49 protein-coding genes, 1 tRNA gene and 1 pseudogene (1 of these 51 cut by a window edge) are annotated in these 56,998 nt (G+C 60.6%); 30 read left to right on the top strand and 21 right to left on the bottom strand.

Features of this window, described 5'->3' with window-relative positions:
- The 3 genes from LRL22_RS16955 to galE all read right to left on the bottom strand — a co-directional run.
- On the bottom strand, positions 1 to 138 hold a 138-nt coding region (locus tag LRL22_RS16955), incomplete at its 3' end, for a galactokinase family protein (RefSeq protein ID WP_270905956.1).
- The gene (locus LRL22_RS16960; RefSeq protein WP_270905957.1) at positions 135 to 1,193 is read right to left on the bottom strand and encodes a UDP-glucose--hexose-1-phosphate uridylyltransferase; all 1,059 of its coding nucleotides are present in this window, start codon (positions 1,191 to 1,193) and stop codon (positions 135 to 137) included. The genes LRL22_RS16960 and LRL22_RS16955, both read right to left, overlap by 4 nt.
- 59 nt (positions 1,194 to 1,252) lie before the next feature.
- Positions 1,253 to 2,266 (bottom strand): UDP-glucose 4-epimerase GalE, encoded by a 1,014-nt coding sequence (gene galE / locus LRL22_RS16965; RefSeq protein ID WP_270905931.1) that lies wholly within the window; start codon positions 2,264 to 2,266, stop codon positions 1,253 to 1,255.
- 202 nt (positions 2,267 to 2,468) lie between these two features.
- Between galE and LRL22_RS16970 the strand changes: the two genes are divergently transcribed.
- The 6 genes from LRL22_RS16970 to LRL22_RS16995 all read left to right on the top strand — a co-directional run bounded on the left by LRL22_RS16970 (position 2,469) and on the right by LRL22_RS16995 (position 12,374).
- Positions 2,469 to 3,476 carry a substrate-binding domain-containing protein gene (locus tag LRL22_RS16970; protein WP_088868202.1) on the top strand — a complete coding sequence of 336 codons (1,008 nt, stop codon included), beginning with the start codon at positions 2,469 to 2,471 and terminating at the stop codon, positions 3,474 to 3,476.
- A 189-nt stretch (positions 3,477 to 3,665) separates the two neighbouring features.
- Positions 3,666 to 6,725 carry a beta-galactosidase gene (locus LRL22_RS16975; RefSeq protein ID WP_270905932.1) on the top strand — a complete coding sequence of 1,020 codons (3,060 nt, stop codon included), beginning with the start codon at positions 3,666 to 3,668 and terminating at the stop codon, positions 6,723 to 6,725.
- Positions 6,726 to 7,001: 276 nt separating this feature from the next.
- Complete coding sequence (mglB, locus tag LRL22_RS16980; protein WP_005340747.1) at positions 7,002 to 7,988, top strand: galactose/glucose ABC transporter substrate-binding protein MglB; 987 nt, start codon at positions 7,002 to 7,004, stop codon at positions 7,986 to 7,988.
- 53 nt (positions 7,989 to 8,041) lie between these two features.
- The gene (mglA, locus tag LRL22_RS16985) at positions 8,042 to 9,562 is read left to right on the top strand and encodes a galactose/methyl galactoside ABC transporter ATP-binding protein MglA (RefSeq protein ID WP_042081798.1); all 1,521 of its coding nucleotides are present in this window, start codon (positions 8,042 to 8,044) and stop codon (positions 9,560 to 9,562) included.
- A 16-nt stretch (positions 9,563 to 9,578) separates the two neighbouring features.
- Entirely contained in the window at positions 9,579 to 10,589 is a 1,011-nt protein-coding gene (gene mglC / locus LRL22_RS16990) for a galactose/methyl galactoside ABC transporter permease MglC (protein ID WP_005342585.1), read from the top strand.
- 51 nt (positions 10,590 to 10,640) lie between these two features.
- The gene (locus LRL22_RS16995) at positions 10,641 to 12,374 is read left to right on the top strand and encodes a methyl-accepting chemotaxis protein (RefSeq protein ID WP_201937665.1); all 1,734 of its coding nucleotides are present in this window, start codon (positions 10,641 to 10,643) and stop codon (positions 12,372 to 12,374) included.
- A gap of 67 nt (positions 12,375 to 12,441) precedes the next feature.
- Here the strand turns inward: LRL22_RS16995 and trmA are convergent, their stop codons facing one another.
- On the bottom strand, positions 12,442 to 13,575 hold the full coding sequence (gene trmA, locus LRL22_RS17000) for a tRNA (uridine(54)-C5)-methyltransferase TrmA (RefSeq protein ID WP_201937664.1): 1,134 nt from the start codon (positions 13,573 to 13,575) through the stop codon (positions 12,442 to 12,444).
- Between the two features lie 170 nt (positions 13,576 to 13,745).
- Here trmA and LRL22_RS17005 point away from each other — a divergent pair, with 170 nt between their 5' ends.
- Positions 13,746 to 14,888 (top strand): DUF5610 domain-containing protein, encoded by a 1,143-nt coding sequence (locus tag LRL22_RS17005; RefSeq protein WP_270905933.1) that lies wholly within the window; start codon positions 13,746 to 13,748, stop codon positions 14,886 to 14,888.
- A gap of 89 nt (positions 14,889 to 14,977) precedes the next feature.
- A complete protein-coding gene (locus LRL22_RS17010; protein WP_201937662.1) occupies positions 14,978 to 15,511 on the top strand; it encodes an ATP--cob(I)alamin adenosyltransferase in 534 nt (177 codons plus the stop codon).
- A 101-nt stretch (positions 15,512 to 15,612) separates the two neighbouring features.
- Here LRL22_RS17010 and malZ read toward each other — a convergent pair whose 3' ends face one another.
- From malZ to LRL22_RS17055, 9 genes and pseudogenes are all read right to left on the bottom strand, one after another.
- Positions 15,613 to 17,442 (bottom strand): maltodextrin glucosidase, encoded by a 1,830-nt coding sequence (gene malZ, locus LRL22_RS17015; protein ID WP_270905934.1) that lies wholly within the window; start codon positions 17,440 to 17,442, stop codon positions 15,613 to 15,615.
- Between the two features lie 5 nt (positions 17,443 to 17,447).
- A complete protein-coding gene (locus LRL22_RS17020) occupies positions 17,448 to 18,296 on the bottom strand; it encodes an HDOD domain-containing protein (RefSeq protein WP_270905935.1) in 849 nt (282 codons plus the stop codon).
- 70 nt (positions 18,297 to 18,366) lie between these two features.
- Positions 18,367 to 18,786 (bottom strand): META domain-containing protein, encoded by a 420-nt coding sequence (locus LRL22_RS17025; RefSeq protein WP_270905936.1) that lies wholly within the window; start codon positions 18,784 to 18,786, stop codon positions 18,367 to 18,369.
- A gap of 165 nt (positions 18,787 to 18,951) precedes the next feature.
- Entirely contained in the window at positions 18,952 to 20,313 is a 1,362-nt protein-coding gene (gene yegD, locus LRL22_RS17030; protein WP_270905937.1) for a molecular chaperone, read from the bottom strand.
- A gap of 92 nt (positions 20,314 to 20,405) precedes the next feature.
- Positions 20,406 to 21,395: a 2-hydroxyacid dehydrogenase gene (locus LRL22_RS17035; RefSeq protein WP_005340720.1), complete on the bottom strand. Its 990-nt coding sequence runs from the start codon at positions 21,393 to 21,395 to the stop codon at positions 20,406 to 20,408.
- 74 nt (positions 21,396 to 21,469) lie between these two features.
- Positions 21,470 to 21,964, bottom strand: coding sequence for a CreA family protein (locus LRL22_RS17040; RefSeq protein ID WP_005355485.1), 495 nt, complete (start codon positions 21,962 to 21,964; stop codon positions 21,470 to 21,472).
- Between the two features lie 26 nt (positions 21,965 to 21,990).
- Positions 21,991 to 22,419: pseudogene (locus LRL22_RS17045) on the bottom strand (Mpo1 family 2-hydroxy fatty acid dioxygenase).
- Positions 22,420 to 22,481: 62 nt separating this feature from the next.
- The gene (locus LRL22_RS17050; protein WP_203119872.1) at positions 22,482 to 23,339 is read right to left on the bottom strand and encodes a hypothetical protein; all 858 of its coding nucleotides are present in this window, start codon (positions 23,337 to 23,339) and stop codon (positions 22,482 to 22,484) included.
- Positions 23,340 to 23,486: 147 nt separating this feature from the next.
- Positions 23,487 to 23,873, bottom strand: a complete 387-nt coding sequence (locus tag LRL22_RS17055) for a TraR/DksA family transcriptional regulator (protein ID WP_005356952.1) — start codon at positions 23,871 to 23,873, stop codon at positions 23,487 to 23,489.
- A 479-nt stretch (positions 23,874 to 24,352) separates the two neighbouring features.
- Between LRL22_RS17055 and LRL22_RS17060 the strand changes: the two genes are divergently transcribed.
- The 9 genes from LRL22_RS17060 (at position 24,353) to LRL22_RS17100 (ending at position 33,546) form a co-directional block, all read left to right on the top strand.
- Positions 24,353 to 25,684 (top strand): glutamine synthetase family protein, encoded by a 1,332-nt coding sequence (locus LRL22_RS17060; protein ID WP_013723370.1) that lies wholly within the window; start codon positions 24,353 to 24,355, stop codon positions 25,682 to 25,684.
- A gap of 186 nt (positions 25,685 to 25,870) precedes the next feature.
- Positions 25,871 to 27,232, top strand: a complete 1,362-nt coding sequence (locus LRL22_RS17065; protein ID WP_270905938.1) for an aspartate aminotransferase family protein — start codon at positions 25,871 to 25,873, stop codon at positions 27,230 to 27,232.
- Between the two features lie 53 nt (positions 27,233 to 27,285).
- Positions 27,286 to 28,383, top strand: coding sequence for an extracellular solute-binding protein (locus LRL22_RS17070; protein WP_005340709.1), 1,098 nt, complete (start codon positions 27,286 to 27,288; stop codon positions 28,381 to 28,383).
- 118 nt (positions 28,384 to 28,501) lie between these two features.
- On the top strand, positions 28,502 to 29,587 hold the full coding sequence (locus LRL22_RS17075) for a polyamine ABC transporter substrate-binding protein (protein WP_005355476.1): 1,086 nt from the start codon (positions 28,502 to 28,504) through the stop codon (positions 29,585 to 29,587).
- A 78-nt stretch (positions 29,588 to 29,665) separates the two neighbouring features.
- Positions 29,666 to 30,820 carry a polyamine ABC transporter ATP-binding protein gene (gene potA, locus LRL22_RS17080; protein ID WP_005340704.1) on the top strand — a complete coding sequence of 385 codons (1,155 nt, stop codon included), beginning with the start codon at positions 29,666 to 29,668 and terminating at the stop codon, positions 30,818 to 30,820.
- Positions 30,817 to 31,722: an ABC transporter permease subunit gene (locus LRL22_RS17085; protein ID WP_005340703.1), complete on the top strand. Its 906-nt coding sequence runs from the start codon at positions 30,817 to 30,819 to the stop codon at positions 31,720 to 31,722. The genes potA and LRL22_RS17085 overlap by 4 nt, the downstream gene beginning before the upstream one ends.
- The gene (locus LRL22_RS17090) at positions 31,719 to 32,564 is read left to right on the top strand and encodes an ABC transporter permease subunit (RefSeq protein WP_005340701.1); all 846 of its coding nucleotides are present in this window, start codon (positions 31,719 to 31,721) and stop codon (positions 32,562 to 32,564) included. The genes LRL22_RS17085 and LRL22_RS17090 overlap by 4 nt, the downstream gene beginning before the upstream one ends.
- A 45-nt stretch (positions 32,565 to 32,609) precedes the next feature.
- On the top strand, positions 32,610 to 33,314 hold the full coding sequence (locus LRL22_RS17095) for an MOSC domain-containing protein (protein WP_270905939.1): 705 nt from the start codon (positions 32,610 to 32,612) through the stop codon (positions 33,312 to 33,314).
- Positions 33,315 to 33,469: 155 nt separating this feature from the next.
- Positions 33,470 to 33,546: transfer RNA gene (locus LRL22_RS17100), tRNA-Pro, on the top strand.
- Positions 33,547 to 33,806: 260 nt separating this feature from the next.
- Here the strand turns inward: LRL22_RS17100 and LRL22_RS17105 are convergent.
- Together LRL22_RS17105 and LRL22_RS17110 are read right to left on the bottom strand one after the other, a co-directional pair.
- Positions 33,807 to 34,334 (bottom strand): AbiTii domain-containing protein, encoded by a 528-nt coding sequence (locus LRL22_RS17105; RefSeq protein WP_005356927.1) that lies wholly within the window; start codon positions 34,332 to 34,334, stop codon positions 33,807 to 33,809.
- A gap of 124 nt (positions 34,335 to 34,458) precedes the next feature.
- Positions 34,459 to 34,923: a thioesterase family protein gene (locus tag LRL22_RS17110; protein WP_042054246.1), complete on the bottom strand. Its 465-nt coding sequence runs from the start codon at positions 34,921 to 34,923 to the stop codon at positions 34,459 to 34,461.
- Between the two features lie 133 nt (positions 34,924 to 35,056).
- Here LRL22_RS17110 and recQ point away from each other — a divergent pair, with 133 nt between their 5' ends.
- Positions 35,057 to 36,892 carry an ATP-dependent DNA helicase RecQ gene (gene recQ / locus LRL22_RS17115; RefSeq protein ID WP_042081697.1) on the top strand — a complete coding sequence of 612 codons (1,836 nt, stop codon included), beginning with the start codon at positions 35,057 to 35,059 and terminating at the stop codon, positions 36,890 to 36,892.
- Positions 36,893 to 36,959: 67 nt separating this feature from the next.
- Here the strand turns inward: recQ and LRL22_RS17120 are convergent, their stop codons facing one another.
- On the bottom strand, positions 36,960 to 37,262 hold the full coding sequence (locus LRL22_RS17120) for a c-type cytochrome (protein WP_005340687.1): 303 nt from the start codon (positions 37,260 to 37,262) through the stop codon (positions 36,960 to 36,962).
- Positions 37,263 to 37,367: 105 nt separating this feature from the next.
- Here LRL22_RS17120 and LRL22_RS17125 point away from each other — a divergent pair, with 105 nt between their 5' ends.
- The 3 genes from LRL22_RS17125 to LRL22_RS17135 all read left to right on the top strand — a co-directional run bounded on the left by LRL22_RS17125 (position 37,368) and on the right by LRL22_RS17135 (position 39,927).
- The gene (locus LRL22_RS17125; RefSeq protein ID WP_270905940.1) at positions 37,368 to 38,795 is read left to right on the top strand and encodes a protein adenylyltransferase SelO; all 1,428 of its coding nucleotides are present in this window, start codon (positions 37,368 to 37,370) and stop codon (positions 38,793 to 38,795) included.
- Positions 38,796 to 38,805: 10 nt separating this feature from the next.
- Complete coding sequence (locus tag LRL22_RS17130; RefSeq protein WP_005355452.1) at positions 38,806 to 39,093, top strand: DUF3630 family protein; 288 nt, start codon at positions 38,806 to 38,808, stop codon at positions 39,091 to 39,093.
- Positions 39,094 to 39,252: 159 nt separating this feature from the next.
- The gene (locus tag LRL22_RS17135) at positions 39,253 to 39,927 is read left to right on the top strand and encodes a 7-cyano-7-deazaguanine/7-aminomethyl-7-deazaguanine transporter (RefSeq protein WP_139746996.1); all 675 of its coding nucleotides are present in this window, start codon (positions 39,253 to 39,255) and stop codon (positions 39,925 to 39,927) included.
- Positions 39,928 to 40,196: 269 nt separating this feature from the next.
- On the opposite strand, the gene rraA is transcribed toward LRL22_RS17135, so the two are convergent.
- Positions 40,197 to 40,682, bottom strand: coding sequence for a ribonuclease E activity regulator RraA (gene rraA / locus LRL22_RS17140; protein ID WP_005340678.1), 486 nt, complete (start codon positions 40,680 to 40,682; stop codon positions 40,197 to 40,199).
- 146 nt (positions 40,683 to 40,828) lie between these two features.
- Between rraA and LRL22_RS17145 the strand changes: the two genes are divergently transcribed.
- On the top strand, positions 40,829 to 42,682 hold the full coding sequence (locus tag LRL22_RS17145; protein WP_270905941.1) for a methyl-accepting chemotaxis protein: 1,854 nt from the start codon (positions 40,829 to 40,831) through the stop codon (positions 42,680 to 42,682).
- Positions 42,683 to 42,804: 122 nt separating this feature from the next.
- A complete protein-coding gene (locus LRL22_RS17150) occupies positions 42,805 to 43,455 on the top strand; it encodes a chromophore lyase CpcT/CpeT (protein WP_270905942.1) in 651 nt (216 codons plus the stop codon).
- Between the two features lie 100 nt (positions 43,456 to 43,555).
- Here LRL22_RS17150 and rpmE read toward each other — a convergent pair whose 3' ends face one another.
- Positions 43,556 to 43,771 carry a 50S ribosomal protein L31 gene (gene rpmE / locus LRL22_RS17155; protein ID WP_005340673.1) on the bottom strand — a complete coding sequence of 72 codons (216 nt, stop codon included), beginning with the start codon at positions 43,769 to 43,771 and terminating at the stop codon, positions 43,556 to 43,558.
- A gap of 147 nt (positions 43,772 to 43,918) precedes the next feature.
- On the opposite strand from rpmE, the gene priA reads away from it, so the two are divergent.
- Positions 43,919 to 46,126, top strand: coding sequence for a primosomal protein N' (priA, locus tag LRL22_RS17160; RefSeq protein WP_270905943.1), 2,208 nt, complete (start codon positions 43,919 to 43,921; stop codon positions 46,124 to 46,126).
- Between the two features lie 64 nt (positions 46,127 to 46,190).
- On the opposite strand, the gene LRL22_RS17165 is transcribed toward priA, so the two are convergent.
- Entirely contained in the window at positions 46,191 to 47,282 is a 1,092-nt protein-coding gene (locus tag LRL22_RS17165) for a hypothetical protein (protein WP_270905944.1), read from the bottom strand.
- 286 nt (positions 47,283 to 47,568) lie between these two features.
- Here LRL22_RS17165 and LRL22_RS17170 point away from each other — a divergent pair, with 286 nt between their 5' ends.
- From LRL22_RS17170 to dtd, 5 genes are all read left to right on the top strand, one after another.
- Positions 47,569 to 49,002 carry a DUF2867 domain-containing protein gene (locus LRL22_RS17170; protein WP_216979711.1) on the top strand — a complete coding sequence of 478 codons (1,434 nt, stop codon included), beginning with the start codon at positions 47,569 to 47,571 and terminating at the stop codon, positions 49,000 to 49,002.
- Positions 49,003 to 49,170: 168 nt separating this feature from the next.
- A complete protein-coding gene (locus LRL22_RS17175; protein WP_270905945.1) occupies positions 49,171 to 50,397 on the top strand; it encodes an aromatic amino acid transporter in 1,227 nt (408 codons plus the stop codon).
- A 240-nt stretch (positions 50,398 to 50,637) separates the two neighbouring features.
- Positions 50,638 to 51,879, top strand: a complete 1,242-nt coding sequence (locus LRL22_RS17180; protein ID WP_041209732.1) for a malic enzyme-like NAD(P)-binding protein — start codon at positions 50,638 to 50,640, stop codon at positions 51,877 to 51,879.
- A 176-nt stretch (positions 51,880 to 52,055) separates the two neighbouring features.
- Entirely contained in the window at positions 52,056 to 52,928 is an 873-nt protein-coding gene (locus tag LRL22_RS17185) for a virulence factor BrkB family protein (protein ID WP_041209731.1), read from the top strand.
- A gap of 86 nt (positions 52,929 to 53,014) precedes the next feature.
- Positions 53,015 to 53,452 carry a D-aminoacyl-tRNA deacylase gene (gene dtd, locus LRL22_RS17190; RefSeq protein WP_005356887.1) on the top strand — a complete coding sequence of 146 codons (438 nt, stop codon included), beginning with the start codon at positions 53,015 to 53,017 and terminating at the stop codon, positions 53,450 to 53,452.
- On the opposite strand, the gene LRL22_RS17195 is transcribed toward dtd, so the two are convergent.
- The gene (locus tag LRL22_RS17195) at positions 53,441 to 54,121 is read right to left on the bottom strand and encodes a spermidine synthase (RefSeq protein ID WP_270905958.1); all 681 of its coding nucleotides are present in this window, start codon (positions 54,119 to 54,121) and stop codon (positions 53,441 to 53,443) included. The genes dtd and LRL22_RS17195 overlap by 12 nt on opposite strands.
- Before the next feature lie 51 nt (positions 54,122 to 54,172).
- Between LRL22_RS17195 and LRL22_RS17200 the strand changes: the two genes are divergently transcribed.
- Positions 54,173 to 55,081 (top strand): bifunctional GNAT family N-acetyltransferase/hotdog fold thioesterase, encoded by a 909-nt coding sequence (locus tag LRL22_RS17200; protein ID WP_115544223.1) that lies wholly within the window; start codon positions 54,173 to 54,175, stop codon positions 55,079 to 55,081.
- A gap of 54 nt (positions 55,082 to 55,135) precedes the next feature.
- Here the strand turns inward: LRL22_RS17200 and LRL22_RS17205 are convergent, their stop codons facing one another.
- A protein-coding gene (locus tag LRL22_RS17205; protein WP_270905946.1) for an AsmA-like C-terminal region-containing protein crosses the window boundary here: on the bottom strand, positions 55,136 to 56,998 show its 3' portion. Its footprint extends 255 nt past the window's final position; only the last 1,863 of its 2,118 coding nucleotides appear in the window; its start codon lies beyond the right edge, outside the window; its stop codon occupies positions 55,136 to 55,138.

Here is a 56,998-nt window from a genome sequence, read left to right on the forward strand (position 1 = left end):
GCAGGGCAGCACGAAGCCGTCGTTGTAGTCGGTATGTTCACCGATGAGGTTGACGCGGCCGGGGGCGCGCACCAGCAGATCGGGCGCTTTGGCAAATTGCTCGGCAAAAACGGTGCTGACACGTTGGCTGGGGGTCATAGGGCCTCCTCATTGGTGTGGCTGGTCTGGGTGTAGTGAACGGGGCTCAGGGCACGCAGCCGCTCGGCAGCCTGCTCCGGAGTCAGGTCGCGCTGGGTTTCGGCCAGCATCTCGAAGCCCACCATAAATTTGCGCACGGTGGCGGAGCGCAGCAGCGGCGGATAGAAGTGGACATGCAGTTGCCACGCCTCGGGGCACTCCGATTTGGGCGGTGCAAAGTGCCAGCCCATGGAGTAGGGGAAGCTGCACTCGAACAGGTTGTCGTAGCGGCTGGTGAGCTCCTTGAGCGCCACCGCCAGATCCTGTTGCTGGGCCTGGGTCAGGTTGAGCATGGAGGGGACGTGCGCCTTGGGCAGCAGCAGGGTTTCGAACGGCCAGGCGGCCCAGAAGGGGACCACGGCAAGCCAGTGCTCGGTCTCCACCACGATGCGCGAGCGATCCGCCAGCTCCCGCTCGACATACTCCAGCAGCATGGGGCGGCCATGCTCGGCCAGCCAGTCACGCTGGTGCTGCTCTTCGCGGGCGATCTCGTTGGGCAGGAAGTCGCTGCCCCAGATCTGGCCGTGGGGGTGCGGGTTGGAGCAGCCCATGACGGCCCCTTTGTTTTCAAATACCTGCACCCACTCCCACTGGGCCGACAACTCGGCGACCTGAGCCATCCAGGTGGTGATCACCCCCTCGATGGCGGGTAGCTGCAGCTCGGGCAGGGTCTTGCCGTGATCCGGTGAGAAGCAGATGACCCGGCTGGTGCCGCGGGCGGCCTCCAGTTTCAGCAGGGGATCGCTGGCGCTATCGGCGGCCGGGGTATCCTGCATCAGGGCGGCGAAGTCGTTGGTAAAGACGAAGGTGCCCTGATAGTCGGGGTTGATGTCGCCGGTGACCCGGGTGTTGCCCGCGCAGAGGAAGCAGTCGGGATCGTGGGCCTGTTTGGGGGCCTGACTCACCTTCTCCACCTGTCCCTGCCAGGGGCGTTTGGCCCGATGGGGGGAGACCAGCACATACTGGCCGGTCAGCGGGTTGAAGCGGCGATGGGGATGATCGACGGGGTTGAACATCATCTCTCCTGAATAAGGTATTGAAAAATAGGGCGTTTATTAACAGGGAGCAGGCAGGCCTACTCCTCGTAACCGTTCGGATTGGCGGATTGCCAGCGCCAGCTGTCGGCGCACATGGCGTCGATGTTGCGGGTCGCCTGCCAGCCCAGTTCACGCTGCGCCTTGGCCGGATCGGCCCAGCAGGCGGCGATGTCGCCCGGGCGGCGCGGTTCGATGCGAAATGGCAACGGCTTGCTACAGGCGGCGGAAAAAGCGGCGACCAGCTGCAGCACGCTCTGGCCCTGACCTGTGCCCAGGTTGTAGGTGTGCACGCCACCCTTGCCGGCGCAGTGCTGCAGCGCCTTGACATGCCCTTCGGCGAGATCCATTACGTGGATGTAGTCGCGCACACCGGTGCCGTCCGGGGTTGGGTAATCGTTTCCAAAGACCGACAGGCAGTCGCGACGGCCGATGGCGACCTGGGTGATATAGGGCATCAGGTTGTTGGGGATCCCTTGTGGGTCTTCACCCATGGTGCCCGATTCGTGGGCGCCGACCGGATTGAAGTAGCGCAGCAGGGTCATGCTCCAGTGGGGCTCGGCCAACTGCAGATCTTCGAGGATCTCCTCGATGATCAGCTTGGATCGCCCGTAAGGGTTGGTGGCGCTGCGAGGGAAATCCTCGCGGATCGGCAGGCTGGCGGGATCGCCGTAGACGGTGGCCGAGGAGCTGAACACCAGATTGTGCACCCCGGCCCGTTTCATCGCCTGCAGCAGAGTGAAGGTGCCGCCGAGGTTGTTCTCGTAGTAATCCAGTGGAATGCGGGTCGACTCACCGACCGCCTTGAGGGCGGCAAAGTGGATCACTGCGTCGATCTGCTGTTCGGCGAAGATCCGCTCCAGCAGGGCGGCATCGCGAATATCTCCTTGATAGAACACGGGTTGCTGGCCGCTGATAGCCGCGACTCGAGTCAATACGCTGCGCTTGCTGTTGCCGAGGTTGTCGACCACCACGGGATTCATGCCTGCCGCTTGCAGGGCCAGACAGGTGTGGCTGCCGATATATCCGCAACCGCCGGTGACCAGAACGTTCATCTTGCTCTCCACTGAAAAAGTGTCTGGAAGGAGTCTAGCCGAGGGTGTGGCGACCATACTGTGAGCTTGCTTGCAAAACGGTGTAAACGATTACACTGTTTTTATGGTCATCCTGACGGCAGATATGCGTTTCACCCCTGTTTTCAATGGGTTTGCTGGGTATAATGGCGCTCTATTGCACAGTGAAAGAAGTGAAAACAGCATGAGCACCATCAAGGATGTCGCCCGTTTGGCCAATGTGTCGGTGGCAACGGTTTCACGGGTGATGAACAACTCCCCCAAAGCCAGCGCCGCGTCTCGCGAAGTGGTGCAGAAGGCCATGGCTGAACTGGGCTACACTCCCAACGCCAACGCGCGGGCACTGGTCAGCCAGACTTGCGACACCATGGGGGTGGTGGTCGGTGACGTGGCCGATCCCTTCTTCGGTGCACTGGTGAAAGGTGTCTCCGGCATCGCCGTCGAGCAGAACCTCCACCTGCTGATGGGTAACGGTTTTCACAAGGCGCGTCAGGAGCGTGAAGCGATCGAGCTGCTGATCGGCAAACGCTGTGAGGCGCTGGTGGTGCACAGCAAGGCACTGAGCGACGAAGAATTGTGCGATTACGCCATGCGGGTGCCCGGTATGGTGCTGATCAACCGCGATATTCCGGCCCTCAAGGGGCGCTGCATTGCCCTCAACAACCGGCTGGGTGCGGCTACGGCGACTCGCCACTTGATCGAACTGGGTCACCGCCATATCGCCTTTATCAGCTCGGATCACGCCATCGAGGATGCCACCTTGCGTTTGCAGGGTTATCAGGATGGGCTGATGGAGGCTGGTCTGGCAGCCGATCCCGAGCTTATCGAGAGTGGCACCCCGAACGAGGAGGGGGGGGAGCGCGCCATGCTCAACCTGTTGGCCAAGGGGCTCAAGGTGACCGCCGTGGTTGCCTATAACGATGCCATGGCGGCGGGCGCCATCTCAGTGCTGGCCGACAACGGCCTGCGAGTGCCGGAGGAGGTCTCGGTAGTGGGCTTCGATGACATCATCTATGCCAGATATTTGCGCCCCAAGCTCTCCACCATGCGCTATCCCATCGAGTTGATGGCGGCCCAGGCGGCCAAGCTGGCCATTCAGCTGGCGGCGGGGGAGAGTGACGCGACCCAGAGCCGGATCTATACCCCCACCCTGATCAATCGCCACTCGGTGGCACCGGTTCGGGCCGGATAGCCCCCTTTTGCGGCCCTGTTCGGGGCCGTTTCTTGCACAGTTATTGTTTTACCTATTTTTAATCATTTTTACTCCGCTTTACTTAACAAAATAAGTGTAATCGTTTACATCTGTGTGAGCGAGATCGCCGTTCCCAGCGTCATACTTCTCTAGACTGAATACGTTTTCCAATCAGCAGGGAGAGAGTGAATGCTCAGGGAGATAGTGGCGCGTCAGGATTGGCAGACTCAGGCCATTACGTCGGTAAACCGGCTGGCTGCCCATACCCCCATGTTCAGCTGGCGCAGCGAAACGGATGCCAGGGGGGATCTGGCCTCTTCCTCCCGTCTCTTGCTCGATGGCGAGTGGCGCTTCTCCTTCTTTGCCGCTCCCGAATTGGTGCCCGAGAGCTGGCTGGCGCAGGATCTGGTAGATGCCTGCCCCATTACAGTGCCGGGCAACTGGCAGCTGGATGCCGCCTATCCGGCTGCGCGGCCGCTCACCGATGGCCCCATCTACACCAATATCAAGTACCCCTTTCCCTGCGATCCACCCCGGGTGCCGGCAGAGAACCCCACCGGTTGCTACTCCCGTGAGTTCGAACTGCCCTCCGACTGGCTGGCAAGCGGCCAGAGCCGGATCATCTTCGACGGGGTTAGCAGTGCCTTCCACCTCTTCTGCAACGGCCGCTGGGTAGGTTACTCCCAGGACAGCCGGCTGCCCGCCGAATTCGATCTGACCCCATATCTGCAGAGCGGTCGCAACCGGTTGGCGGTGCTGGTGCTGCGCTGGTCCGACGGCTCCTATCTGGAAGATCAGGATATGTGGTGGCTGTCGGGGATCTTCCGCTCCGTCAGCCTGCTGCACAAACCGTCCCGCCATCTGATGGATATGCGGGTGACCCCCGAGCTGGATGCCTGCTATCGGGATGGCCGTCTCAAGATTGCCCTGCAGGTCGCCAATGGGGCTGGTCTGTCGGTTGAGGCCAATCTCTATGACGGCGGCGAGCGGGTCGCGACCCTGCGCCAGCCGATTGGCACCCAAGTCATTGACGAAAAAGGGTCTTATGACGATCGCGCCGAGCTGTGGCTCGATGTAGCTGCGCCGCGCAAGTGGAGCGCCGAGACGCCCCATCTCTATCGCCTGACCCTGACCCTGCTGGACGAGCAGGGCCAGGCCATCGAGAGCGAGGCGTGCGATGTGGGCTTTCGGGTGGTAGAGATCCGTGGCGGTCTGCTGCGGGTCAATGGTCAGCCGCTGCTTGTTCGCGGTGCCAACCGTCATGAACACCATCCCGCCAAGGGTTATGCCATCGATCGTGCCACCATGGAGCAGGATCTGCTGCTGATGAAGCGGCACAACTTCAATGCAGTGCGCTGTTCCCACTATCCCAACCATCCCGATTTTTATCGCCTCTGCGATCGGCTTGGCCTCTATGTGGTGGACGAGGCGAATCTGGAGACCCACGGCATGACCCCCATGGGGCGGCTGTCACGGGATCCCGTCTGGAGCAATGCCTTTCTGGAGCGGGCGACCCGCATGGTGGCGCGGGATTTCAACCACCCCTCCATCATCATCTGGTCGCTCGGCAACGAGTCGGGTTACGGCCCGGCCCACGATGCCATGTATGGCTGGATCAAGCGCTGCGACCCGAGCCGTCCGGTGCATTACGAGGGGGGCGGGGCCGATACCCCGGCCACCGACATCATCTGCCCCATGTATGCCAGAACCCATCAGGATCAGCCCTTCCCGGCGGTGCCCAAGTGGGCGCTGGCCAAGTGGATCGGCCTGCCCGGCGAGAGCCGGCCGCTGATCCTCTGCGAATATGCCCACGCCATGGGCAACAGTCTCGGGGGCTACGGCCACTATTGGCAGGCGTTTCGCGATCATCCACGCCTGCAAGGCGGGTTTGTCTGGGATTGGGTCGATCAGGGGCTCGACAAATACACCGCCGATGGCCGTCACTACTGGGGCTATGGCGGCGACTTCGATGATGTGCAAAACGATCGCCAGTTCTGCTGCAACGGTCTGCTGTTCCCTGATCGCACCCCCCATCCCGCCCTGTTCGAGGCAAAGCGGGCCCAGCAGCCGTTCCGCTTCACTCTGCTTGAGCACACCCCGCTGCGGATGAGGATCGAGAGCGAATACCTGTTTCGGGAAACCGACAACGAGCGGCTTTGCTGGCAGCTGTGTGAGAACGGCCATGTGCAGCAGCAGGGGGAGTTCTCCCTTGAGTTGGCGCCACAGGGGGTGGTCGAGTTGACCCTGAGCGAGGCGTTGCCCCCCTTTGCGGCAGGCTCACTGGCCTGGCTCGATCTGGCCATCGTTCAGCCCCAGGCCACCCTCTGGTCGCAGGCGGATCACAAGGTCGCCCGTCAGCAGTTCACCCTGCCGACCCCCCTTGCCCTGCCAGCGCCGGTCGCTGCCGCTACCCTGAGCGAGCAGCCGGATGGCTGGTTGGTCACTGCCGCAAACAGCCAGTGGTGGCTCGACAAGCTGAGCGGTCGTATCACCAGTTGGCAAAAATCGGGGCAGGAGCAGTTGCTGGCGCCGATCATGGATCACTTCTATCGGGCGCCGCTCGACAACGACATTGGCACTAGCGAAGCGGATCACGCCGACCCCAACTCCTGGATTGCCCGCTGGCAGGCGTGTGGTCTCGGTCAGTGGCAGCACCGCTGTCTGGGGATCGCGGTCGTCGGAGGGGATATCCGGGTCAGCCATGGTTACTTCCACCACGATGAGCTGCTGCTGGTGAGTCACTGGCATCACCGCTTTACCGACGATGGCGCCATGAGCCTGGAGATAGAGACCGAGCTGGCACAGGTGCTGCCGTCGCTGCCGCGGATCGGCCTGTTGCTCCATCTGGCCGAGGTACCGGCGCGAGCCGAATGGCTGGGGCGTGGCCCTCACGAGAACTATCCGGATCGCCTGCTGGGTGCCGATCTGGGGCGCTGGAGTTTGCCGCTGGAGGCCATGCACACCCCTTACATCTTCCCGAGCGACAACGGCTTGCGCTGCGATACCCGCCAGTTGCAATTGGGCAGCACGACGGTGAGCGGCAGCTTCCATTTCAGTGCCAGCCGCTTCAGTCAGCAACAGCTGGCCGCTGCTCGTCACCAGAGCGATCTGGTGGCCGAAGCTGGGCTGTGGGTCTGTCTCGATGGCGCCCACATGGGGGTGGGTGGGGATGACTCCTGGAGCCAGAGCGTGCGTCCCGAGTATCAACTGCTCGAGCGTCGTTACCGTTGGGGCTGCACTCTCCGTTAAGCCAGCTATGGAGGCGACTGTCGAGCCAGTGCGCCATTTTGACAACAGACCAGTAACGACTAGCCTCAATGCTGTGGGAAAGATTGAGTCTCAAATCTGATTTTTATTTATATGTATTTGAAAAATAAATATAAAGTTTCAATGTAACAGAGTGTAAACGTTTTCATTTTGTCGTCATGATCACAGAAGAAATGACAACAAACTGATTACATTGATTGGCGCTTGCTCAATTGCTCGCCACCCTACAACACAGATAGACACATCGGAGCACACATAATGAAAAAACTGACCACTGTTGCCGCCCTGCTGATGGGCATGATGGCTGGAGCCAATGCCCAGGCTGACACTCGTATCGGGGTAACCGTCTACAAATACGACGACAACTTCATGGCGGTCGTGCGCAAGGCCATCGAGAAGGAGGCGGCAGCCACTCCGGGGGTGGAGCTGCTGATGAACGACTCCCAGAACGACCAGTCCAAGCAGAACGACCAGATCGATGTGCTGCTGGCCAAAGGGGTGAAGGCGCTGGCCATCAACCTGGTTGACCCGGCGGCGGCGCCGGTGGTGATTGAGAAAGCCCGTGGTGAAGATATCCCGGTTGTCTTCTACAACAAGGAGCCGAGCGCTACCGATCTGGCCAGCTACGACAAGGCCTACTACGTGGGTACCGACTCCAAGGAGTCAGGGATCATCCAGGGCCAGCTGATTGCCAAACACTGGAAAGCCCATCCGGAGTGGGATCTGAACAAGGATGGCGTGATCCAGTTTGTGTTGCTGAAAGGGGAGCCGGGCCACCCGGATGCCGAAGCGCGCACCTCCTACGTGGTCAAGACCCTGAACGATGGCGGCGTCAAGACTGAACAACTGCACATGGATACCGGTATGTGGGATACCGCCATGGCGAAAGACAAGATGGACGCCTGGATCTCCGGCCCCAACGCCAACAAGATCGAAGTGGTCATCGCCAACAACGACGGCATGGCAATGGGCGCAGTCGAATCACTGAAAGCCCAGGGCAAGACTGCCATTCCGGTATTCGGCGTCGATGCGCTGCCGGAAGCGCTGGCCATGGTCAAGAGTGGTGCCATGGCGGGTACCGTGCTGAACGATGCGGCCAACCAAGCCAAAGCTACCTTCGAGCTGACCAAGAACCTGGCTGAAGGCAAACCGGCCGGTGAAGGCACCAAGTGGAATATCGTCGACAAGGTAGTACGTGTTGCCTACGTCGGTGTGGATAAAGACAACCTGTCCCAATTCGAGTAATTCCCCCCTCCAGGGCAAGGGAGATCCCCTTGCCCTTTTTTCAACCAGATGTGATGGCTGATATGACAACACAGCAACAATCAGAATGGCTGTTGGAGATGATTGACGTCAGTAAGAGCTTTCCCGGCGTCAAGGCACTCGATAATGTCAATTTACGGGTCCGTCCTCATTCTGTGCATGCGTTGATGGGCGAGAACGGAGCGGGAAAATCCACACTGCTCAAGTGCCTGTTCGGCATTTACGAGAAGGATCAGGGCAAGATCTTCTTCAAGGGGCAGGAGATCAACTTCACCTCCTCCAAAGAGGCGCTGGAGAATGGCGTCTCCATGGTGCATCAGGAGCTCAACCTGGTGCTGCAGCGTACCGTGATGGACAACATGTGGCTCGGCCGCTACCCCACCAAGGGGTGGTTTATCGACCACGGCAAGATGTATGACGACACCAAGCGCATCTTTGATGAGCTGGATATCGACATCGATCCCAAGGTGAAGGTCGCGACCCTGTCGGTCTCCCAGATGCAGATGATCGAGATCGCCAAGGCGTTCTCCTACGATGCCAAGATCGTCATCATGGACGAACCCACCTCCTCCCTGACCGAGAAAGAGGTGAACCACCTCTTCAAGATCATCAACAAGTTGAAGGATAAGGGGTGCGGCATCGTCTACATCTCTCACAAGATGGAGGAGATCTTCCAGCTCTGTGACGAGATCACCATATTGCGGGATGGCCAGTGGGTGGCAACCCAGCCGCTCAAGGGCATGACCATGGATCAGATCATCGGCATGATGGTCGGCCGTGAACTGACCCAGCGCTTCCCTGAAAAAACCAACCAGCCGAAAGAGGTGATCCTCGAGATCGAACACCTGACGGCGAAGAACCAGCCCTCCATTCAGGACATCACTTTCAACCTGCACAAGGGGGAGATCCTCGGCATCGCCGGACTGGTGGGGGCCAAGCGCACCGATATCGTCGAGACCCTGTTCGGTATTCGCGATCGCAGCCAGGGCAGCATCAAGCTGCACGGCAAAGAGGTGGCCAACCACAACGCCCACGAAGCGATCCGCAACGGCTTTGCGCTGGTGACGGAAGAGCGCCGCTCCACCGGTATCTACTCCCGACTCGATATCGCCTTCAACTCCCTGATCGCCAACATGGACAGCTACAAGGGCTCCATGGGGCTGCTCAGCGACAACAAGATGAAGAGCGATACCCAGTGGGTGATCGACTCCATGCGGGTCAAGACGCCGACCCAGCAGACCCAGATCGGTTCCCTCTCCGGGGGCAACCAGCAGAAGGTGATCATCGGTCGCTGGCTGCTGACCCAGCCGGAGATCCTGATGCTCGACGAGCCCACCCGCGGCATCGACGTCGGGGCCAAGTTCGAGATCTACCAGCTCATCCTGGAGCTGGCGAAGAAGGACAAGGGGATCATCATCATCTCGTCAGAGATGCCGGAATTGCTGGGGATCACCGACCGCATCATGGTGATGAGCAACGGCCGGGTCGCCGGGATCGTCAATACCAAAGAAACTGACCAGAGCGAGATACTGCGCCTGGCATCTCTGTACCTCTAGAGACAGGAAGACATTTATGGAGTCGGCTAAAAATTTCAATCTGATGCAGGCGCTCAAGGAAAACGCCATCTATCTGGTGCTGCTGGTGCTGCTCATGGTCATCGTGATCCAGGAGCCCTCCTTCCTGAGCCTCACCAACTTCAGCAACATCCTGACCCAGTCCTCGGTGCGGGTCATCATAGCGCTGGGGGTGGCGGGCATCATCATCACCCAGGGGACGGATCTCTCGGCCGGTCGTCAGGTCGGTCTGGCGGCACTCATCGCGGCCACCATGCTGCAGGCGCTGACCAACGTCAACAAGGTGTTCCCGACGCTGGGGGAGGTGCCCATTCCGGCGGTGATCCTGCTGGTGTGTGTGGTGGGGGCGCTGATCGGTCTGGTCAACGGTCTGATCGTGGCCTACCTGAACGTTACCCCGTTCATTACCACCCTGGGCACCATGATCATCGTCTACGGTATCAACTCCCTCTACTTTGACTCGGTTGGGGCCTCGCCGGTGGCCGGGTTTGATCCCCGCTTCTCCAGTTTCGCGCAGGGCTTTATCCGGATAGGAGGATTCAAGCTCTCCTATCTCACCTTCTATGCGGCCATCGCCAGCGTTTTTGTCTGGGTGCTGTGGAACAAGACGCGCTTTGGCAAAAACATCTTCGCCATCGGTGGCAACCCCGAGGCAGCCAAGGTTTCCGGCGTCAATGTGGCGGTCAATCTGGTAATGATCTATGCGCTGGCGGGGGTCTTCTACGCCTTCGGCGGCATGCTGGAAGCAGGCCGTATCGGTAGCGCCACCAACAACCTCGGCTTCATGTACGAGCTGGATGCCATCGCGGCGTGCGTGGTGGGCGGCGTGTCGTTTGCCGGCGGGGTGGGAACGGTCGCGGGTGTGATCACCGGCGTACTTATCTTCACCCTGATCAACTATGGTTTGACCTATATCGGGGTCAGCCCTTACTGGCAGTTCATCATCAAGGGCGGCATCATCATTCTGGCGGTGGCATTGGACTCCATGAAGTACGCCAAGAAGAAATAACGATTGGCAGAGAGGGTTGGTGTTGCCAGCCCTCTCTTCTGGAGGGAACCCATGCCATTCAAGGTCAAGATTTACCTCTTGCTGCTACTGGCCATTCTGGTCACCATCGGCACCGCCGGGCTCAGCGTCAACCACTTCATCAGTGGCTACATTCGCACTCAGGCCACCCACAACATCAACGAGCAGATCACTCTGGTCAAAGAGAAGCTGGCCAGCGACATCAATCAGAAGATCCTGTTGGCCGCCAACCTCAACTTCGGGGTGACCAACGTCAAGAAGACCCTGCAAGAGACCGGCTTTCACAACATCGTCAAGGTAATCGGCGACATGGCATTCGACGTGAGCGGTGTCATCAACGACAGCGCCAAAGTCGATGCCCTGCGCAAGCTGATCCCCGCCGCCAATAACCAGATCACCGTCAGCCCGCTGCAACAGGTGGATGGCAAGCCGGTCATCACCATTCTGGTGCCGCGCGGTGCCGATTCCGCCTATCTCTACTACCTCGACATGAGCGAGTTCAAAAGCCTGCTGGAGAAGATGAGTGGCGATGGCCGCTACTTCTCGCTGGCCGACAGTCAGGGCAACAGCCTCTATGACAGCAAGCCGCAGGGGGAGAGTGAAGCACGCCCCAACCAGCTGGATATCCGCGGCAGCAGCTGGACGCTGACCGGCTATATCGACCTCGATTACATCCGGGCCATGACCCGGGCCCTCAACGGCCAGATCATCATGGCACTGTGCGGCGTGGCGATCGTGGTGATAGTGCTGGCGATGCTGGCGCTCAACGTGGCCTATCGCCCCATTCTCTCGCTGCGGGATCTGGTGCTGGAGCTCTCCCGCGGCAGCGGCGATCTCACCCGCCGGTTGGCGGTAACCAGCAAGGATGATCTGGGCCAGATCTCGGCCGGCATCAACCGCTTTATCGAGCGGCTGCAGGAGATGATGGGGGAGGTGCGGCAGGCGAGCGGCCAGCTCAACAGTGGTATAGAAGGGCTGGCCAGCCAGACCGGCGCCGCCCAGTCTCTGCTGGCGGACCATGTGCGCGAGACCGAGCAGGTGGTGACTGCCATCAACGAGATGAGCCGCACCGCGGTCTCCGTCTCCGAGAGTGCGGCCAGCACCGCCCAGCTCACCGGCCAGAGCCAGCAGCTGGCGAGCCAGTCCCGTCAGGTAGTGGATCAGGCCATGGCCAGCGTGATGGCGCTGGTGGACGAAGTGGAAGCCACTGCTCGCTCCATCGAGGCGATGCAGCAGGATGTACAGCAGATTGGCTCTGTGCTGGGGGTGATCGGCAGCATTGCCGAACAGACCAACCTGCTGGCCCTCAACGCCGCCATCGAGGCGGCCCGCGCTGGGGAACAGGGCCGTGGCTTTGCGGTGGTGGCTGATGAGGTGCGTTCCCTCGCGGCCCGTACCCAGCAGAGCACAGCCGAGATCCAGACCATGCTGGCCAGTCTGCAGCGGGGCACCCGAACTGTGGTGGATGCCATGGGCAACACCAAGCAGAGCTGTCAGGGGGCGGCCGAGAACACTACCAGGGTCAACGAGTCGCTGGATCTGATGGCAGGGGAAGTGGTGGAGATCAACGATCTCATCAGCCATATCGCCACGGCGGCGGAGCAGCAGAGCGCGGTGGCCGAAGAGATCAACCGCAACATGAGCGCCATCGCCGAAGTGATCCGCCAGCTGACCCACAATGGCGAAGCGACGGTTGCCAGCTCCGCGGCGATGCAGCAGACCTACGACCGGCTGCGGGAGATCGTGGGTCACTTCCGGCTGGAGTGAGACCTGTGTTCAGTCAATAACAAAACAGGGCCATCCGGCCCTGTTGTTGTTTTCCTGTCAGCCTGAATCAACCGGCCTTGCGGCGCAGATAGACCCCGGCTTCCATGTGATGGGTCCAGGGGAACTGGTCGAACAGGGCGAAACGGGCGATCTCGTGGGTCTCACCCAGTACCGCCATGTTGGCCTGCAGGGTATCAGGGTTGCAGGAGATGTAGAGGATGTTGTCGTACTCCTGCACCAGCTTGACAGTGGCATCGTCGAGACCGGCGCGGGGCGGGTCGACGAAGATGGTGTTGCACTGGTAGCTCTTGAGATCGACCCCCTTGAGGCGGTTGAACTCCCGCTCGCCACGCATCGCCATGGTGAACTCCTCGGCTGACATGCGCAGGATGATCAGGTTGTCGACGCCGTTGGCGGCGATGTTGAACTGGGCGGAGTCGACGCTCGGCTTGGCGATTTCGGTGGCCAGCACCTTGCGGAAGTTCTGCGCCAGCGCGATGGAGAAGTTGCCGTTGCCGCAATAGAGCTCCAGCAGGTCCCCTTCGCTCCCCTTGGTCACATCCAGCGCCCAGGCCAGCATCTGCTCGTTGATGGCGGCGTTGGGCTGGGTGAAGCTGTTCTCCACCTGTTTGTAGGTGAGCTGGCGACCCGCCACGTTGAGCTGTTCGATGACGAAGTCATCCCCCAGACAGATCTTCTGCTTGTGGGCGCGGCCAATCAGCTGCAGCTCGAACCCCTTGGCGCGCAGATCGGCCTGCAGCACTTCGGCGGCTTGTTGCCATTCGGCCTCCAGCTTGCGGTGATAGAGCAGGCTGACAATGATCTGGCCGGACTGGGTGGAGAGGTAGTCAATCTGGAACAGTTTGCGGCGCAGCACCGGGTGTGGGCGCAGCCCCTCCAGCAGCAGCGGCATCAACTGGTTGATGAGGCGGCTGGCGGTGGGGAAGTGGTCTATCTTGATGATCTCTTTGGTCGCCGGGGCATACATGCAGTGGAAGAGGTCATCTCCTTCGTGCCAGATGCGAAATTCGGCGCGCATCCGGTAGTACTCCGCCGGCGAGCTGTGCACTTCCAGCGCCGGGAGGGTGAAGTCGGCAAACAGCTCGGTGAGGCGAGCGCGCTTTTCGTCGAGCTGGGCCTGATAGTCGGCCGCGGTTCTAGGCGTCGGAGCGTTCGCGGAAGGCTGTTGGGACTGGGTCATAAATACCTCACATGCACACCGGCTGGGCCGGGTCGAAATCGGGGGAAGGCAACAGGCCACCCAAAGGGGCCCGATTTTAAAAGCCAGCCGCAGATTGTCCAGCATTTTGTGGTCAAGAAGTGTTCAGTCAGGCCGATAGCTGATCTACAGGCATGGTGGGAGGACACATTATGCAGATCGAAGGCGTGGGCGCAGCCCAACCCAAGGGAGTGGGTGTTTCTCCCAAATCGCCCCAACAGGCGGAGCAGAAACAGGTCAAGAGCGAGGAGGCGGTCTCCTTGCACAAGCCGCCCAAGTGGGCGCAGGTGCTGATCCAGCAGGCGTTGCAGTTCTCGCTGGAGATCAACGGCCAGGGCTATCAGGCTCCGAAGGTGAAAGAACCCGAGGAGATCACGCCGGAGACCCTGTTCGACTTCCAGTCGGTGGCGGACAACGTGCTGCAGTTCGTGACCGGGCGGCTTGGTGCCGCGCGGGCCGATGGCAAATCCGATGACGACCTGACCGGGATGATGGAGCAGGCCCGCAAGGGGGTCGACAAGGGCTTTGACGAGGCGAAGAAGCAGCTCGGCAAGTGGGCGACTGACAACGACGATATCAAAACCGGTATCGATCAGAGCTACAAGCTGATTCAGAAAGGGCTCGAGGAGTTCGAGAAGGAGTTCTTCGGCAAGGTCTCCCCGACCGACATGGGACAGGCCGAGATGGCCAGTCGCCAGCAGGGGTATCTGGAGATCCAGACCAAGGATGGCGACAAGGTAGTGCTGCGCTTCAACGACAGCTGGCAGACCAAGTCCCAGAGCAGCGAGAGCGGCAGCCAGTTTAGCCTCAAATCGAGCCAGAGCTTCAGCTTCTCGCTGGAGGGAGATCTCAGCAGCGACGAGATGGAGTCCATCGGTAAGCTGGTCAAGGGGATCGACGAGCTGGCGGGGAGCTTCTTCTCCGGCAATTTCGAGGATCTGCTGGACAAGGCGGGCGAGCTGAAACTGGATGACAGCCAGCTGGCCTCCTACTCCCTCAAGCTCAAGCAGAGCGTCAAGCTGAGCCAGACCTATCAGGGGGCGCACTCCCTGCAGGATCTGATCAAGCCGTTTGCCGACTACCTGCCCAAGCTGGATCAGGTGCAGAAACAGGCTGATACCCTGCTGCCACCATCCCAGCAACAGGCGCTGACCCCGGCCGTGCTGGCCGCGAGAGGAGAAGAGGAACCGGCGCAGGTCGATCGCTTCACCAGCTTCAACCAGCGGATGCTGGAGGCGCTGCGGATGATCAACCAGTTCCAGCCCTCCACCGAGCCCGCCAGTAAGAACGCCTGAGCCACAGCGCGTAACGCAAGTAATGACCTGCCGTTTGCCAGCCCTTCCCGGGGCTGGCAAACTGGCCTTTTCTCCAATCCGGTTGCCCCATGAACCCCAAGAAGCCAAGAGACAAGCGCGAGCTCTGCTACCCCTTTATCTTCGAAACCTCGCTCAAATGTGATTTTGAAATCGCCACCGACGAGCTCTGCTGTCAGGTCGGGGCCGTGCTGTCACACCTTGCGCCGGATGCCGATACCGAGCCCATGCTGGTGGATCTCGCGGCGTTGCAGCGACTTATCTACAACCTAAACGGCTCGGTACGCGGCAAGCTGGGGATCTTCGATGCAGACCTTGAGTGGCTCAAGGCCCGTTACGACCACTACAACGAGGCGAGTCGCGGCAGCGTCACCGGTTTTGTGCTGCCACAGGGGCCGCAGCCCATTCCCACCCTCCATCTGTGCCGCTGCGGCAGCAAGAAGGTGGTGCGGCTGCTGGTCAGGCTGGAAGAGAGCGAGGTGGCCTTCGATCCCATTCTCTATCGCTTCGCTAACCTGCTGGCCAACTTCTTCTTCGTGCTCACCGTATACCTCAAGCAGCGCTGGCAGGTGCCGGAAGTGCCCTACGTCAGCATCAACTACTGATGGCGGCTGGTTAGGGGCCAGACGTCATGGTGGATTGAACGGAATAAAAAAAACCGGAGCCTTGGGCTCCGGTATTGTTTTTCAGCGCGTCAGTTGCCCGCTCAGCTGGAGATCAGCACTCTCGCCGAGTTGGCCGGGATGGTGAGCTGTACCTCGCCCTGCACCACTTCAAACTTCTCGCCGTTGAAGGCGTCGGTGAAGCGGCTGGCGGGGCTGGCGGTCTGCCACAGGGGCAGGCTGATGGTGCGCGGCTCGCTCGGATGGCGGTTGCAGGCCACTACCACCTGATCGCTTTGCAGAGTGCGGGCGAACACATAGCTGTGGGGCCCGGCATAGAGGGTTTGGATATCGCCGCGGCGCAGGGAGGGGCGCTGGCGGCGGATTTGGATCAGTCGGCGATAGTGGTCGTGCAGCACGTGATCCCAGTCTGTGGTATGCCACGGGAAGCAGCGGCGGCAGTCCGGATCGTTGCCGCCGGAGAGCCCCACTTCATCGCCGTAGTAGATGGACGGCACACCGATATAGGTGAGCAGCAGAGTGGCGGCCAGCTGCATCCGCTGTTTGTCCTCTCCCAGCAGGTGGAGGAAACGGGCGGTATCGTGGCTGTCCAGCAGGTTGAACTGGGCCAGCTGGTTCTTGAACGGGATGTGGGCCCGCGCCAGCTTGAGCCAGCGATCCAGCTCTTCGGCGCTGATCTTGATGGGGTGGTAGGCGATATCCTGCCCCGCAAGGAAGGCGCGGATCGGGTGGGCGAAGCCATAGTAGTTCATGGCGCCGTCCTCCTGATCCCCTTGCAGCCACTGGCTCGCCTCGAAGAAGTGTTCGCCGAGCACGTAGGCGTCCGGGTTCTCCTGCTTCACTGCCCCGCGAATGGCTCGCACGTGACTGCGATTGCCCTCGGCGGTGCCGCGCTCACCCAGCATGTGGATGACGTCGAAGCGCCAGCCGTCGATCTGGTAGGGGGCGCGCATCCAGTAGCGAAGGATGGCATCGTCAGCCCGATAGACGGCGTCTTGCACCTTCTCACAGGAGAAGTCGAGCTTGGGCAGGCTGCGAATGCCCTTCCAGCTGACGTAATCCCCTTCTTTGTCAAAGGTGTAGAAGCTGCGCCACGGGGAGTCCGGGTTGCTCTGGGCGCCCAGTGGCGGGCAGAACCAGGGGTGCTCGGTAGAGGTGTGGTTGACCACCGCATCGAGGATGATCTTCATGCCGCGCTGGTGCAGGTTGCGGGTCAGCTCGGCGAACTGCTCGTTGCTGCCGAGGTGGGCATCCACCTTGAAGTAGTCCTGGGTGTCGTACTTGTGGTTGCTCGGCGAATCGAAGATGGGGTTGAGGTAGAGCGCCGTTACCCCGAGAGATTGCAGATAGTGCAGCTTGGCATCGATGCCCGCCAGATCACCGCCGTAAAATTCGCAGGCGCCGTGGCCCTCTTCATGACGACTGACCGGCTCGCCCCACGCCTTGCTGATCACCGCTTTGCCGCGATATTCGTACTCGTGATGCTTGACGCTCAGCGATGGATCGCCGTTGCAGAAGCGGTCGGGGAAGATCTGGTAGAACACCTGATCCTGCACCCAGGCCGGTGGCTGGTGCAGGCTGTTGAAGCGAAAATGTTGCTCCCGTGGCGGCATGGACGCGCTGACGCCCGCCCCGTGCAGCCACCACTGCTCCTCGTCGGTGAGGCACTTGAAGCTGTAGAGGTGGATATCCTGTCCTTTGATGAGCGGCAGGGTCGCCTGCCACACCTGCAGCCGATCGCGGGTGGAGACCGCCGTCATCGGGATCAGGTACTCCTCGTTATCCGGCTCGTGGCGCAGCCACACCTCGCGGATCGGTGCATCCAGCTCGCTAAAAAGAGTCAATTGCAGTGCGTCGGCGCTCTCTTTGAACCAGGGCGCCACCTGGGGATGAAACAGAAACGGATGGGTCATGATGCTTATTGAGTCAGAAGATCGGCGAGGGCATTACCCTGTTCATGCAGTGTTTCGAGCTGGCCTGCCAGCGACTTGGGATCCAGTCCCAACTGGTCGGCGAGCGGTTTGGGGAAGCGGGCGATGATGGCCTGGGCAGGCACGCCCGCGTTCCAGGCGAAGGAGATAAACACGGCGAGGCGGATCAGCACCGCCTCCTTGCTGACCGGATCGTGGGAGAGCGGGTCAAGCTGTTGGGAGATGGCATCGACGAAGGCCTCGGAGAGGTTCCAGCGCCGCGCCAGCTCGGCACCGAGCTGGGCATAGTCGTAGCCCAGCATCTCCCGCTGGGCCTCGACCCGGCTGCTGCCGTTCTGGATCGCCATGTTGATGAGCTCGGCCTCCTCCGGCAAGGTGCTCTGGATAAGCAGTTCGCCGATGTTGTGGATCAGGGCACAGGTGAAGGCGGTCTCGGGATCCATCACCTTGGCCTCCTGGGCCAGGGTTCGGGCTATGGTGGCGACCTGGAAGGTCTCGGTCCAGAACTTGTTCTTGTCGAAGCTGGGCGGGGCCTTGAAGGTGCCGATGATGCCGGAGGCGACCACCACGGAGCGCAGCCGGTTGAAGCCGAGCCGGATCACCGCCTGCTCAATGGAGGTCACTTCGTTGCCCCGGCGCAGGGCGGCCGAGTTGGCCATCTTTAGCACCTTGACGCTGATCACCTGGTCCATGGCGATCTTGGCCGCAATCTGGTCGATGCGGGCATTCTCGTCGTTGAAGCTCTGCATCAACTCGTGCAGCAGCTTGGGAATAGTGGGGAGTTGTTTGATCTTGTCAAACAGGCGATCCATCGACATGGCTGAGGCAGCCTCCATTGCGAACTCTGCCTCATATTGTGCCACAGCCGGACAACATGTTCCTGTTTGTGATGCGGCTTTGTGAGCGCTAGAACACCCAGTCGCGCAAGGTGTATTCCAAACGGTGCCGTTTGCCCTGCAGGATCAGGCTCTGGCTGGTGCCGCTCAAAGTCGCCCCCTCGGTCAGGGTGGTCAGCACGGCCTGTTCTATGGCGTCCAGCGGCGGCATGCAGGCCATTTCGGTACTGCCCAGACTGGTGACCCACAGTTTGTCATCTTCCAGATGGCCCTGACCGAAGTAGCGGTTGCAACCGGCGATGCCGTTGACGGTGAAGTGCTCGCCGATCTCGAAATCGGGGGGATTGTCGCGGGGGGCCTCGATCGGTTCGCCATCCAGTTTGCTCAGTACCCAGTGGTGGTGTTGCAGATCTTGCTGAACAAAGGCGGTCGAGCTGCAGCCAGCGAGCAGTAACAGGGGGATCAGCAACAAAAAGGGCAATCTGGGCATGAGGGGGCTCCGGTTGGGGGAGCGTCAAGAATACCCTTTTTGGGCAGTCGGGAGCAGGGCGGGAGAGGGGACGACCGACCGCTTCTGTCGTCCCTTGTCCCGCGTGACTGTCGCTTAATGGCAACACCCGGGTGATGTTGCAATCGATTTACGCTATCTCAGGGCTCAGTTGACGAACAGCCGCTCGGCATAACGGGCAAGACCGGCAGCCACCGAGCCGAAGTCATCGCCACCCTCAAGCGGGATGGAGGGGAGCTTCTGGCGGATAAAGCTGGCGATCAGCGGCGAGCGGGCGCTACCACCGGTGACGAAGATGCGATCAGGCTGCACTCCGGCAGCGGCAATCGCTTCGTCCATCAGCTCGCCAATTTTTTCCAGCAGCAGGGCCGAGCCGTTGGCCAGCTGTTCGCGGGTCAGCTCCGCTTCCAGCCCTTTTTCCAGCTCGGCCAGCGACTGGCGATTGAGTTCCTGCTCCGAGAGGGCGATCTTGCCCTGCTCGGCACGCCACACCAGCTGGTGGCTCAGCTTGTGGGCCCGCAGGCTGGCCAGACGCCCCAACTTGCTGCCGGGCTGGCTGTCGAGCTGCAGATCCTGCAGCTGGCGGGCGGTGTCGAGGCTGTAGAAGCGGCTCTGGGCGCTGACGTCGTTGATGGCGGCCGCATCCCAGAACAGCGGGTGGGGCAGCGGCTTGCCGGTCTTGAGGGTCTCGTGCATGCCGAGCAGCGGCATCATCCCCTCCACCGTCAGGCGGATATCGAAGTCGTTGCCGCCGATCCGCTGGCCGCTGTGGCCGAGCAGATCGCCGCTGCGATCCAGCTGATCGCGGTAGCTGGGACCCATCCGCAGCATGGAGCAGTCGGTGGTACCGCCGCCGATATCCACTACCAGCACCACGGCGTCTTCGGTGAGGCGCGCCTCGAATTCAAACCCGGCGGCCACCGGTTCATAGAGGAACTCCACCTGCTCGAAACCGGCCAGACGGGCTGCCTCGGTCAGGATGGCGATAGCTTGCTGGTTGCTCTCTTCCCCCGCCAGCCCCTGGAAGTTGACCGGACGGCCGATCACCGCCTGGCGGATCGGGGCACCGAGCTGCTGCTCCGCCTGCTGGCGGACGTGGAGCATCATGGCGCAGACGATGTCTTCAAACAGGGCGATCTGGGGGGCCTTGAGGCCATAGGCGCCGAGAAAGGATTTCGGCGATTTGATGTAGTAGCCGTCGTCCGGCTCTTCCAGATAGCGCTCCAGTGCAGCGCCGCCAAAGCTCAGCTCGTCGATCAGTCCCTCTTCGCGCATCTGGCGGCGAACCATCTGGGCACGGGTGACCACGGGGCCACGCAGCTTGAGGTACTCCGCCTGCTGGGCGGGGGCCAGCCCTTCGGCCAACAGACCGGCGATAGCATCCCGGTGGGGGGCATGCAGGGTGGAGGGGAGATAGCGGGATGCACCAAGATTCAGCAGCCTGGGGCTACCTTGTTCCATCACGGCCACGGCACAGTTGGAGGTGCCGTAATCAAATCCGATAAACATGGGCGCCAGACTCCTGAATAAAAAAGGGGGGCTAGCCTACCCGAAGGCGCCGGGTCTCACAACCCGGCGCGTGACGAAGAGAGGGCGAGCCCTTATTCCACTTCGTTGTCGCAGCGGCCCTGGCTCTCGATAGCGCGGATATTGCCGAGGGTGGTATCGGCGATGGCGTGCAGCGCCTCGCGGGTCAGGAACGCCTGATGGCCGGTGAACAGCACGTTGTGGCAGGCGGACAGACGGCGGAACACGTCATCGGTGATCACCTCGTTGGACTTGTCGGAGAAGAAGAGATCCTCTTCCTCTTCGTAGACGTCCAGCCCCAGAGCACCGATACGGGAAGTCTTGAGCGCCTCGATGGCGGCATTGGAGTCGAGCAGGCCGCCACGGCTGGTGTTGATGATCATTACCCCGTCCTTCATCTTGGCAAATGCCTCCTTGTTCAACAGGTGGTAGTTCTCTTTGAACAGCGGGCAGTGCAGGCTGATGATGTCGGATTGGCGGAACAGGGTATCGAGATCCACGTACTCGGCACCCAGCTCGATGGCTGCCGGATTCTGGTAAGGATCGTTGACCAGCAGGCGAACCCCGAAGCCCTTGAGGATGCGCAGGGCGGCCAGACCGATCTTGCCGGTGCCGATGACGCCAACGGTCTTGCCATGCATGTTGAAGCCGACCAGCCCCTCCAGCGAGAAGTTGGCGTCGCGGGTGCGCTGATAGGCTTTGTGGATGCGGCGGTTGAGGCACATCATCATGCCGACCGCGTGTTCTGCGGTCGCCTCGGGGGAGTAGGCGGGCACCCGCACCACTTTCAGCCCCAGCTCTTTGGCCGCGGCCAGGTCCACGTTGTTGTAACCGGCGCAGCGCAGGGCGATCACCTGGGTGCCGTTGGCAGCCAGTTCGGTCAATACCTCGCGGTCGGCATCGTCATTGACGAACAGACACACCACTGGGAAGCCGTGAGCCAGTCGGGCCGTTTTGGCCTCCAGCCGCACATCGAAAAACTCTAGGTCGAAGCCGTACTGGCTGTTGGCCTGGTTGAAATGCTCTTTGTCATAGCTCTTGGTACTGAATACGGCGACTTTCATGGTATGTGCTCCGCAGCGTGTGTGTCGTCAAATTACAACAAAATGGGTCAGCTATCACCGGACAAACCGGCTGGTTATTGTCCCCACGGCATGATGGGAACGGCGCTGACTGCACTTTTGTACGAACCATCCACCAGTTTGGTGCTGTAGGTCAGGTAAACCAGTGCATTGCGTTTCTTGTCGTAAAAACGCACCACTTTCTGCTCCTTGAACACCAGCGAAGTGCTGACATCGAACACCTCTTCCCCCGCTTTCAGCTTTTCGGGCAGGGTGATGGGGCCGATCTGGTGGCACGACAGGGAGGCGTGGGAGGGATCTTCCGCCAGTCCCAGCCCACCTTTGACGCCACCTGTCTTGGGGCGCGCCAGATAGCAGGCGACACCGTCGATGCGCGGGTCGTCGAATGCCTCCACCAGGATCTTGTGGTTGGGGCCAAACAGCTTGAAGGCTGTGCTCACTTCACCGACCGGGTCGGCCTTGTCGGCCAGCGCCGGGCCGGCAAACAGGGCCCCCAGCAGCAGGGGCAGGGCGCGGCGCAGGGCATTATGTCGCGTGTGGTTATGTGTCATGGTCTCTCCTGTTGGCCCGGCACTCCTCAATAGGGAATGCCCAGGCGACGATAGAGGCTGGCGAGCACCCAGGCGGGGCCTATCAGCAGAAATTGCAGGTCGGCGAGGAAGGAGGGGCGTTTGCCCTCGATCTTTGGCCGACAAACTGGGCTATCCAGAGAATCACGAACGCCGCCACCGCGGGCCACAGCAGCGGCCCCTGCCATTGGTGGCAGATCCACAGTCCCAGTGCGGTTAGCCCGGCCATCCCCGCGAACAGCGAAAACGACAGCTGCAGATAGAACAGCAGCACCGGAATAGCCGCCACTGCCGCCCAGTTGAGGATCTCTGGCAAGGGCCCGTGTGGCAGACACCAGAGCAGCGCCAGCGAGCAGAAATAGATGCCCGGCACCGCCAGCTTATGGATGGCGATGGCTCTGGCCGTACTCCTCAAACCACTCCTGGATTACCTTCATGGCACCTCCCTGGCGCACTGTATTCTCGCTGCCCGACCCTCATGGTCAGGCGCTCGGGATGATTATCCCTGCGGTGGGTACTCCCAATATTGGGCCGGAATGGATTTTAGCAACGGGGTCATATCCGGATTGGGCAGGGCGATGGTGACCCGCTGATCGAGGTTGGCGCTGGCGAGCGCTTCGCGGATCTTGGGGTTGTCATTGAAGAACTTCATAAAGCTGCCATCGGCATAGGCCCGCTCCAGCCCAGTCTGAATCGCCTTGGCCAGCTTGGGGTATTCGGGGCTGACGAAGAAGAACTGGGCGAAGGGGTAGTGGATCAGCAGATGCTGCTCGATGGCGAGGTTGGGATACTGCGCCACCAGCTCGCTGCGCTCGGCGAAGATCTCCACCAGGGCGCGCGGGAAGAAGTCGATCTTGTCGCCGTCGTTGATAAGGCGAAACAGGCTGCTGTATCGGCCGGAGAAGGTCGGGATACCCGCATTTTCCAGAATTTTGTTATCGGCCCAACCGACCCCTTGCGCCGCCTTCAGCTGTTTGAGGTCGGCCAGGGTATTGATCTGGTTGAACTTCTCTTGGGCATCTGCGTGGATGAAGGACAGTCGCAATCCTTCCAGCCCGCGAAACAGCGGAATGGGGACGGCAATCAGGGAGGATTCGAGCTCGCTGGAGGTGCCCATCCAGAAGACGTTGATGGTCTTGCCCTTGCTCAGCTGCTGCTGGAGGGTGAACTGGTTGAGGTCGAGTTCGACAGGCTGGATGCGAAAGGGTTGCCCGGAGCGGGTCAGGGCCAGTTCCAGCAGCTTGTACTGGTACTCCTGGTCAAGATTGTTGACGGGACGGCTGGGGACCTTGACCGTCAGAACCTGTGCTTGTGCCAGCAGTGGCAGGCACAAACACAGCTTGATGAGCCATTTCACTCTCTGTTCTCCTGTAGATTCCGGAAGGTGTCCGGAGTCTAACAGAACTTGTCACCATCTTGCTGCGAGGCGTTGTGCAAGGTTTGAGCGCGGGGCCCTGTCTTGCTGGCGTCTGTTGCACCAGAATGGTGACGGTTCTTCGAAGAATCAGGCGACGCGACGGAACACGTGGGTATCGTTAAATTCCTTGGTGCTCTGGCATTCGACGCAGAAACGGGATTCCGGACGGGCATGCAGCCGCTTGAGGGAGATCTCGTCACCGCAAGATTCGCAGTAACCAAAATCCCCTTCGCTGATGCGCTTCAATGCGCCCCGCAGCTTGCGCAGGTGCAGCTTGTCGTGCTCGATGCGGTTCAGCTCCAGACGGCGGGCTTCCTCGATACTGGCACGGTCAATTTCATCAGCCATCTCGTTGGTGTCGGTGGCGATGGCCTGGCTGGCCTGGGAGTTCAGGCGCTCTTCGAGCTCGACGATCTGTCGCTCGATCTGCCCCTTGTAAAAGGCCAGTTGGTCTTCAGTCATGAAATCACACATACGATTAACTACCAGTCAGTTTACTAACCCAATTATCCCTGTTTATGGGGGCTGTCTGCCTACAGACCAAGCCCTTGTATCCCGATTTGCACCTGTTTCATGCAAGAGAGTGCAAATCAGGGCGGGCCTTGTACCAAAAAAATGCAGCCAAGCAAAGCAAATAGGATAAGGATTGTGCGCCCTTGCAAAAAAATGGTCCGTTCCTGCGGGGGATTGGTCGGGATCTGGCGCCTGCTTCACCCTCTGTTGGCATCGCCTTTGCAACGATGAGAAGGGTGGGCTTCGTACGGATTTGAGTGTTTAGTATTTGGTGCCGCCTTGGTCATTATATACGCCGTTATTTATAGTTTTTTAAACACGCCCGCTTGACATTGCCCTTGATGGCGGGCTTTATGGTGATGTTGATTACAATTTTATAACAAGGGTGTTCCATATATTAGACACCCTTGCCAATGGCAACCGTAAAGTCGGGGTTTAACATGGACAGTATCAAAGGCTGGATGGAGAGCAATCGCATCACGGAAGTGGAGTGCCTGTTCCCGGATTTCACCGGCAACGCCCGGGGCAAGATCATCCCAGCCAACAAGTTTTTGCGCGAAGGGGGCATGCGTCTGCCCGAGGTGATTTTCACCCAGACGGTGACCGGCGAATATCCGGATGACGACAGCATGATCGACCCGCTGGAGCGGGACATGCAGCTCTATCCCGACCCCAACACCATCCGTTTTGTCCCCTGGGCGCTGGAGCCCACTGCACAGGTGATCCACGACTGTTTCGACGTCAACGGCAAGCTGATCGACATAGCGCCGCGCTCCGTGCTGCGTCGGGTTCTGTCATTTTATGAGAAGCAGGGCTGGAAGCCGGTAGTGGCGCCCGAGCTGGAATTCTATCTGGTCACCCGCAACGAAGACCCCGACTATCCGCTGGTGCCGCCGGTCGGTCGCAACGGCCGCCCTGAGACCGCCCGCCAGTCGTTCAGTATCGATGCGGTCAACGAGTTCGACCCCATTTTTGAAGACATGTATGACTACTGCGAGGCGCAGGAGCTGGAGGTGGACACCCTGATCCACGAGTCCGGCGCCGCCCAGATGGAGATCAACTTCCTGCACGGGGATGCCATCGATCTGGCGGATCAGGTGTTCCTGTTCAAGCGCACCATGCGTGAGGCTGCACACCGCCACGGCATCTATGCCACCTTCATGGCCAAGCCGATGAGTGACGAACCGGGGTCGGCCATGCACATCCACCAGAGTCTGGAAGATGTGAACGGCCACAACCTGTTCGGCACTCCGAACGGCGGCAACAGCGAACAGTTCATGCACTTCATCGCCGGTCTGCAGAAATACACCCCGGCGGTGACTGCCCTGCTGGCCCCCAACGTCAACTCCTACCGCCGCCTCACCTTTGGCGAGAGCGCGCCGCGCAACGTCCAGTGGGGGGTCGAGAACCGCACCTGCGGCCTGCGGGTGCCCTTCTCCGACCCGAGCGCGCGGCGGGTGGAGAACCGCTTCGCCGGTGCCGATGCCAACCCCTATCTGGCGCTGGCCGCCACTCTAGCCTGTGGCTATCTCGGCATGATGGAGAAGCTGGAGCCGCTGCCGGAGATGAAGTCGAGCGCCTATGACCTGCCCTACAGCCTGCCCCGCTCGCTGGAAGAGGCGCTCAGCCATCTCGAACAGTGCGAGCCCATCAAGGAGATGCTGGGTGAGCGCTTCACTCGCGCCTTTGTCGCGGTCAAACGTAAAGAGTACGAGACCTACTTCGGGGTGATCAGTCGCTGGGAGCGGGAGTTCCTGCTGCTGAACGTTTGATCCCCCTGTAACGGGGAGGCCGGAGTCGGTCTCCCCGATCCCTGTATCGAAGAGACCGGAACGCGAGTCAGGTGGCGGCAGCCACCTGTGAGTGGTTGTGGCTGCGAGCATGCAAGCCCGCCTGACTACCCACCTGACTATTTGACGACTGAATATTGCTAAATCGAAGGAACCGAGGAGCAACAAATGCAGCAGACAACCCGTGAGTGGCAACAACTGGATGCCAGCCACCACCTGCACCCCTTTACCGATTTTCAGGCCCTGAACAAGAAGGGCTCGCGCATCATTACCAAAGCCAGCGGCGTCTATCTGGAAGACTCCGACGGCAAACGCATTCTCGACGGCATGGCGGGCCTGTGGTGCGTCAATATGGGCTATGGCCGCCAGGAGCTGGTGGATGCCGCTACCCGTCAGATGCAGCAGTTGCCCTACTACAACCTCTTCTTCCAGACCGCTCACCCGCCGGTGATCGAGCTGGCGACCCTGCTGGCCGAGGTGACGCCTGCCCATCTCAACCACGTCTTCTTCACCGGCTCCGGCTCCGAGTGCAACGACACTGTGCTGCGGATGGTGCGCCACTACTGGGCCAGCAAGGGTCAGCCTGACAAACAGGTGATCATCAGCCGCCACAACGCCTATCACGGCTCCACCGTGGCAGGGGCGAGTCTGGGCGGCATGAAGGGGATGCATGCCCAGGGTGGTCTGCCCATTCCCGGCATAGTGCACATCGATCAGCCCTACCACTTCGGTGAGGGGCAGGGGATGAGTGCCCACGAGTTCGGGCTGGAGCGGGCCCGTCAGCTGGAGCAGAAGATTCTGGAGCTGGGGGTGGACAAGGTGGCTGCTTTTATCGGCGAGCCGATCCAGGGGGCGGGCGGCGTCATCATTCCGCCCGACAGCTACTGGCCGGAGATCCAGCGCATCTGCGATCACTACGGCATCCTGCTGATCGCCGACGAGGTGATCTGCGGCTTTGGCCGTACCGGTCAGTGGTTTGCCAGCGAAGGGTTTGGCATCAAGCCGGACCTGATGTGTCTGGCCAAGGGGATCACCTCTGGTTATCTGCCGCTCGGCGCAGTGATGGTCAGTGACCGGGTTGCCAAGGGGCTGGTGGAGGAGGGGGGCGAGTTCAACCACGGCTTCACCTACTCGGGCCATCCGGTCTCTTGCGCCGTGGCGGTGGCCAATATCCAGCTTATGCAGAAAGAGAGCATAGTTAAGCGAGTGCATGATACTATCGGCCCCTATTTGCAGCGCCGCTGGGCGGAGCTGGCCGATCATCCGCTGGTGGGAGAAACCCGAGGCAAAGGATTGGTCGCCGCGCTGGAAATCGTTGAGGACAAGCAGACCAACCGGCGTTTTCCAGCTCAGGCAAATGCGGGGATGACTTGCCGGGAGTTCTGCTTTAACAATGGCTTGGTGATGAGGGCGGTAGGCGATACCATGATCATATCGCCCCCCTTGGTCATCACCGAGGAACAGGTTGATGAATTGGTCGATCTGGCCAGGCGCAGTCTGGATCTGACAGCCGCAAAGCTGAAGGGTTGAGGTGGGTCGGGCAGGTTGGCATGCGCATACAATTTGCTTAGGAGACAAGGATGATGTCTTTCAAAACAGGAGTGATCGCTGCCTCTGTGGCTCTGGTCATGGCAAGTGCCGGAGCAATGGCTGAAGAGAAGGTGCTGCACGTCTACAACTGGAGCGACTACATAGCGCCGGATACCCTGGATAACTTCCAGAAGGAGACGGGGATCAAGGTGGTCTATGACGTGTTCGACAGTAACGAGGTACTGGAAGCCAAGTTGCTGGCGGGTAGCTCGGGCTACGACATCGTGGTGCCATCCAACCCCTTCCTGGCCAAGCAGATCAAGGCGGGCGTGTTCCAGAAACTGGACAAGTCCAAGCTCTCCAACTGGCAAAACATGGATGTCGACCTGCTCAAGGCGCTCGAGCCGAGCGATCCGGGCAACCAGTACTCCATCCCCTATCTGTGGGGCACCATCGGCTATGCCTACAACGCCGAGAAGGTGAAAGCCGTGCTGGGGGCCGATGCCCCGGTCAACTCCTGGGATCTGGTGTTCAAGCCGGAGAACATGGCCAAGTTGAAAGAGTGTGGCGTCTCCTTCCTCGATTCACCGACCGAAATGCTGCCGGCTGCCCTGCAATATCTGGGCTTCAAACCGGATAGCCAGAAACCGGCCGAACTGAAGAAGGCTGAGGAGCTGTTCCTCTCCATCCGTCCCTATACCGCCTATTTCCACTCCTCCAAGTACATCTCGGATCTGGCCAACGGCAACCTCTGCGTAGCGGTCGGTTACTCCGGTGACTTGCAGCAGTCCAAGGCGCGGGCAGCCGAGGCCAAGAATGGCGTCGCGCTCACCTACACCATTCCGAAAGAGGGGGCAGGCAGCTTCTTTGACATGATCGCCATTCCGGCGGATGCCAAGAACGTCGAGGCGGCCCACACCTTCATCAACTATCTGATGAAGCCCGAGGTGATCGCCAACATCACCAACGTGGTGCAGTTCCCGAACGGCAACAAGGCGGCGACCCCGCTGGTGGATGAGGCGATCCGCACCGATCCGGGTATCTACCCCGATGCGGCAACCCTGCAGAAGATCTACACCTTCCCGGATCTGCCGGCCAAGGTGCAGCGGCTGATGACCCGCAGCTGGACCAAGATCAAGTCCGGCAAGTAAGTAACGAGTGCCCCTCCCGGTCCGCAGTTCGGCCGGGAGGGTAGTGATGCCATCCATCCGGATGGGCCGCGCGAATGGATGCGCAGACGGTCAACCACTGAACAGGAGAACTGACACCGTGAATACAACCAGATTGCTAACCATAGCCCTGACCATGGGATTGGCGAATGTGGCCCAGGCTGCCCCTGTGCTGCACTTCTACAACTGGTCTGACTATATCGGCGAGACTACCCTCAGCGATTTCCAGCAGGCGACCGGGATCAAGACCGTCTATGACGTGTTTGACTCCAACGAGACCCTGGAAGGCAAGTTGCTGACGGGGCGGACTGGTTACGATTTGGTGGTGCCCTCCAATAATTTCCTGGCCAAGCAGATCAAGGCGGGAGCCTTCCAGAAACTGGATAAATCCCTGCTGCCCAATCTGGCCAACCTGGATCCCGTGCTGCTCAAGCAGCTCGACAAGGTGGATCCGGGTCATCAGTACGCGGTGCCCTATCTGTGGGGGACCAACGGCATCGGCTACAACGTCGACAAAATCAAGGCGGTGCTGGGGGTCGACAAGATTGACTCCTGGGCCACCATCTTCGAACCGGAAAACATGGCGAAACTCTCTCGCTGCGGCGTCGCCTTCCTCGACTCTGCCGACGAGATGATCCCTGCTGCCCTCAACTACCTCGGGCTCGATCCCAACAGTCATGCGACGGGGGATATCAAGCAGGCCGAGGCGCTGCTGCTCAAGGTGCGGCCCTATGTGGCCTACTTCCACTCCTCCAAATACATCGGCGATCTCGCCAATGGCGACATCTGCGTGGCGGCCGGTTTTTCCGGCGACATCCTGCAAGCCGCTGCCCGCGCCGATGAAGCTGGCAAGGGGGTGAAAATTGCCTACAGCATTCCGAAAGAGGGGGGCAATCTCTGGTTCGACATGATGGCGATCCCGTCCGATGCCACCAACGTCAAAGAGGCGCACGCTCTCATCAACTACGTCCTGCAGCCCGAAGTGATCGCCAAGGTCAGCGACTATGTGGGCTACGCAAATCCCAACTCAAGGGCGGGCGAGTTTATGGATGAGGCGGTGCGCAACAACGAGGAGGTTTATCCCCCTCAGGCCGTGCTGGAGCGACTCTATGTGCAGGAAGCACATCCCCGCTCGGTACAGCGTCTAATCACCCGGAGTTGGACCAAGATCAAGTCCGGTACCTAACCTTGGTGCCCGTTCGGGGGCGCCAAATCGCTTTTATGGATCGGCCGCAAGGCCGGTATCACGTTGGGGAGTTTGGTAATGGCGATAGCCTCCAGTGCCTACAAGAAAGCCCTCGAGGGCAGTCAGCAGCGCAAAGAAGTGCTGGTGAAAATTGATCGGGTAAGCAAGCAGTTCGACGAAACGCTGGCGGTCGATAACGTATCTCTCAATATTCACAAGGGGGAGATTTTCGCCCTGCTCGGCGGGTCCGGTTCCGGCAAATCGACCCTGCTGCGGATGCTGGCCGGTTTCGAGCGCCCGACCGAGGGGCGGCTGTTCCTCGACGGGGTCGACATCACCGACATGCCCCCCTATGAACGCCCCATCAACATGATGTTCCAGTCCTACGCCCTGTTCCCCCATATGACGGTGGCCCAGAACATCGCCTTTGGCCTCAAGCAGGATGGCCTGCCCAAGGCCGAGATCGATGCCCGGGTGGAGGAGATGCTCAAGCTGGTGCAGATGACCCAGTATGCCCGCCGCAAACCGCATCAGCTCTCCGGTGGCCAGCGCCAGCGGGTGGCGTTGGCTCGCTCGCTAGCCAAGCGTCCCAAACTGTTGCTGCTGGATGAACCCATGGGGGCGCTCGACAAGAAGCTGCGTTCCAAGATGCAGCTGGAGCTGGTTGAGATCATCGAGCGGGTCGGGGTGACCTGTGTCATGGTGACTCACGATCAGGAAGAGGCCATGACCATGGCGGAGCGGATCGCCATCATGCACCTCGGTTGCATCGAGCAGATCGGCAGCCCGATGGATATCTACGAGACTCCGGCCAGTCGGCTGGTGTGCGAATTTATCGGCAACGTCAACCTGTTTGACGGCCTGCTGGTGGAGGATGAGCAGGACCACGCCACCATCGCCTGCGCCGACCTGGAGCAGCCCATCTATGTGGGCCACGGCATCAGCTCCCGCGCCGAGAACAAGAAGGTGACCTATGCCCTGCGGCCGGAAAAACTGCTGATGAGTCTGCAAAAGCCGGAGGAGATCGAGCACCCGGACTTCAACTGGACCAAGGGTGAGGTCTATGACATCGCTTATCTGGGCGGTCACTCGGTTTATCACATCCAGCTGCCCTCGGGCAAAATCGTTCAGGCTTTCATCGCCAATGCCGAACGCCACGGCAAGCGGCCAACCTGGGATGACCAGGTGTTCCTCTACTGGGAAGATGACAGCGGCGTGGTGCTGCAATCATGAAGTTCTTGCAACGACTGAAGCGGGTCGGGGGGCGCCGACTGGTGATTGGCATCCCCTTCTTCTGGCTGTTCCTCTTCTTCCTGCTGCCCTTCGTCATCGTGGTGAAGATCAGTTTTGCGGAAGCGGATGTGGCGATCCCGCCCTACACCGACGTGGTGAGCTGGGCCGACAATCAGCTCACCATCCTGCTCAATATGGGCAACTACCTGCTGCTGCAGGAGGATGAGCTCTATATCGCGGCCTATCTGGGCTCCCTCAAGATGGCCTTCGTCAGCACTTTGCTCTGCCTGCTGATTGGCTATCCGATGGCCTACTCCATCGCCCGGGCTAACAAGGAGACCCAGACCGTTCTGCTGCTGCTGATCATGATGCCGACCTGGACCGCCATTCTGATCCGGGTCTATGCGTGGATGGGGATCCTCAGCAACAACGGCCTGCTCAACAGCGTCTTGCTGGGGATCGGGGTGATCGACGAACCGCTGCAGATCCTAAACACCAACCTGGCGGTCTATATCGGCATCGTTTACTCCTACCTGCCCTTCATGGTGCTGCCGCTCTACGCCAATCTGGTCAAGCATGACCAGAGCCTGCTGGAGGCGGCCTCCGACCTGGGGGCCCGCAACCTGACCCGTTTCTGGCAGATCACGGTACCGCTCTCCAAAAACGGCATTATCGCCGGCTGCATGCTGGTGTTTATTCCGGTTGTGGGGGAGTTCGTTATTCCGGAAATGCTGGGTGGCCCGGAGACCCTGATGATCGGTAAGGTGCTGTGGCAGGAGTTCTTCAACAACCGCGACTGGCCGGTCGCCTCTGCGCTGGCGGTGGTGATGCTGGCGGTGCTGATCATTCCGATCATCCTCTTCAACCGTAACCAGGCCAAAGAGCTGGAGGGCAAGGCATGATGAGACGTTTCGGTTTTGCCAAACTGATGCTCTGGCTGGGGCTGCTGTTTATCTACCTGCCCATGATCATCATGGTGATCTACTCCTTCAACGCCTCCAAGCTGGTGACGGTGTGGGGCGGTTGGTCGCTGAAGTGGTATTTCGGCCTGCTCGACAACAAGCAGCTGATTGGGTCTGTGTTCCGTTCGCTGGAGATCGCCTTCTACACCGCGATCGCCGCGGTGGCGCTGGGGACGGTGGCAGCCTTCGTGCTGACCCGAATTCCCCACTTCCGTGGTCGCACCCTGTTCGGTGGCATGGTGACGGCGCCGCTAGTGATGCCCGAGGTGATCACCGGTCTGTCGCTGCTGCTGCTATTCGTGGCGATGGCCCAGCTGGTGGGCTGGCCCGCCGAGCGGGGCATGCTGACCATCTGGATCGCCCACACCACCTTCTGTACCGCCTACGTGGCGATCGTGGTGTCGGCGCGGTTGCGGGAGCTGGATCTCTCCATCGAGGAGGCGGCAATGGATCTCGGCGCCAAGCCGTGGAAGGTGTTCTTCCTGATCACTATCCCGATGATCGCCCCCTCGCTGGCGGCAGGCGGCATGATGTCGTTCGCCCTGTCGCTGGATGATCTGGTGCTGGCGAGCTTCGTCTCCGGCCCGGGCTCGACCACCTTGCCGATGGAGGTCTTCTCGGCGGTACGGCTCGGGGTGAAACCCGAGATCAACGCGGTGGCCAGCCTGATCCTGCTGTCGGTATCGCTCTTTACCTTCGGCAGCTGGTATCTGATGGCCAGGGCGGAGAAGCGCCGTCGCGCCGAGATAGCCATGACCACCCAGATGCAGGCCGTGGTCTGACGCCATGATAAGATCCGCCTACTCTCGTCAACCTGGAGGATGAGTATGCGGATCTCCCTTTTTAGCGGTCGTGGCACCGAGCTGGTGCCCGGCCTCACCAGCGCCATTCACAAGCAACCGATCTCTGCACCAGTTCGCTGTACCTTTGCCGGTCTGGAAGGGGATGAGCAGTGTGACCTGCGCCACCACGGTGGCCCGGATCGGGCGCTCCACTACTATCCTGCCGATCACTATCTCTGGTGGCAGACCTGGCAAACCGCGCTGGGCTTGCCTGCGCCACGTACACCCTGGCAACCTGCCGCCTTTGGCGAGAACCTCTCCGGTATCGGGCTGACCGAGGTGCAAGCCTGCATTGGCGATGTCTATCGACTCGGCGAGGCGCTGATCCAGATCAGCCAGCCGAGATCCCCCTGTTTCAAACTCAACCAGCGCTTTGGCTATGGCCAGATGTCGCAGGTGATGCAACTGAATGGCCGTTGTGGCTGGCTGCTGCGGGTGCTGGAGGAGGGGATGGTGTCGCCGGAGTCGGCCATGGAGCTGGCAGACAGACACTATCCCGAACTGACGGTGAAGCGCACGGCGGATATCCTGTTCAATCAGGTGCGCAATGAAGCGGATCTGCTGATGCTGCTGGAGAATCCTGCTCTCTCCCCCAACTGGCGCCAGCATGCAGCCGACTGGCTGGAGCATGGCACTGTGGCTGACTGGCAGCGCCGTCTATTGGGGCCGGCATCCCTGCGCCTGGCCTGACGGCCGGTTACCGGAATGTCACCAGCTGGCTGCAGCCCAGTAAGCGGATGACAAGAGTGCTGAATAGTTGAGCAAATGGCACTTTTTTTCCTGCCAAACGCAAAAAAGGCTTGTGTCGGGTCTGGGCTTTCGGTAAATTCCCGTCCCGCAGACATCGGTGTGTAGCGCAGCTTGGTAGCGCACTTCGTTCGGGACGAAGGGGTCGGAGGTTCGAATCCTCTCACACCGACCAAATTTGAAAAGGCCGCTCAATAGAGCGGCCTTTTTGCATTTATCCTTCCTGTTTTCCCGATTTTCTTTAGCTGCTGACCTGTTACCTGGCCAAGTGATCTGACTTGCAGTATGCAGGGTCGAAGCAAGACCACAGACATTAAAAGGGCCACCGCTCGGTGGCCCATCGGTGGAGTCTGATCCTGACTCCGGCACTCTAGATTGTGGCAATCTCGCTACGGGTCTTGTCTATGGTGCCCTCCTTGCGCGCCAGGCGCTTACTCAGATATGCCAGTGCTGATGCCGCAAAGCCTTGAAACTGTGTTGAGGCAGCAAGGCCGCGTGCTTGGGGTACTCACTAATGAAATGTTCTATTCCCTCCATCAGTTGTGCACGTAATGAAATCACGGGCTCATGCCAGGCTTGCAGGCATAAATGGCCGGGGATCAACTGCTCCTGATAATCTTCCAGCAGCTGCTCTGGCCAGGGTTCAATACCGGAATTGCGTTGCAGCAAATAGTGGGCGGCGGGTTCACGGGCATAAATGAACTGAATTTGGGCCAGATCGCGTTGGCATAGCGTTTGACTGTTGATGTGACAGGTCAAATATTTTCCCGTTTTCAGATCCAGAAAGTGACCGCGTTGCCGACAGGGAACGATGCGATACCAAGGCAGGGGTGAGGAGAGAGAATACCCCTCAAGCTCCTGTTCCAACCAGTGGCGACACTCGGGTGTCTGCACCTCGTCGAGCATGGACTCGAGCTGTGTCAACAAGGCTCTGGATGGTTTGATGGCCAGTTTCGCACTCATCGCCTGCAATCCTCCCTCTGCACACAATCCCGACTATCAGTATGGACCTTGTTCGGCCAGAGGGGGTAAGGAATCTAATGATTAAAATTGGATTAGCCGCGTGGTTTTTATGCACTAATTTGGTTCAACCCACCAGATAGGTACCAGTGCCGAAGGCGATGTGGGTGCCTTCTTCGTTGTGCAGCTCCATCCGGGCGACGGCCACCTTGCTGCCAGCCCGGATGATGTGGGCGGTGGCGATAAACTCGTTGCCGCGCCCCGGGCGCAGGTAGTCCACCCGTAGATCTATGGTGCCGAGGCGGGCGAAGCGCTCCTTGAGATAGCTGGGGGAGAACTCCTCCAGCTCGTCGATGCAGGAGGCGGCGACGATCATGCCGCCCGCCACATCCAGCAGCGTGGCGGTGACACCGCCGTGAAGGATGTTGTGGAAGGGGTTGCCGATCAGCTTGTCGTCCATCTTGATGCGCAGTTCCACCTTGTCGAAGTCGTAGTGGGTCACCTGCATGCCGATCAGTTTGTTGAAAGGCATCTTCTCGGCAAACAGGTTGGCAATGCCACTGAGCGCCATCTTCTTGAGCATCTGTTTCATTCTCTGATCCCAATCCTTGTCATCAAAGCCGAGTAAAAACTCCAGCCAGTCTGCAACAGTTCCTTAACAGTCGCAATGGCAGGTTTATTGTGGGCGGCGGCTGCTTTAGAATGGCGACCCCAAAGGAGAGCCCATGACCGCGATTGCCGAAACCCTGCCAGATCCTCAGCCAGAGAGTCCGCTTGCCCTGCTGCAGGCGGTCTTCGGCTATCAGCAGTTTCGGCCGGGTCAGCTCGAAATCATCGAGCAGATCGTCGCGGGGCGCGATGCGCTGGTGCTCAAGCCCACCGGTGGCGGCAAGTCGCTCTGCTATCAGATCCCGGCACTGCTGCGGCCAGGGCTCGGGGTGGTGGTCTCTCCCCTTATTTCGCTGATGAAGGATCAGGTCGACAGCCTGCGCGCCAACGGCGTAGCGGCGGTCTACATCAACTCGGCCCTGAGTCGGGAGGAGATGATCCAGAACTTCGCCGCCATGCGTCGTGGCGAGATCAAGCTGGTCTATGTCTCCCCCGAGCGACTGTTGCAGCACGAGTTTATGGATCGGCTAGCCGAGCTGCCGCTCGGGCTGTTCGCCATCGACGAGGCGCACTGTGTCTCCCAGTGGGGCCACGATTTCCGGCCTGAGTATGCGGCGCTGGGGCGGCTCAAACAGTGGTTCCCGCAGGTGCCTGTGGTGGCGCTGACTGCCACCGCCGACGAGGCGACCCGCAGCGACATGCTGCACCGCCTAGAGCTGAACGATCCCTTCATCCACACCGCCAGCTTCGATCGCCCCAATATCCGCTACAGCCTGGTGGAGAAGTTCAAGGCGGCTGAGCAGCTGCTGCGCTACGTGCAGAGCCAGAAGGGCAACTGCGGCATCGTCTACTGCTCCAGCCGCAACCGGGTGGAGGAGGTGGCCGAGCGGCTATCCCGCCACGGCTGCAAGGCGGCGCCCTATCATGCGGGGCTGCCGCTTGAGCAGCGCCAGCAGACGCAGGATGCTTTCCTCAAGGATGACATCGAGATCGTGGTGGCGACGGTGGCGTTCGGTATGGGCATCGACAAGCCCAATGTGCGCTTCGTGGTGCACTACGACATTCCGAAGAACATCGAATCCTACTATCAGGAGACCGGTCGCGCCGGGCGCGATGGTACCCCCGCAGAGGCGCTGCTGCTCTACGATCCTGCCGACATCGGTCGGGTGCGCCGCCTGCTCGACAACATCGAGAATCCCCAGCAGTTGCAGGTGGAGCAGTACAAGCTCAACGTGATGGCGGCCTTTGCTGAGGCGCAGACCTGCCGCCGTCAGGTGCTGCTCAACTACTTTGGCGAGTACAACGACAAGCCGTGCGGCAACTGCGATATCTGTCTCGATCCGCCCAAGAGCTATGACGGTACTGAAGATGCCCAGAAGGCGCTCTCCTGCGTCTGGCGGGTGGGGCAGAATTTCGGGGTGGGTTATGTAGTGGAAGTGCTGCGCGGTTCCCTCAACCAGCGTATCAAGGATCACGGCCACGACAAGCTCTCGACCTACGGCATCGGCAAGGATCAGAGCCACGAATACTGGATGAGTGTGATCCGCCAACTGATCCACAAGGGGCTGCTGACCCAGAACATCACCCGCAATCTGGTGTTGCAGTTGACCGAGGCGGCCCGCCCCGTGCTGCGTGGCGAGGTGAAGCTGGAACTGGCGGTGCCCCGCTTGCAGCCCATCTCCAGCCGCAAGGAGAAGCGCAATGGCCTGCTCGACAACGCCAACTACGACAAACGGCTGTTCAAGGAGTTGCGCGGCCTGCGCAAGCAGATTGCCGAGGACGAAGAGGTGCCGCCTTACGTGGTGTTCAACGATGCGACCCTGGTGGAGATGGCTCAGCTGATGCCGATGACCGAAGACGAGATGCTGGCTATCAACGGTGTCGGGCACCGCAAGCTGGAGCGCTTTGGCGAAGCCTTTATGGATCTGATCATCGACTACTGCCGTCGTTAGGGTCGATTAGGCAGCCTAATCGACCACGGTAAGCGCGGCTCGGAAGAACCTGGGGTCAGACGCGAGGTTATTTCAGGCTGGCGTAGAAGGCGGCCAGATTGTCGATATCCGCATCGGTCAGGGGCGCCATGAAGGGGTCCATCAAGGGCTCTTTGCGAGTGCCATCCTTGAACGCTTTCAACTGTTTCACCAGATAGGCTGCATTCTGACCCGCCAGATGGGGATAGTTGGGGATCATCGCCTTGCCTTCCACCCCGTGGCAGGCCGCACAGACCGCCGCCTTGGCCTTGCCGGCTTCAATATCGGCAGCCTTGGCCTGATGACCCCACGCCAGTGCCAGCAAGGGCAGGGCATATACCCATTTTTGCATCTTCTTCTCCTTGAATTGAAAAATGATGGTCGCCAGTTAGCGCAAGCATGGCTGACGGCAGTATAAAGAGTGACACGAGCATACGCAGGGACGAATGGTACAACCATGAAGTTGATCAACACTTTTGCGACCGAGTTGCCCTGGGCCTGTGAACCCGTGGCCCCCCAGCCGCTGCAGCAGCCCCGGTTGCTTCATCTCAACCGGGCTTTGCTGGATGAGCTGGGATTGGGAGGCGTCAGCGAGGCTGACTGGATCGCCTGTTGTGGCGAGGGAAAAGTACTGCCCGGTATGCAGCCGGTAGCGCAGGTCTATGCCGGCCATCAGTTCGGGGGTTATAGCCCGCGGCTTGGGGATGGTCGCGCGTTGTTGCTGGGTGAGCAGCTGGCGCCGGATGGTCAGCGCTGGGATCTGCACCTGAAGGGGGCAGGAAAGACGCCGTTTTCCCGCTTTGGCGACGGCCGCGCCGTGCTGCGCTCCAGCATCCGCGAGTATCTCGCCTCCGAGGCGCTCCATGCTCTCGGCATCCCGACCACCCGGGCGCTGGTATTGGTGGGGAGTCAGGAGCCCGTTTATCGCGAGCAGGTTGAGACAGGGGCGACTGTGCTGCGCACCGCCCCCAGCCATCTGCGCTTCGGTCATATCGAGTATTTCGCCTGGAGCGGGCAGGGGGAGAAGATCCCGCCACTCATCGACTATCTGCTGCGCCACCACTTCCCCGAACAGGAGAGTGGTGCCGAACTGTTTACCGAAGTGGTGCGCCGCACCGCGCGGTTGATTGCCAAATGGCAGGCGGCGGGGTTCTGTCACGGGGTGATGAACACCGACAACATGTCGCTGCTCGGCCTGACGCTGGATTACGGGCCATACGGCTTTATCGATGCCTACGTGCCCGATTTTGTCTGCAACCACTCGGACCCTGCGGGCCGCTACGCGCTGGATCAGCAGCCCGCGGTCGGTTATTGGAATCTGCAAAAGCTGGCGCAGGCGCTGGCTGGCCATGTAGACGGTGATGCGCTGGCTGCTGCGTTGGCCCAGTACGAACAGCAGCTGATGCTGCACTACTCCGAACTGATGCGGGCCAAACTCGGGTTGGCGATGTGGGAGGAGGATGACCCGGCGTTGTTCCGTGAGTTGTTCCGGTTGCTGGCGGCTAACAAAGTGGATTACCACCTGTTCCTTCGCCGTCTCGGTGAGGTGACGCAAGAGGGGGCGTGGCCTGCATCTCTGCTGTCCCTGTTGCCTGAACCACTGGGTTGGCAGGCGTGGCTGGAGCGCTATCGGGCGCGGCTGATGCTCGAAGGCAGCGAGGATGCCGTGCGCAAGGTGCAGATGGATGCCATCAACCCCAAGTATGTGCTGCGCAATGCGCTGGCCCAGCAGGTGATAGACGCCGCCGACGCAGGGGATATGCGGCCTTTCGAGCGGCTGTTCGCCGCCTTGCAGCGCCCCTATGATGAACAACCCGAATATGAGGATCTCGCCACCCCGACTCCGGCATGGTATTGCGGTGGTGAGCTCTCCTGCAGCAGCTGAGAGACAGGGAATGAGTTGGCAAATCAAACAGGTAGATAGCGAAGCTGGCGTGGTGACGCTGGATTGTCCGGCACTCGACTGGGACACGTTCCCGCTGTTGGCGCAGGCCTTGCTGCGAGAGTGGGAGCTGCAGCCGCTCGAGCAGGATGCGGGGGCCGACCGCCATAGCTGGTTGCTGGTGTTTGAAGGGAGCCAGTTTCGGCTGGAGTATGAACACTACAGCGGCTGCTGGCTGGAGGCGGTGCGCCCGGCGGATCGGGAGGCGCTGCTCTGGCTCGCCAGACAGCACAAGGCGTGACTATCGCCCACAAGGCCTGTTCTGCCGCTGGCCAACTTGGATGAGACTAATCGCATAAAGATTGAACTATCGGTTTGGGGGCGTATAATCTCGCCCCTCAATTATCGCCAATGGTGGCGATATGGGTTCCCTAACCCCATTAACCAAAAAGGTCACAAGATGAATCTGACCCCTGCGCAGTACCAAACGGCGCTCTTTCGCCTATCGTTGTTCCACATTCTGATCATTGCCAGCAGCAACTATCTGGTGCAGCTGCCGATCACCGTGTTTGGCTTCCACACTACCTGGGGTGCGTTCAGCTTCCCGTTTATCTTCCTCGCCACTGACCTGACGGTGCGGATCTTCGGTGCCGGTCTGGCGCGCAAGATTATCCAGACCGTGATGTTGCCAGCACTGGCGGTCTCCTATGCGCTCTCCGTGCTCTTCTTCGAAGGGAGCTTCCAAGGTGTTGGTCATCTGGCCGAATTCAACCTGTTCGTGGCGCGTATCGCACTGGCCAGCTTTATGGCCTATCTGGTAGGGCAGTTCATGGATGTGGTGGTGTTCAACCGCCTGCGTCTGCTCAAGCAGTGGTGGATTGCGCCAGCGGCCTCCACCCTGTTTGGTAATCTGGTCGATACCATCGCTTTCTTCAGTGTGGCCTTCTGGCGCACCACAGATCCTTTCATGGCAGAGCACTGGGTCGAGATCGCAACCGTCGATTACGTATTCAAGTTGCTGATAAGCCTTGGTTTGTTCGTGCCGCTCTACGGTGTCTTGTTGCGCTACCTCAGCCGCAAGCTGGTGGGCGAGGCCGGATTATCCAGCCTGCAAACAGCCACCCGGCAAGCCTGAACAGATTGACCACCCTTCGCGGTGGTCAATTTTTTTGCACTTTCTGCAAATAGCACTTGCCCAGTTAAATGAGAATGATTATTGTTAACTTGTTTTCCGGGAAAGACTTCATTCGTTCCAACGTGATGGACTTCTTGTGAAGGCACGACATTGCTCACATTGCTTCCAGTTAAGGGCCAGTTTATCTGGCCCTCTTTTTTTTCATTTTTCAGCAAGTTGCAGACATAAAAAACGGGAGCCAAGGCTCCCGTCGTCACGCTGTCTATGGCTTACTCGATATCGAGTGCCTCGGGGGAGAGGATCACCCCTGTGGTATCGGCGTAGAGGTGGTCGTCAGGCAGGAAGGTCACGCCACCGAAGTTGACCGGCAGATCGGTCTCCCCTACATCCTTGCTGTCGGCACCGACCGGAATGGCTGCCAGTGCCTGAATGCCGATGTCCAGATCTTCCAGAATATCGACTTCGCGGACGCAGCCGTAGCAGACAATCCCTTCCCAATCGTTCTCGGCCGCCGTGGTGGCGATGTCGCTGTCGATCAGAGCTCGGCGCATGGAGCCACCGCCATCGATCAGCAAGACGCGTCCCAGCCCATTCTCTTTGACGAGTTCACGGATAAGACCATTCGATTCGAAGCATTTGACGGTGGTGATGACGCCGCCGAAAGAGGCGCGGCCGCCGAAGGAGCAGAGCATGGGTTCAAGCACATCCACCATGTCCTGATAGATGTCGCACAGTTCAGAAGTATTGTATTCCATAGTGTCAAATCCACGGCTGGAAACAGGTGCAACCAGTATAAGGAGTGGGTGTGGCATTTCAATGAATATTCCTTGCACAGATCACCTGTCGCCGCTTTTCTGCATAAGCTCAATGCAGTTCACTGCCAGTTTGCGAGAGGTCCATCGTGCTTATCCGTCATAAGTTGATCCTGAATACCGTGCTGGTTGCCGTTGCCATGCTGGTACTGAGCGGCCTGTTTATCTACTCCAGCCAGGTGCACCGTCACCTGACCGAAGCCCAGCGCAATATCGACCAGCTGGAGATCGCCATGCTCAACCTGCGGCGGGCCGAGAAGGATTTTCTGATCCGTAAGGATATGACCTTCGTCGAGCGCTTCAATCAGGGGCTGTCAGACTTTCACCAGCACAATCGGGAGCTGGTGACCGATGACAATCTGGCTGCCGTCGAGGGGGAGCTGACCAGACTGGATCAGCAGATCAGCGGTTATGGCAAAGCCTTCAACGATCTGGTGGCTCAGCAGCAGAAGATTGGTCTGGGGCCGGAGGAGGGGCTCTATGGCAAGCTGCGGGCGGCGGTGCATGAGGTGGAGAATGGGCTCAAGCAGCTGGATCAGCAGGGGCTGCTCATCACCATGTTGCAGCTGAGACGGGCGGAGAAAGACTTCATGCTGCGCTCCGATATCCAGTATCTGGAGCGTTTCGAAACCTTGCACAAGAGTTTTCAGGATAGTCTTGCCACTTTGCCGGAGGCGGATCGCGGCAAGTTGGAGCAGGCCAGCAAGCAGTACCGGCAGGACTTTGTGGCGCTGGTGCAGGGGATGCAGGTACTGGGGCTGAAAGAGGATGAGGGGCTGCGCAACCAGATGCGGGATCTGGTGCATCAGACCGAACAGGGATTTGCTGCCGTCGATCAGCACATTGTCGCTGAACTGGAGCGGCAGAGCGCTCGCCTCAACAGCCTGATGCTGGTCTGTGGCGGGGTGATTGTGGTGCTGATCGGCATCATGAGCGTGTTGCTGGGGCGCAGCATCGACCGTCCCATTACTCAGGTGAATGATACCGTCAACCGCATTCGTAAGGATAATGACCTGCGCCTGAAGATAGATCTGCGCGGGGCAGATGAAATGGCCCAGCTGGCAGGCAATCTCGACGTGATGCTGGGCGGGTTTCGTAACCTGATTGGCGATGTGAAGCATAGCGTGCACACCCTGACCGAAGCGGCGGATCACCTTTCGGCCAACGTCAAACGCACCAGTGAAGGGGCGGCGCGCCAGCTGCAGGAGACCGATATGGTGGCGACCGCGTCCACCGAGATGGGCTCCACCATCGAAGAGATCGCCCGCAACACCGAGCAGGCGGCCAACAATGCACAGGCGACCAACAACAAGGCGATGGAGGGGCGGGCTGCGGTCGAGAATACTGTCGAGCAGATCCGCTCGCTGGCGGGCAATCTGGAGAGCTCATCTCGCGAGGTGAGCCAGCTGCAAAAAGAGAGCGAGACCATCGGCTCCGTGCTCGACGTGATCCGCGGCATTGCCGAGCAGACCAACCTGCTGGCCCTCAACGCAGCCATCGAAGCAGCCAGGGCAGGGGATCAGGGACGTGGTTTTGCGGTGGTGGCCGATGAGGTGCGCAATCTGGCCATCCGTACCCAGAAATCGACCCAGGAGATCGCCGGCATCATCAGCTCCCTACAGAAACAGACCGGCAGCATCGTCGAGGTGATGGCGACCTGCCGCGAGCAGGGCAACCGCAGCTCGGATCAGGCCAGTACCGCAGGGGAGTTGCTGGGGCAGATCACTCAGGATGTTACCCACATCATGGATATGAGCACCCAGATTGCCGCCGCCATCGAACAGCAGAGTCTGGTGGCCAACGAGGTGAACCGCAACGTCAACAACATCCGCGACATCGCCCAGGAGTCGAGCATCATGGCGGAGGAAAATGCGAGATCCAGCGAGGGCCTCAACGAGCAGGCCCAGCTGCTCAACAAGGCGGTGGCAAAATATCGGGTTTAGTGAGCAGACTGGCATCCTTGTGAGGTTTTTGCACCAGAGTGGCAATGATTTGATCGTAATGGCTGTTATTGGGGTAATTCGCTCATATAATCGCCGCCACTATGATGATTCGGAAGGATTCGATGGCAAAGTTGCTGGTGGCCGTATTCGGGCTGCTCTGTTCCTGTCTGGTGTTGGCAGGTTCGGCGCCTCAGGCTACCCCACTAAAGCCCCGCATGGAGCCGCTACTCAGCTGGTTCAATGGGGCATTTACGAGCCGGGAGCAGGCCAGTTACGACAGCCGCTTTACCAGTGCTGAGCTGCGCCTGATGGAGATCTGGCCTGGCTATCAGGGCTATCGCTGGGTCTATGCCGAGCAGTACCTGAGTCTGCGCTCCGTCCGTCCCTTCCGCCAGCGCATCTATCGCTTCTCACCCGCCCCTGACGGGCGGATCCTGATGGCAGAGCTGACCATGCCTCGGGCTACCGATTTTGCCGGTGCCTGGCATGATCCCGCCTTGCTCGACAGTCTGACCCCGCAGCAGCTCTCCTTGCGTCACGGTTGCGAGATCTGGCTGACACGCACCCCCTCCGGCGAATATGCCGGTCACACCCGGGTGGGCCACTGCTCCACCGATTTTGGCGGTGCCACGACGCTGGTGCAGCATATCTGGATTGGCCCCGACAGCGTCAGATTGCTGGATCGTGCCTATGACAACGCAGGGAGTCCGCGCTGGGGCAGCCCGGGTGAGGGGTATGTCTATTTGCGTCGTTCCAAAGGATTTGGCCAGTAGGGGAGAGTGCGTCTGGCTGCGGGAACATGAAGGATGAAAAACAGGGATCGTAAAAAAGGCGCCCGATGGGCGCCTTTTTCAGAATTCTTCAGAAGTAAAATTACTTCTTGGTGGTCATCGCACCGAAACGCTTGTTGAACTTGTCTACGCGGCCGCCGCTAGAAACTTCTTTCTGCTTGCCGGTGTAGAACGGGTGGCACTCGGAGCACACGTCCAGGTTCAGATCTTTACCGATGGTAGAGAAAGTGTTGATGACGTTACCGCAAGAGCACTTGGCGGTGATGGCTACGTAGTCAGGATGGATACCAGCTTTCATGGACAACCTCAATTAATAGGCCGTGTCGCCATCCGATCTCTTGTCGGACACCACACGATTGTTGAACACAGTTTCAAAGGCTGCGAATAATATAGGAAATGCCTGAGATCAGGCAAGTGGCTTCGCAGAAAAAATAGGCAACCCCTGGTGAATTCTTCCCAAACGCTGGATCTGGTTCGTGTCGCTGTCCCGGTACCGTTACGCCGTCACTTCGACTATCTCTCTCCCCTGCCGTTACCTGCCCCCGGTTGCCGGGTCGAGATCCCTTTCGGTCCCCAGACCTTGGTCGGGCTGGTGGTGGATCATCCGGCTGACAGCCAGGTGCCCCGCAACAAGCTCAAGCCCATCAAACGGGTATTAGACACGGCTCCGGTGCTGGGGCCGGATATTTTGGCGCTGATGAACTGGAGCGCCAGCTACTACCAGCATCCGCTGGGGGAAGTGCTGCCCCACGCCCTGCCGGTGCTGGTGCGCAAGGGGGAGCCTGCCGCCTATCGGGAGCTGGAGTTCTGGTTTGCCACCGATGCCGGCATGGCCATCGATCTCAACGAACTCAAGCGGGCGGCCAAGCAGCAGCAAGCGCTCGCCCTGCTGCGCAAGGGGCCGCAGACCCCCTCCGCCCTCAAGCAGGAGGAGATCCAGAGCGCCGCTCTCACCGCGCTGGAGAAGAAGGGGCTACTGGAGAAACGCTCGCTGGAGCCGAGCCATGACGGCGACTGGGCCGCCCGCTTTGAGCCGGGGGAGGGGCTGCGCCTCAACGGCGAACAGGCGCTGGCCGTCTCTGCCGTTACCAGTCAGAGCGACAAGTTCGGTGCCTTCCTGCTGGATGGCATCACAGGCTCCGGCAAAACCGAGGTGTATTTAAGCATCCTCGAGCCCTTGCTCAAGGCGGGCAAGCAGGCGCTGGTGATGGTGCCGGAGATCGGTCTCACCCCGCAGACCATCAACCGCTTCCGGCGCCGCTTCAACGTGCCTGTGGTAGCGATGAACTCGGCCATGAACGACAGGGAGCGGCTCGACGCCTGGCTCGCCTGCCGTGACGGCGGTGCCGCCATCCTGATCGGCACCCGCTCCGCGGTGTTCACCCCGTTTCACAACCTCGGCATCATTATCATCGACGAGGAGCACGACGGCTCCTTCAAGCAGCAGGACGGTTTTCGCTACCACGCGCGGGATCTGGCGGTGATGCGGGCCCATCGTGCCGGTATTCCGATCTTGCTTGGCTCGGCCACCCCGTCCCTGGAGACATTGCACAACGCCCGCACCGGCAAGTATCACCACCTTACACTGACTCGCCGTGCCGGCAATGCCCAGACCGCCCGTCAGGTGATCCTGGATATCAAGAACGTGCGGTTGCAGGCCGGGCTCTCCCCCCAGTTGGAGCAGCTGATGGCGGAGCATCTGGCGGCGGGCAATCAGGTGATGCTGTTTCTCAACCGCCGTGGCTATGCCCCGGCTCTTATCTGCCACCAGTGTGGCTGGAGCGCCGCCTGCGAGCGCTGTGATGCCTGGTACACCTGGCATCAGGCTGGACGACGGCTGCACTGCCACCACTGTGACAGCGTGCGCCCGCTGCCCCACCACTGCCCCGAGTGTGGCAGCAACGAGCTCATCGGCTCCGGGGTGGGCACCGAGCAGTTGGAGCAGTTGCTCACTAAGGTTTTCCCGCAATATCCCGTAGTACGCATCGATCGGGACAACACCCGCCGCAAGGGGGAATTGGAGGCCCATCTCGGCGACATCAAGGCGGGCAAGTACAAGATCCTGATTGGCACCCAGATGCTGGCCAAGGGCCACCACTTCCCGGATGTGACCTTGGTGGGGCTGCTGGATGTGGATGGCGCCCTGTTCAGCGCCGATTTTCGCGCCGCCGAGAAGCTGGCCCAGCTCTACACCCAGGTGGCGGGTCGTGCCGGGCGCGCCAGCAAACCCGGGTTGGTAGTGCTGCAGAGCCACCATCCGGAACATGCCCTGCTGCAGGATCTGACCCAGAACGGTTACGGCCACTTCGCCGATACGGCGTTGAAAGAGCGCCGCCTGCTGGGGCTGCCGCCGTTCAGCTATCAGGGGCTGTTCCGCGCCGAGGCCAACGGCCGTGACGAGGTGCAGCTGTTCCTCGCCCGCCTCGCCGATACCCTGCGCAGCGCCCGCTATCCCCACGTTCAGGTGCTGGGACCCATCAGCGGTTTTATGGAGCGCAAGGCGGGCAAGTTCCGCATGCAGTTGCTGGTGCAGGGGCCGAACCGGGCCCCGCTGGCCCAGCTGCTGGACTGGGCGGTTAAGGAGCTGGAAGGCTGGTCCGAGACCAAAAAGGTGCGCTGGAGTCTGGATATCGATCCCACCGAGCTCAGTTGATGGCACCGGAGCCGGTCGCTGGCAGATCTCGTCAGCGACCGGGCTGCTGATTCCCTTTAAAGGCTCAGACCCGCAGATCGATCTGCTGCACCCAGCCGCCCTTGCCCTGTTCGGTCACATAGAGGCCGGACTGGCGCAGCACCCCCTGATTGCCGCTTTCCCCCAGATGGTTGAAGGGGGTGTCGAGGGGATGGAGCAGGATGGCGCCAATCCCCAGCTCCACCAGAGCGATGGGGGAGTGTTCCGGCTGCCAGAACTGCAGCGCCGAGAACTGGCTATCCCGCTCGTCCAGCACCCCGTTGCCATCCTCATCCAGGGTTGCCAACTCGCCGAAGCCATTGCCGGAGCGGGCGCCAAACAACTCGCCACCATCGTCTATGGTGCCGTTGCCATTGCGATCCAGCGCCACAAAGCCGCTGCCTTCACTCAAGCCCGGCAGGCGGTCCTCCTTGCCATCCTGATCGATGTCGAAATTGACCCGAGCCTCGGTCAGATCGGCGATCTTGCCATCCAGACTGAGCACCAGCGGGTCTTTCAGGGCATTGAGGGTGGTGCGCCGCTGGCTCACCTCCAGCTGGCGCCAGTCGAGCACAAAGCCGAGATCGAGCTGAATAGTCTGACCATCCCGAGTCGCTACGCTGGCCGATGCCACCACGTTGAGCTGCTCCTGTTGCAGCAGGGTGTCCGTCACCTCCACCAGTTGATCCGGCTCGGCGGCCTGAGCAGCGGCTTCTCCTTGGGTCACCCCTTCACTTCCCTCTTCGATGGGCTTGATCGGCTTGGGCAGCTCGATTTCGTGGCCCAGCATCGCCTCAATCATCAGCTTGATCAGCCGCTGGCGGTTATCCAGTCCATCGTCGGGAATACCATCCTGCTCTTTGCCGACGTCCGCTGCGGGCGGGACGGGAGGTGTTGCCGCTTGCTGGTTGGCGGCGGATTGCCTCGCGGTTTGCAGCGTCAGGGCGCTGGTGAGGGTCAGGGTGCTGCTGCGTTCGCCGGCCACTGCCGTGTTGTTGCCATCCGGTGGATTGACTACGGGTGGCACTGGCCCGAGGTTGCGCACCTTGCGGCTCTGGGCCTGTTGTTGCCGGTATTGCACCTCCCCCTGGAGGTCGTAGTGATCGATGCGCATACATTCGCCCTCGGCGCTATACATCTGGTCAGTTATCGACCGGTTAGTGAGCAGGGCTTAACACCAAATCGGACTAATCAGGGAGGTGGTTAGTACTAGGTTGCAAGGTGGTGGCGTGGCAGGATGGCAAGAGACTGGATGGTGGCGCAGTGGTTGAACATTTTCAGGTAGCGCTGCGCACGCTGGCTGACAAGCGGCATCGGTGAGGATAGGGAGAATTACATGGGAAATTGTCTGGTGATGGACGTGGCGGGCTATGGTGGATTCCTGTCTGGCGCCCCTTGCATCAATGATGTTGAGGGCTGCACTCATGCGTAATTGTCTGGTGATGGGAGCGGCAGGCTATATCGGTTCCTATCTGGTGCCTCACCTGCAAACCCTCGGCTACAAGGTGATTGCCGGGGCGCGCCGTCCCTGCCGCTTGCCTGAGGGGGTGGAGTTTCGCCTCGCCGATAGCCTCAAGCCCACCACCTTGCTGCCTGCGCTGGCGGGCATCGATACCGTCTTCTATCTGGTGCATGCCATGGGGGCGGGGGCCGATTTTCACCGGCTGGAGCAGCAGGGGGTGAAGAACTTTGCGGCGGCGGCCCGCGCCGCCGGGGTGCGCCGCATCATCTATCTCGGGGCAATCCAGCCGGAGCAGTGCAACAGTCGCCATCTCAACTCCCGCCGCCATTGTGGCGAGTTGTTTCGTGACTCCGGCGTGCCGACGGTGGAACTGCGCGCCGGCATCATCATCGGGCCCGGTTCGGCGGCGTTCGAGGTGATGCGGGATCTGGTGTTTAACCTGCCGATGATGGTGACGCCCAAATGGGTGCGCTCGCGCACGCCGCCGATTGCGCTGTCCAACCTGCTTCACTATCTGGGCGGGCTGGTGGAAGCCGACGAGGTGGATGGCCGCATCTTCAATGCGGTCGGCCCCGAGCTGCTCAGCTATCAACAGCAGTTGCAGAAGTTCGCCGCCCATATCGGCAAGCGCTGTCCCATCATTCCCATTCCGTTTCTGAGTCCGCGCCTCTCCGCCTGGTGGCTGCAGTTTGTCACCTCTGTGCCGCAGCCGGTGGCCAAGGCGCTGGTGGGGGGTCTCAAGCACGATATTCCAGCCGATGACGGCCCGCTGCGCGCCTTGCTGCCCCAGACCCTGCTCAGCTTCGACGAGGCGCTGGCGGAGAGTCTGGCGCTGGAGCAGAAGCTGGGTGCCGAACAGCAGGGGCAGGAGACGCCGCTCGGCCTGCGCTGGCGCCATCCCGAATATGGTTTCTATGACCGTACCGCCAGCGGCGAGGCCATCTGCCTCGCCTCCCCCGAGGTGGTGTGGCAGGTGTTGCAGCAGTTGGGGGGTGAGCAGCGCTACTTCTACATGAACCAGCTGTGGGTGGTGCGCGAATGGATGGATCATCTGATCGGCGGCCCGGCCCGCACCCGTGGCCGCACCAATCCGGATCGTTTCGTGAAGGGGGATATGCTCGACTCCTGGCAGATCCTCGGGGTGGATGAGGGGCGCAGGCTCGATCTGTTGTTCAACATGAAGGCCCCGGGCGTCGGGCGGCTGGAGTTCAACATCCTGCCGGAGGAGTCGGGTCTGACCCGCATCCGGGTCACCGCTCACTGGCATCCGCAGGGCGCCTGGGGGCTGGCCTACTGGCTAGCCATGCTGCCGTTCCACCTCTTTATCTTTCAGGGGATGACCGAGGCCATTGCCCGTCAGGCCGAAGCGAGAGCGGGTATTCCGGTGATGGATTAACCCTCTTCACACCATTTCCGCTTATAGAGTGCCCCGTTCGGGGCATTTTTTATGCGGCGGCCATGCCCGGTTATGGCAGATAGTGGTAGGCGTCTCATGGCAAAGGCTGGCATCATGCCGCGGTCTTGTTTACCGCGGATAGATAATCAGTCAGAAAAAGAAGGGATTATGAAGAAAAAACCGTCAATTTTGGGGGGCGCCTGCATCATTGCCAGCGTCTGCGTGGGGGCCGGCATGCTCGGTCTGCCAAGTTCGGGGGCGGGGGCCTGGACCCTCTGGTCGGTGCTGGCGCTGACCGTCACCATGGTGATGATGACCCTCTCCGGCTGGATGTTGCTGGAATCCTTCCAGCACCACGATATGCGGGTCTCCTTCAATACCGTGACTCGCGAGTTGCTGGGGGAGAAGCTCAATCTCCTCAACAACCTCTCGGTCTACTTTGTTGGCGGCATTCTGCTCTACGCCTATATCACCTCCTCCGGTGCCATCCTGCAGGGGATACTGGGGATCGACAGCAAGCTCGCGTCCGTGCTGTTCGTGGCGCTCTTCTCTGCGGTGGTGTGGCACTCGACTCGCGCCGTTGACCGTATTTCGGTGGTGCTGATCGCCTTCATGATCATCAGCTTCGCCCTCGGCGTGACCGGTCTGCTCGGCCATATCAAGCTGCCGACCCTGCTCGATCTGGCTGGTGGCGAGAGTCACTACGCCCCCTATGCCATGGCGATGCTGCCGGTGGCGCTCACCTCATTTGGCTATCACCACTCGGTCGCCTCCCTGCGCGCCTACTACCAGAACGAACGGCAGGCAAAGTGGGCGATTCTGGGGGGAACCCTGATCGCGCTGGCGCTCTATGTGCTCTGGCTGCTGGGGATCTTCGGCAACCTGCCCCGTCAGGAGTTCGCCCCCGTGATTGCCCAAGGCGGCGATGTGAACGTGCTGCTGAAGGCGCTCTCCGGTGTCATCGAGTCGGAGCAGGTGGCCAGCGCTATCAACGGCTTCTCCATGGCGGCCATTCTTTCCTCCTTTATCGGGGTGGGACTCGGGGTGTTCGACTATCTGGCGGATCTGTTCAAGTTCGACAACAGTCGTGCCGGTCGCTGCAAGAGCTGGGCTGTTACCTTCCTGCCACCGCTGCTGCTCTCGCTGCTTTTCCCGTTCGGCTTCCTGCTGGCCATCGGTTATGCCGGCGCAGTGGCCACAGTGTGGACCTGTCTTATTCCGGCGCTGCTGGTGCTGAAGTTCCGCGCCCGGGCTGCCAGTGGCAGCGCAACCCCCCATTTCGTCACCCCGGGTGGCAAGCTGGTGGCCTGGCTGCTGATCCTGTTCGGATTGGCGACCGCACTGTTCCACTTCCTCGCGATGGCGAACCTGCTGCCGGTCTACTCGGGTCAGTAATCGGCACGCAGGGGCACATGATGGCGGCAGGGCAACTTGCCGCCATTTTTTGCACCTGTAGTGCAGGATCTATAACTAAAGTGGTATCTGTGGCTGGGGGATGGTGCTAAACAAACTGGTCTGATCTGGCTAGTGGCAGCATGATCTGCTGGGCATGCCCACCGCTTTCTTTTATGATCCCCGCCCTTCTGCGTGCCCCCTGCCGGCACCTCATTTGCACCAACCACATCGGGGTCCCCCATGTCCGATCTGCGTCAAGAAGCACTCGATTACCACGCCCAGCCCGTACCGGGCAAAATTGCCATCGCCCTGACCAAGCCTGCCGAAACCGCCCGCGATCTGGCGCTGGCCTACAGCCCGGGTGTCGCCGAGCCGGTGCGCGAGATCGCCGCCAACCCGGCCGATGCCTACCGTTATACCGGCAAGGGCAATCTGGTGGCCGTCATCTCCAACGGCACCGCCATTCTGGGTCTGGGCAATCTGGGGCCGCTGGCCTCCAAGCCGGTGATGGAGGGCAAGGCCCTGCTGTTCAAGCGCTTCGCCGGCATCGACGCCATCGACATCGAGGTGAAGCACGAGACCAGCCAGCAGTTCATCGACACGGTGGCGGCTATCGCCGATACCTTCGGCGGCATCAATCTGGAAGATATCAAGGCGCCGGAGTGTTTCGAGATCGAGCAGGCGCTGATCGAGCGCTGCGATATTCCGGTGTTCCATGATGACCAGCACGGTACCGCCATCGTCACCGCTGCCGGTCTGCTCAACGCGCTGGAGATCCAGGGCAAGCTCATCAGCGACAGCCGCATCGTCTGCATGGGGGCGGGGGCTGCCGCCACCGCCTGCATGGACCTGCTGATCAAGTGTGGTGCCAGGGCGCACAACATCTTCATGCTGGATCGTCAGGGTGTTATCCACACCGGCCGCAGCGATCTCAACAAGTACAAGCAGCGCTTCGCCAACGAGACCCCGCTGCGCACCCTGATGGATGTTATCGAAGGGGCGGATGTGTTTGTTGGCGTTTCCGGCCCCGATGTGCTGCCCGTTGAAGCGGTCGCCCTGATGGCGCCCAATCCGGTGATCTTCGCCTGCTCCAACCCGGACCCGGAGATCAAGCCGGCGCTGGCCCACGGGGTGCGCAGCGACCTCATCATGGGCACCGGTCGCTCCGATTACCCGAACCAGATCAACAACGTGCTCTGCTTCCCCTTCATCTTCCGCGGTGCCCTCGATGCCCGTGCCAGCCGCATCAACGATGCCATGAAGATTGCTGCGGTCGAGGCGATCCGCGCGCTGGCCAAGGAGCCGGTGCCGGCCGAGGTGCTGACCGCCGCCGGGGTCAGCGAGCTCGCCTTCGGCAAGGATTACGTCATTCCCAAGCCGATGGATGCCCGTCTGCTGCCGCGGGTTGCCCGCGCCGTGGCGCTGGCGGCGGTGGCCTCTGGCGTCGCCCGCATCGAGCTGCCTGCGGACTACATGTTGTAATCCGGCGTTGCAAACGGCCCCATAGCGGGGCCGTTTTTATCTCTGCTTCTTGCGACAGCCAGAGACGCCAGCTGGGTGACAGGTTGGGGGAGATGGGGGCAAATCGGGTTCAAAGGTGGTCAAACAGCGCTCTCCTCTGACACAATATTGCCACTATGACGCTAACGAGAATCAAGATGCAGCAGCCTGTCAGCGGCCGTTTGGCCCACGCCCTCTCCTTCTTGCGCCATGATGGTCGCCACTTTGCCCAGTTTGTCTGGGGCCGTTTCCAGCAGGACAGATTGACGGTCACCGCCGGTTATCTGGCCTATGTCACCCTGCTTTCACTGGTGCCGATGATCGCCGTGGTCTTTGGCATGATGTCCGCCTTCCCGGTGTTCCAGAGCCTCAAACAGGCGATGGAGCAGTTCGTCTACCACAACTTCGTGCCGACGGCGGGAGAGGTGCTCAAGGAGTACATCGACGGCTTCGTCGCCAATGCCACCAACACCACGGCGGTGGGGATCGGGGCGCTGGTGGTGGTGGCGCTGATGCTGATCTCCGCCATCGACAAGAACCTCAACTACATCTGGCGTTCGACCCAGGGCCGCCCGCTGGCGCAGGCGTTTGCCATGTACTGGATGATCCTCACCCTGGGGCCCGTGCTTATCGGTGCCAGCATAGCCATCTCCTCCTACATCTTCTCGCTGCGGCTGTTTGGCGCCGAGAGCCTGTTCGGCATCGGCTATCTGCTGCTGCGCGGCTTGCCATTCCTCTTCTCGGTGCTCACCTTCCTGCTGGTCTATACCGTGGTACCGAACTGCAAGGTACGGCTGGCCCACGCCTTTATCGGCGCGCTGGTGGCGGCGACCCTGTTCGAGCTGGCCAAGCGCGGCTTTGCCATCTACATCACCAGCTTCCCCTCCTATCAGGCCATCTACGGCGCGCTGGCCACTATCCCGATCCTGTTTGTCTGGGTCTATTTGAGTTGGCTGGTGGTGCTGCTTGGTGCGGAGACTACCGCCTGCCTCGGCGAGTACGAGAAACCGGCGAGTGAGGAGCTTGGCTAAGCCATCGCCTTGGCCACCGGTTTATTGGTAGCATCGACGACCGCCCCTGTGAGGGGGCGGTCGTTCTGTTTTCAAAGGAGAGGGATGTGATTGCATTGATTCAGCGGGTCAGCGAGGCCAGCGTGACTGTCGAGGGGGAGGTGACCGGCGCCATCGGTCAGGGATTGCTGGTACTGCTCGGGGTAGAGCAGGGGGATGACGAGGCCAAGGCCGACAAGTTGCTGCATCGGGTCAGTGGTTATCGCATCTTTCCGGATCAGGAGGGCAAGATGAACCTCAATGTCAGCCAGATCGGCGGCAGTCTGCTGGTTGTCTCCCAATTCACGCTGGCGGCGGATACCAAGCGAGGGATGCGTCCCAGCTTCTCCTGCGGTGCTCACCCGAGCGAGGCCGAGCGGCTCTATGACTACTTCGTGGCCAAGGCCGCCGCCAGCGGAATCCCGACCGAAACCGGCCGTTTTGCCGCCGACATGAAGGTGGCGCTGGTCAACGAGGGACCGACGACCTTCTGGCTACAGGTCTGAGGATGTTTCGTCCCGCGGTGTGACGTGGACGATCACGTTGATGAGCCCCGCTACCGGATAGGGGGTTGCCGGGCCAATCCACTGTTCGATCAGCGTCAGGGCGTGGGTTAGCTCCAGTTCGGTGCGTGGCAACAGGTTGATGACCAAAGTGCCGTTCAGCCGGGGGGCCAGCGTCCGGTAGAGCCGCTCCTGAAACAGCAGCAGCGGGTTGCCATCCTGACTGAAGAGATCGAGCAGGATGAGGTCGTACTGCTGCTCGCTCTGCTCCAGAAAGGCGAGGGCATCGGCCTGATGGAGTGCCGGAGCGGCGTGTTCATCGCTCTCCTGATGCTGGAAAAACTGCTGATAAACGGTCAGCACCTCTTCGTCGAGGTCAACGCACTCGTGGCGGGCATCTGGCCAGCGCTGACTCAGATGGCGGGTGAGATCGCCGCCACCCAGACCCAGCTCGAGTATCTGTGTGGCCTGTTCCGGCAGCAGGCAGGCGATGACTCGCTGATGGGGTAGACAGAGAGCTGCGGGGTCGGCGAGCGACATGGCGGATTGCACCACGCCGTCTATCTCTAGCCAGCGGTGCTGGTCATTTTCCTGTACCGTGAGGCGGCGCTGGGGTTTGACGCTGAGGTGCAACAAGTGATCGGCTTGGTACGCTTGCAGATTGAAGTCCATGAATTTGCACGGCAAGATGGTTTCCGACCAGTGTAACTCAAGGATGAAACTATGTACCGGGTAGTCACCCCTCAGACAGTCGCCGAGCTGGATGCCTACTACCAGTTGCGCTGGGAACTTCTGCGTAAGCCCTTCAATCTGCCCGTCGGTTCCGAGCGGGACGAATACGATACGGTCGCCATTCACCGGCTGATGCTGGCACCCGATGGCACTCCCATCGCGGTAGGGCGCCTCTTTATCGGCGGCGACGAGGCACAGATCCGCTTTATGGCGCTGCGGCCCGAATATCGCGGCCAGGGGCTGGGTGCCCAAATGGTGGAAGATCTCGAGCAGTTGGCCCGCAGCGAGAAGGTGAAACGGCTGGTGATGAACGCCCGTCAGGAGGCGGTGGAGTTCTATCGCAAGTGCGGTTTTCTCGAAGTGGGGGGCGGCCCTGTCTCATTTGGTCGCATTCCCCATCGCCAGATGATCAAATCCCTGAGCCCGTTGCAGACTATCCAGTACCGGCCGGAGTGGTGTCAGGATCTCACCACCCGCTGGTCACGCGGGGTACCCATCAGCGAGAAGATGGGGATGCACATCAGCCACTACGATGGCCAGACTTTCCACCTCAAGGCCAATCTGGCGGCCAACTTCAACGTGCATGGCAGCATGTTCGCCGGCAGTGTCTACAGCCAGTGCGTGCTGGCGGGCTGGGGGCTGATCTGGTTGCAGCTTAAAGAGGAGGGGCTGGTGGGCGAGCCGGTGCTGGCCGAGAGCACCATCAAATATCATGGCCCGGTCGATGAGGAGCCGGAGGCGCGAGTGGCCCGCGAGGGGATGCCCGCCGTGCTGCAGCCGCTCAAACGGGGCGAGCCTGCCACCTTCAGCCTCAAGATCCAGCTGTTCAGCGGCAGCAAGCTGGCGGCGGAGTTCTGCGGTCACTACGTGGTGCAGCCGCCCCGCCGCCCGGGCCAGTAACCGCGCCATTTCCCCATCAAACAACAAGGCCTCATCATGAGGCCTTGTCTGTTTTTACCCTTGTTGGCTGTCGCTTGTCTGCCCGGCTTGGGTCTGCACTTGGGCTTGGGCTTGGGCTTTCGGCGCGGGAGCCGGTCGCCAGAGCGGTGCGCTGTTGCCTTGCGGCGGATAGCGTACTCCCACTTCCCAGCCGCAAGAGTCCTGCTTCTGCGGGAAGCTCCATGCCAGCGTGGGGGCAGTTAGCGGCCCGCGCCACTGGCCGAGCAGCTCGGCGCAGCGGTTGCCATTGAGGATCCCCAGATCGAGCTGCCACTGTTCGTTGACCAGATCGATCCCCCCTTGCAGCGCCAGCAGATGAGTGATGGTGGAGGCGCCAGCCTGCTCGACTTGTAGTTGCCCCTTGTCGATCTTGCCCTGCAGCTTGATGCGGTAGAAGGGGGTGTCACCCTCCTGCATCGCCTGCCACAGCTGATCCGGCGTCAGGGTGGGCGGGGTCGCGCCCTTGAACCACTCATCCAGCAGTGGATCTATCTTCACCTTGTCCCAGAACGGCTCGTCGGCATCGAGGGCAAAGCTGCCTTGCAGGGTCTGGCGCCACTCGCCCGCCGTTTTGCCGTGTTCGGCTTGCAGGTCGGCGCTCACGTCCGCCTTACCGGCAAAGGAGACAGGGGAGTGGAATATCTTGCCCCATTGCTGCAGATCCAGCTTGGTCGCCTGCAGTTGGAGGTGGCTGCTCTGGCCTGGTTCGCGGCCCCACTGGCCACTCAGACTGAGGGTGCCCTCATCCGGCAGCGAGCTGGTGAGTTTGCCCAGTTGCCAGGAGCTGGGGGTCAGCTCCCCATCCAGCTCGCCGTTACGGGCGCTGAGGCCATCCCACACCAGCTCGAACCACTTGCTCTCGATACGAGCACGGCCGAGCAGCGGGCCGGGTTGGTTATCGCGCAGGGCGAGATCGCTCAGATAGAGCTGCCAGCCGGTCAGCGACAGGGGCAGGGTATCGTCGAAGGAGAGCACCTTGAGCCTGTCGAACGCCAGCTTGCGGATATCGACCTGCTGCGGGCGCCAGCTCTGCCAATCCTGCCACCACCCTTGCGGCAGGCTGATATCCATGCCGCTCAGCGCCACGTCTTTCAGGGTCAGCTTCTGCTGCTGGCTATCGAGGGAGAGCTCGACATTGAACTCCCCTTCATAGGCCTTGCCCCGCAGTTCACCGTCGATCTGCTGGGGCGAGAAGGCGAGCTTGCCTTTGATCTCCTCCAGCTGGAACAGGCCGCGGCCCATGTCGCCCAGGGTGCCGCTCAGATAGCCGGTGGGCTGGTTGCCCGCCTGCCAGTTGAAGGCGGTGAGCTGGCCGCTGAAGTTGTTGAAGGAGAGCTCCTGATTGATGTCGTTGAGGCTGACGCCGTCCAGATGACCGCGATCCAGCGACACCCTTTGCAACGGGAAGCGCTGCGGTAAGCCTTGTTGTGTCAGATCGCCCAGCTCCACCCGCATGCCGCGCGCCTTGAGGTCATGCAGTTGCAGGGTGCGGGCGGGCCAGTCCAGTACCATGCCGGTCTCCAGCAGACCGTCGAACAGGTTGGTCACCAGCTTGTCGGTGCGCAGCACTTCTCCTTCAAGCTTTCCTTGCAGGCTGAGACGGGCGAAGGTGAACTGCGGAGTCTCCAGCTGGCCGATATTGAGGCTCAGGTTTGCCTGTGGTTGCCGTTTCGGATCGATCAGCTCCCAGTCGCTCAGGGTGGCGTTGAGGCCGCGCAGGGTCAGCTCGGGGCTTTCCAGACTGAGCCGGTCTATGGTGCTGTCACTGATGGTGAGGGAGTGCACCGGCAGGCTCGGTAGCTGGTTGGGCAGCGGCAGCTTGATGGCGGGACGGATCAGATCGAGATGGGCGATCCGCACGTCGCGGCTCAGCCAGTC

The sequence above is a fragment of the Aeromonas sp. PI_26 genome (assembly GCF_027854445.1).
GTDB lineage: Bacteria > Pseudomonadota > Gammaproteobacteria > Enterobacterales > Aeromonadaceae > Aeromonas > Aeromonas veronii.

What these genes read in the sequence shown, in the direction of transcription:
- LRL22_RS16960 (WP_270905957.1), bottom strand. Translation starts at nt 1,193, where the DNA reads ATGTTCAACCCCGTCGATCATCCCCATCGCCGCTTCAACCCGCTGACC.
- galE (WP_270905931.1), bottom strand. Translation starts at nt 2,266, where the DNA reads ATGAACGTTCTGGTCACCGGCGGTTGCGGATATATCGGCAGCCACACC.
- LRL22_RS16970 (WP_088868202.1), top strand. Translation starts at nt 2,469, where the DNA reads ATGAGCACCATCAAGGATGTCGCCCGTTTGGCCAATGTGTCGGTGGCA.
- LRL22_RS16975 (WP_270905932.1), top strand. Translation starts at nt 3,666, where the DNA reads ATGCTCAGGGAGATAGTGGCGCGTCAGGATTGGCAGACTCAGGCCATT.
- mglB (WP_005340747.1), top strand. Translation starts at nt 7,002, where the DNA reads ATGAAAAAACTGACCACTGTTGCCGCCCTGCTGATGGGCATGATGGCT.
- mglA (WP_042081798.1), top strand. Translation starts at nt 8,042, where the DNA reads ATGGCTGATATGACAACACAGCAACAATCAGAATGGCTGTTGGAGATG.
- mglC (WP_005342585.1), top strand. Translation starts at nt 9,579, where the DNA reads ATGGAGTCGGCTAAAAATTTCAATCTGATGCAGGCGCTCAAGGAAAAC.
- LRL22_RS16995 (WP_201937665.1), top strand. Translation starts at nt 10,641, where the DNA reads ATGCCATTCAAGGTCAAGATTTACCTCTTGCTGCTACTGGCCATTCTG.
- trmA (WP_201937664.1), bottom strand. Translation starts at nt 13,575, where the DNA reads ATGACCCAGTCCCAACAGCCTTCCGCGAACGCTCCGACGCCTAGAACC.
- LRL22_RS17005 (WP_270905933.1), top strand. Translation starts at nt 13,746, where the DNA reads ATGCAGATCGAAGGCGTGGGCGCAGCCCAACCCAAGGGAGTGGGTGTT.
- LRL22_RS17010 (WP_201937662.1), top strand. Translation starts at nt 14,978, where the DNA reads ATGAACCCCAAGAAGCCAAGAGACAAGCGCGAGCTCTGCTACCCCTTT.
- malZ (WP_270905934.1), bottom strand. Translation starts at nt 17,442, where the DNA reads ATGACCCATCCGTTTCTGTTTCATCCCCAGGTGGCGCCCTGGTTCAAA.
- LRL22_RS17020 (WP_270905935.1), bottom strand. Translation starts at nt 18,296, where the DNA reads ATGGAGGCTGCCTCAGCCATGTCGATGGATCGCCTGTTTGACAAGATC.
- LRL22_RS17025 (WP_270905936.1), bottom strand. Translation starts at nt 18,786, where the DNA reads ATGCCCAGATTGCCCTTTTTGTTGCTGATCCCCCTGTTACTGCTCGCT.
- yegD (WP_270905937.1), bottom strand. Translation starts at nt 20,313, where the DNA reads ATGTTTATCGGATTTGATTACGGCACCTCCAACTGTGCCGTGGCCGTG.
- LRL22_RS17035 (WP_005340720.1), bottom strand. Translation starts at nt 21,395, where the DNA reads ATGAAAGTCGCCGTATTCAGTACCAAGAGCTATGACAAAGAGCATTTC.
- LRL22_RS17040 (WP_005355485.1), bottom strand. Translation starts at nt 21,964, where the DNA reads ATGACACATAACCACACGCGACATAATGCCCTGCGCCGCGCCCTGCCC.
- LRL22_RS17055 (WP_005356952.1), bottom strand. Translation starts at nt 23,873, where the DNA reads ATGTGTGATTTCATGACTGAAGACCAACTGGCCTTTTACAAGGGGCAG.
- LRL22_RS17060 (WP_013723370.1), top strand. Translation starts at nt 24,353, where the DNA reads ATGGACAGTATCAAAGGCTGGATGGAGAGCAATCGCATCACGGAAGTG.
- LRL22_RS17065 (WP_270905938.1), top strand. Translation starts at nt 25,871, where the DNA reads ATGCAGCAGACAACCCGTGAGTGGCAACAACTGGATGCCAGCCACCAC.
- LRL22_RS17070 (WP_005340709.1), top strand. Translation starts at nt 27,286, where the DNA reads ATGTCTTTCAAAACAGGAGTGATCGCTGCCTCTGTGGCTCTGGTCATG.
- potA (WP_005340704.1), top strand. Translation starts at nt 29,666, where the DNA reads ATGGCGATAGCCTCCAGTGCCTACAAGAAAGCCCTCGAGGGCAGTCAG.
- LRL22_RS17085 (WP_005340703.1), top strand. Translation starts at nt 30,817, where the DNA reads ATGAAGTTCTTGCAACGACTGAAGCGGGTCGGGGGGCGCCGACTGGTG.
- LRL22_RS17090 (WP_005340701.1), top strand. Translation starts at nt 31,719, where the DNA reads ATGATGAGACGTTTCGGTTTTGCCAAACTGATGCTCTGGCTGGGGCTG.
- LRL22_RS17095 (WP_270905939.1), top strand. Translation starts at nt 32,610, where the DNA reads ATGCGGATCTCCCTTTTTAGCGGTCGTGGCACCGAGCTGGTGCCCGGC.
- LRL22_RS17105 (WP_005356927.1), bottom strand. Translation starts at nt 34,334, where the DNA reads ATGAGTGCGAAACTGGCCATCAAACCATCCAGAGCCTTGTTGACACAG.
- LRL22_RS17110 (WP_042054246.1), bottom strand. Translation starts at nt 34,923, where the DNA reads ATGAAACAGATGCTCAAGAAGATGGCGCTCAGTGGCATTGCCAACCTG.
- recQ (WP_042081697.1), top strand. Translation starts at nt 35,057, where the DNA reads ATGACCGCGATTGCCGAAACCCTGCCAGATCCTCAGCCAGAGAGTCCG.
- LRL22_RS17120 (WP_005340687.1), bottom strand. Translation starts at nt 37,262, where the DNA reads ATGCAAAAATGGGTATATGCCCTGCCCTTGCTGGCACTGGCGTGGGGT.
- LRL22_RS17125 (WP_270905940.1), top strand. Translation starts at nt 37,368, where the DNA reads ATGAAGTTGATCAACACTTTTGCGACCGAGTTGCCCTGGGCCTGTGAA.
- LRL22_RS17130 (WP_005355452.1), top strand. Translation starts at nt 38,806, where the DNA reads ATGAGTTGGCAAATCAAACAGGTAGATAGCGAAGCTGGCGTGGTGACG.
- LRL22_RS17135 (WP_139746996.1), top strand. Translation starts at nt 39,253, where the DNA reads ATGAATCTGACCCCTGCGCAGTACCAAACGGCGCTCTTTCGCCTATCG.
- rraA (WP_005340678.1), bottom strand. Translation starts at nt 40,682, where the DNA reads ATGGAATACAATACTTCTGAACTGTGCGACATCTATCAGGACATGGTG.
- LRL22_RS17150 (WP_270905942.1), top strand. Translation starts at nt 42,805, where the DNA reads ATGGCAAAGTTGCTGGTGGCCGTATTCGGGCTGCTCTGTTCCTGTCTG.
- rpmE (WP_005340673.1), bottom strand. Translation starts at nt 43,771, where the DNA reads ATGAAAGCTGGTATCCATCCTGACTACGTAGCCATCACCGCCAAGTGC.
- LRL22_RS17165 (WP_270905944.1), bottom strand. Translation starts at nt 47,282, where the DNA reads ATGTATAGCGCCGAGGGCGAATGTATGCGCATCGATCACTACGACCTC.
- LRL22_RS17170 (WP_216979711.1), top strand. Translation starts at nt 47,569, where the DNA reads ATGCGTAATTGTCTGGTGATGGGAGCGGCAGGCTATATCGGTTCCTAT.
- LRL22_RS17175 (WP_270905945.1), top strand. Translation starts at nt 49,171, where the DNA reads ATGAAGAAAAAACCGTCAATTTTGGGGGGCGCCTGCATCATTGCCAGC.
- LRL22_RS17180 (WP_041209732.1), top strand. Translation starts at nt 50,638, where the DNA reads ATGTCCGATCTGCGTCAAGAAGCACTCGATTACCACGCCCAGCCCGTA.
- LRL22_RS17185 (WP_041209731.1), top strand. Translation starts at nt 52,056, where the DNA reads ATGCAGCAGCCTGTCAGCGGCCGTTTGGCCCACGCCCTCTCCTTCTTG.
- LRL22_RS17195 (WP_270905958.1), bottom strand. Translation starts at nt 54,121, where the DNA reads ATGGACTTCAATCTGCAAGCGTACCAAGCCGATCACTTGTTGCACCTC.
- LRL22_RS17200 (WP_115544223.1), top strand. Translation starts at nt 54,173, where the DNA reads ATGTACCGGGTAGTCACCCCTCAGACAGTCGCCGAGCTGGATGCCTAC.